Annotated in this window: 40 protein-coding genes (2 of these 40 cut by a window edge); 13 read left to right on the top strand and 27 right to left on the bottom strand. The window is 70.2% G+C overall.

Going from position 1 to position 57671, the window contains the following annotated elements:
- A protein-coding gene (locus ACZ4V1_RS26890) for a DNA gyrase/topoisomerase IV subunit B (RefSeq protein ID WP_468340602.1) crosses the window boundary here: on the bottom strand, positions 1-383 show its beginning. 1741 nt of this gene lie to the left of the window's left edge; the window shows 383 of its 2124 coding nt (coding positions 1-383); the start codon lies at positions 381-383; its stop codon lies off the left edge, out of view.
- Between the two features lie 440 nt (positions 384-823).
- On the opposite strand from ACZ4V1_RS26890, the gene ACZ4V1_RS26885 reads away from it, so the two are divergent.
- On the top strand, positions 824-1054 hold the full coding sequence (locus ACZ4V1_RS26885; RefSeq protein WP_189231826.1) for a DUF7455 domain-containing protein: 231 nt from the start codon (positions 824-826) through the stop codon (positions 1052-1054).
- A 108-nt stretch (positions 1055-1162) separates the two neighbouring features.
- On the opposite strand, the gene ACZ4V1_RS26880 is transcribed toward ACZ4V1_RS26885, so the two are convergent.
- Entirely contained in the window at positions 1163-2020 is an 858-nt protein-coding gene (locus ACZ4V1_RS26880; protein WP_468340599.1) for a S1 family peptidase, read from the bottom strand.
- A gap of 600 nt (positions 2021-2620) precedes the next feature.
- Between ACZ4V1_RS26880 and ACZ4V1_RS26875 the strand changes: the two genes are divergently transcribed.
- The 5 genes from ACZ4V1_RS26875 (at position 2621) to ACZ4V1_RS26855 (ending at position 14005) form a co-directional block, all read left to right on the top strand.
- Entirely contained in the window at positions 2621-6067 is a 3447-nt protein-coding gene (locus ACZ4V1_RS26875; RefSeq protein ID WP_468340596.1) for a helicase-related protein, read from the top strand.
- Positions 6064-8871, top strand: coding sequence for a DUF1156 domain-containing protein (locus ACZ4V1_RS26870; RefSeq protein WP_468340593.1), 2808 nt, complete (start codon positions 6064-6066; stop codon positions 8869-8871). The genes ACZ4V1_RS26875 and ACZ4V1_RS26870 overlap by 4 nt, the downstream gene beginning before the upstream one ends.
- A gap of 79 nt (positions 8872-8950) precedes the next feature.
- A complete protein-coding gene (locus ACZ4V1_RS26865; protein WP_468340591.1) occupies positions 8951-12316 on the top strand; it encodes a DUF499 domain-containing protein in 3366 nt (1121 codons plus the stop codon).
- A 121-nt stretch (positions 12317-12437) separates the two neighbouring features.
- Complete coding sequence (locus ACZ4V1_RS26860) at positions 12438-13412, top strand: hypothetical protein (protein WP_468340588.1); 975 nt, start codon at positions 12438-12440, stop codon at positions 13410-13412.
- Between the two features lie 56 nt (positions 13413-13468).
- A complete protein-coding gene (locus tag ACZ4V1_RS26855) occupies positions 13469-14005 on the top strand; it encodes a hypothetical protein (protein WP_468340584.1) in 537 nt (178 codons plus the stop codon).
- Positions 14006-15036: 1031 nt separating this feature from the next.
- On the opposite strand, the gene ACZ4V1_RS26850 is transcribed toward ACZ4V1_RS26855, so the two are convergent.
- The 11 genes from ACZ4V1_RS26850 to ACZ4V1_RS26800 all read right to left on the bottom strand — a co-directional run bounded on the left by ACZ4V1_RS26850 (position 15037) and on the right by ACZ4V1_RS26800 (position 29856).
- Positions 15037-15198, bottom strand: a complete 162-nt coding sequence (locus ACZ4V1_RS26850; RefSeq protein ID WP_468340581.1) for a hypothetical protein — start codon at positions 15196-15198, stop codon at positions 15037-15039.
- Between the two features lie 248 nt (positions 15199-15446).
- Positions 15447-16931 (bottom strand): AAA family ATPase, encoded by a 1485-nt coding sequence (locus ACZ4V1_RS26845; RefSeq protein ID WP_468340578.1) that lies wholly within the window; start codon positions 16929-16931, stop codon positions 15447-15449.
- Positions 16928-17182: a hypothetical protein gene (locus ACZ4V1_RS26840; RefSeq protein ID WP_468340575.1), complete on the bottom strand. Its 255-nt coding sequence runs from the start codon at positions 17180-17182 to the stop codon at positions 16928-16930. The genes ACZ4V1_RS26845 and ACZ4V1_RS26840 overlap by 4 nt, the downstream gene beginning before the upstream one ends.
- Positions 17183-17660: 478 nt before the next feature.
- Positions 17661-17954 carry a hypothetical protein gene (locus tag ACZ4V1_RS26835; RefSeq protein ID WP_468340572.1) on the bottom strand — a complete coding sequence of 98 codons (294 nt, stop codon included), beginning with the start codon at positions 17952-17954 and terminating at the stop codon, positions 17661-17663.
- Entirely contained in the window at positions 17917-18846 is a 930-nt protein-coding gene (locus ACZ4V1_RS26830; RefSeq protein WP_468340569.1) for a tyrosine-type recombinase/integrase, read from the bottom strand. Before ACZ4V1_RS26830 ends, ACZ4V1_RS26835 begins: the two co-directional genes overlap by 38 nt.
- Positions 18847-18965: 119 nt before the next feature.
- Positions 18966-20498 carry an RNA polymerase sigma factor gene (locus ACZ4V1_RS26825; RefSeq protein WP_468340567.1) on the bottom strand — a complete coding sequence of 511 codons (1533 nt, stop codon included), beginning with the start codon at positions 20496-20498 and terminating at the stop codon, positions 18966-18968.
- Positions 20499-20926: 428 nt separating this feature from the next.
- Complete coding sequence (gene whiH, locus ACZ4V1_RS26820) at positions 20927-21814, bottom strand: sporulation transcriptional regulator WhiH (protein ID WP_468340564.1); 888 nt, start codon at positions 21812-21814, stop codon at positions 20927-20929.
- A 161-nt stretch (positions 21815-21975) separates the two neighbouring features.
- Positions 21976-24753, bottom strand: a complete 2778-nt coding sequence (locus ACZ4V1_RS26815) for an ABC transporter ATP-binding protein (protein WP_468340561.1) — start codon at positions 24751-24753, stop codon at positions 21976-21978.
- A gap of 127 nt (positions 24754-24880) precedes the next feature.
- Positions 24881-25639 carry an NUDIX hydrolase gene (locus ACZ4V1_RS26810; protein WP_375919975.1) on the bottom strand — a complete coding sequence of 253 codons (759 nt, stop codon included), beginning with the start codon at positions 25637-25639 and terminating at the stop codon, positions 24881-24883.
- A gap of 131 nt (positions 25640-25770) precedes the next feature.
- Positions 25771-27690, bottom strand: coding sequence for a glycogen debranching N-terminal domain-containing protein (locus ACZ4V1_RS26805; RefSeq protein ID WP_468340708.1), 1920 nt, complete (start codon positions 27688-27690; stop codon positions 25771-25773).
- Between the two features lie 609 nt (positions 27691-28299).
- Complete coding sequence (locus ACZ4V1_RS26800; protein WP_468340558.1) at positions 28300-29856, bottom strand: DUF4192 domain-containing protein; 1557 nt, start codon at positions 29854-29856, stop codon at positions 28300-28302.
- A 157-nt stretch (positions 29857-30013) separates the two neighbouring features.
- Here ACZ4V1_RS26800 and ACZ4V1_RS26795 point away from each other — a divergent pair, with 157 nt between their 5' ends.
- On the top strand, positions 30014-32179 hold the full coding sequence (locus ACZ4V1_RS26795; protein WP_468340555.1) for a RecQ family ATP-dependent DNA helicase: 2166 nt from the start codon (positions 30014-30016) through the stop codon (positions 32177-32179).
- Between the two features lie 296 nt (positions 32180-32475).
- A complete protein-coding gene (locus ACZ4V1_RS26790) occupies positions 32476-33090 on the top strand; it encodes a hypothetical protein (protein WP_468340552.1) in 615 nt (204 codons plus the stop codon).
- Positions 33091-33349: 259 nt separating this feature from the next.
- Here ACZ4V1_RS26790 and ACZ4V1_RS26785 read toward each other — a convergent pair whose 3' ends face one another.
- The 3 genes from ACZ4V1_RS26785 to ACZ4V1_RS26775 form a co-directional block, all read right to left on the bottom strand.
- The gene (locus ACZ4V1_RS26785) at positions 33350-33982 is read right to left on the bottom strand and encodes a hypothetical protein (protein ID WP_468340549.1); all 633 of its coding nucleotides are present in this window, start codon (positions 33980-33982) and stop codon (positions 33350-33352) included.
- A gap of 68 nt (positions 33983-34050) precedes the next feature.
- Positions 34051-34752: a ribonuclease HII gene (locus tag ACZ4V1_RS26780; RefSeq protein ID WP_468340546.1), complete on the bottom strand. Its 702-nt coding sequence runs from the start codon at positions 34750-34752 to the stop codon at positions 34051-34053.
- Between the two features lie 81 nt (positions 34753-34833).
- Entirely contained in the window at positions 34834-35454 is a 621-nt protein-coding gene (locus ACZ4V1_RS26775; protein ID WP_468340543.1) for a TetR/AcrR family transcriptional regulator, read from the bottom strand.
- Positions 35455-35641: 187 nt separating this feature from the next.
- Between ACZ4V1_RS26775 and ACZ4V1_RS26770 the strand changes: the two genes are divergently transcribed.
- Positions 35642-37189 (top strand): MFS transporter, encoded by a 1548-nt coding sequence (locus tag ACZ4V1_RS26770; protein WP_468340541.1) that lies wholly within the window; start codon positions 35642-35644, stop codon positions 37187-37189.
- A 315-nt stretch (positions 37190-37504) separates the two neighbouring features.
- Here the strand turns inward: ACZ4V1_RS26770 and ACZ4V1_RS26765 are convergent, their stop codons facing one another.
- The 3 genes from ACZ4V1_RS26765 to ACZ4V1_RS26755 form a co-directional block, all read right to left on the bottom strand.
- On the bottom strand, positions 37505-38410 hold the full coding sequence (locus ACZ4V1_RS26765; RefSeq protein WP_468340538.1) for an ADP-ribosylglycohydrolase family protein: 906 nt from the start codon (positions 38408-38410) through the stop codon (positions 37505-37507).
- Positions 38411-38422: 12 nt separating this feature from the next.
- Positions 38423-39082 (bottom strand): histidine phosphatase family protein, encoded by a 660-nt coding sequence (locus ACZ4V1_RS26760; RefSeq protein ID WP_468340535.1) that lies wholly within the window; start codon positions 39080-39082, stop codon positions 38423-38425.
- Between the two features lie 124 nt (positions 39083-39206).
- Positions 39207-39812, bottom strand: coding sequence for a YdbC family protein (locus tag ACZ4V1_RS26755; protein WP_468340532.1), 606 nt, complete (start codon positions 39810-39812; stop codon positions 39207-39209).
- Between the two features lie 157 nt (positions 39813-39969).
- On the opposite strand from ACZ4V1_RS26755, the gene ACZ4V1_RS26750 reads away from it, so the two are divergent.
- Positions 39970-40503: a TerD family protein gene (locus ACZ4V1_RS26750; protein ID WP_468340529.1), complete on the top strand. Its 534-nt coding sequence runs from the start codon at positions 39970-39972 to the stop codon at positions 40501-40503.
- A 129-nt stretch (positions 40504-40632) separates the two neighbouring features.
- On the opposite strand, the gene ACZ4V1_RS26745 is transcribed toward ACZ4V1_RS26750, so the two are convergent.
- Both ACZ4V1_RS26745 and nrdR read right to left on the bottom strand, forming a co-directional pair.
- Positions 40633-43527 (bottom strand): vitamin B12-dependent ribonucleotide reductase, encoded by a 2895-nt coding sequence (locus ACZ4V1_RS26745; protein ID WP_468340526.1) that lies wholly within the window; start codon positions 43525-43527, stop codon positions 40633-40635.
- A 167-nt stretch (positions 43528-43694) separates the two neighbouring features.
- Positions 43695-44246, bottom strand: coding sequence for a transcriptional regulator NrdR (nrdR, locus tag ACZ4V1_RS26740; protein ID WP_468340523.1), 552 nt, complete (start codon positions 44244-44246; stop codon positions 43695-43697).
- Positions 44247-44810: 564 nt separating this feature from the next.
- On the opposite strand from nrdR, the gene lexA reads away from it, so the two are divergent.
- Positions 44811-45590 carry a transcriptional repressor LexA gene (lexA, locus tag ACZ4V1_RS26735; protein ID WP_468340521.1) on the top strand — a complete coding sequence of 260 codons (780 nt, stop codon included), beginning with the start codon at positions 44811-44813 and terminating at the stop codon, positions 45588-45590.
- A 138-nt stretch (positions 45591-45728) separates the two neighbouring features.
- On the opposite strand, the gene ACZ4V1_RS26730 is transcribed toward lexA, so the two are convergent.
- From ACZ4V1_RS26730 to ACZ4V1_RS26715, 4 genes are all read right to left on the bottom strand, one after another.
- Complete coding sequence (locus tag ACZ4V1_RS26730) at positions 45729-47735, bottom strand: ATP-dependent DNA helicase (RefSeq protein WP_468340518.1); 2007 nt, start codon at positions 47733-47735, stop codon at positions 45729-45731.
- Between the two features lie 262 nt (positions 47736-47997).
- A complete protein-coding gene (locus tag ACZ4V1_RS26725) occupies positions 47998-48696 on the bottom strand; it encodes a GNAT family N-acetyltransferase (protein ID WP_468340515.1) in 699 nt (232 codons plus the stop codon).
- Positions 48697-48851: 155 nt separating this feature from the next.
- Positions 48852-50726, bottom strand: a complete 1875-nt coding sequence (locus ACZ4V1_RS26720) for an IucA/IucC family protein (RefSeq protein WP_468340512.1) — start codon at positions 50724-50726, stop codon at positions 48852-48854.
- Positions 50727-50979: 253 nt separating this feature from the next.
- Positions 50980-52437 (bottom strand): aminotransferase class III-fold pyridoxal phosphate-dependent enzyme, encoded by a 1458-nt coding sequence (locus tag ACZ4V1_RS26715; RefSeq protein WP_468340509.1) that lies wholly within the window; start codon positions 52435-52437, stop codon positions 50980-50982.
- A 698-nt stretch (positions 52438-53135) separates the two neighbouring features.
- On the opposite strand from ACZ4V1_RS26715, the gene ACZ4V1_RS26710 reads away from it, so the two are divergent.
- Positions 53136-54365: a trypsin-like serine peptidase gene (locus ACZ4V1_RS26710; RefSeq protein ID WP_468340506.1), complete on the top strand. Its 1230-nt coding sequence runs from the start codon at positions 53136-53138 to the stop codon at positions 54363-54365.
- 233 nt (positions 54366-54598) lie between these two features.
- A complete protein-coding gene (locus ACZ4V1_RS26705; protein WP_468340503.1) occupies positions 54599-55810 on the top strand; it encodes a trypsin-like serine peptidase in 1212 nt (403 codons plus the stop codon).
- A gap of 78 nt (positions 55811-55888) precedes the next feature.
- On the opposite strand, the gene hflX is transcribed toward ACZ4V1_RS26705, so the two are convergent.
- Positions 55889-57382, bottom strand: coding sequence for a GTPase HflX (gene hflX / locus ACZ4V1_RS26700; protein WP_468340500.1), 1494 nt, complete (start codon positions 57380-57382; stop codon positions 55889-55891).
- Between the two features lie 146 nt (positions 57383-57528).
- Positions 57529-57671, bottom strand: partial view of a M1 family metallopeptidase gene (locus ACZ4V1_RS26695; RefSeq protein WP_468340497.1) — the 3' end only. The gene runs 1384 nt beyond the window's last position; only the last 143 of its 1527 coding nucleotides appear in the window; its start codon lies off the right edge, out of view — the gene reads right to left on this strand; it ends in the stop codon at positions 57529-57531.

Raw genomic sequence — 57671 nt, 5'->3', positions numbered from 1 at the left:
GCGGCGTACGAGCCGCCGCCGAACTTTCCGCCGGCGTGCAGCTTGGTCATGACGACCTCGACACCGGACAGGCCGGTCTTGGGCTCCACGTCGACCGGGATGCCCCGGCCGTTGTCCCGGACCTCCACGGACGCGTCGTCGTGGAGGATCACCTCGATGTGGTCGCAGTGACCACCGAGGGCCTCGTCGACGGAGTTGTCGATGATCTCCCACAGGCAGTGCATCAGCCCACGGCTGTCGGTCGATCCGATGTACATGCCCGGACGCTTGCGTACGGCCTCGAGCCCCTCGAGGACGAGCAGGTGCCGCGCGGTGTAATTGGATCCGTCCCGGTCTGCTCCTGCCAGCAGCGCAGTGGACGGCACGGATGTCTCGGCGGTCACGCGGTTCGCTCCTCGCTGAATTTCAGATGGGGCCCCGCTGGGTAAGGGCGCGGCTCGGTTCACCGGTCTGAGGGTACCGAGGCCTGGTAGAGCCGTTGTAACGCCACCCTCGTCGCGGACACACCCTAGTCCAGCCTCGCATACCTGTTCGATCCCTCGATGGGGTGAAGTACACATCACGTTCCCTTCGAGGCATGAACCATTTAGGCTCCGGGCACGTCCTCATGAACAAACCGGCAACCCAGCCGGCGGGACCGACACTGACCGACTGCGCGAACCCGTACGACACACAGACACGCAATACGGCACATTCGCCGCCAACCGGCAACAGCCTGCCCCTCGAAAAGTTTTTTCGAGGAAAAGCCACGAGCGGGAACGTTTTGGGGCTGGTTGGATGTTGACCCTGGTACGACAGCTCGTCGAGCTAGAGAAGAGGCGACGTGACTACTGTTCTGACTTCCGCAAGCCCGCTGACGGCCGCCGATCGCTGCGACCGCTGCGGCGCCCAGGCCTACCTGCGCGTCGTCCTGCTGAGCGGCGGAGAACTGCTCTTCTGCGCCCACCATGGGCGCAAGTTCGAGCCGGAACTCAAGAAGATCGCCGCTGAGATACAGGACGAGACGGAGCGACTGACGGCCGTTCCGGAATCTTCCCCCGAGGAAGACCGCTGACCCTACGCGCCCGACGACGAGCCAGCCGGCACAAGCCGGTGCACGGGCGGCCGCCTCCCATCCGGAGGCGGCCGCCCGTGCGCTTGCCTGGCAAGCTCTCAGAGGCCGTCAGGCGCCCCCGCGCTGCCGCGCGGCGGCGTCGTCCCATCCCAGCGTCCGCAGAACGGCGGAGACGCGCGTGTACACCCCGGGACTACCCGGGCGCCCACAGCCGCTCCCCCACGACACGAGCCCGATGAGCCTCCCCTGGGCGACCAGCGGCCCCCCGCTGTCCCCCTGGCAGGCGTCGCGGCCACCTACGTCCTCACCGGCACAGAGCATGCTGTCGGAGAGATACCGCCCGTCATCGCTTCCGGGATACGCACGCTCACAGAGCGTGTCGGGGAGCACACGCACGCGTGCCGCCCGCAGGCCGTTCGCGTAGTCCCCGGCGCCCGAGGTGTCACCCCAGCCGTAGACGAGCGCCCCTGTCTCGGGCCCGTACGCGGGGTCGCCCTCTCCCGCCATCCCTATGACCGAGCCGGCGGGCAGGGCTCCGGAAAGGGTGAGCACCGCGAAGTCACCGGCGTTGCTGACGTCGTCGTGCGCCGGGTTCACCCAGACGTCGCGGACGGAGATCTCCTGACCCTGGTCCGAAAGCAGGTCGGTGCGGCCGGCGATGACCCTCAGGTCACGCACCTGCTCGGGCGGCGATCCGAGAACCTGCTCATCCAGGCAGTGTGCCGCCGTGAGCACGGTGGTGCGGCCGACGGCCACTCCCCCGCAGAACTGTCCCGCCCGCGTACCTCCGAACCGGTCACGACTGGACAGGGCGACGGTCCACGGACTGTCGGACACTTCGACCGGAAAGCCCCCGACGACGATGCTGTCGGCTGACGCGGGTGCGGCGGACACCAGCGGTATCGCGGTCGCCGCGGCCGCCAGGACCAGCGGCCGGGCCAGTGCCCGGGCAAAGAGGCGACGCATGCAGGCTCCTCACTCCGAGGTGGTGATGGAACACCCAGGGTGATCCAGCCCGCCGTGCCGCGCACCCGCTGATCAACGCGAAGGCCCGGTTCCCCACCTGGTGGAACCGGGCCTTGTCACTCGTACGACCGCGACCTAGTCGAGGTAGTCGCGCAGTATGGATGGGTGAGCGCTGTGCTTGGTGGGCATACACGCAGGTCGTTTGGAAGCGTGAGCCTGGAAATATCCTGGGTTGGGCCTTGACCGAGTTCAAGGCGGACACGTTGGCGCTAGCAGTCGCGACCCGGAGCGACCGGATCACGCACCATCACGGACGCCACGGACACCACGGACGCCTCCACCTACTCGTCCGAGAAGCCGGGGAAGTAAACGCTCTCTCAGCGCTCCCGCTTGGTCGCCTCGGCCACAGGGAGAAGGCGAGTCATAGACGAGACATCTGAATCTCGGGACTCAGGAGCTTCCAGCTGGGGCATCATTGGACTTCGCTATACGCGTGACCACGAGGTTTCAGTCAGCAGGAGGCTACGGATGTCTGGGCGAAGCCCCCTCCGGCTTGAAGACCTCACCCCTGGCCGCATGGTGGCAGGCATCGCCCCCGGCGTGGACGTCGCAATCGTCGCGTTGCAGATGTTCGGAATAGCCGCTGCCCAGGTGACGTACCGCCGTCCCGACGGCACCGTGGAGGAGCGGATCCTCTACGAGGAGGACGCTGAGCGGCTGGCCGAGGTGACCCCCAGCACAGCGGGCGGCGGCTTCGACGCGGACCCCGGGTTGTTCCGCCTGGCGGCCGAGGCGCTGCGGATCAGGATGGCGGCGCGCGGTGACGCGATGCTTGCCGTGTCCACGAGCCTCCTCGACCCACTGCCCCACCAGATCCAGGCCGTCTACAACGAGCTGCTGCCGCGCACCCCGCTGCGCTTCCTCCTCGCCGACGACCCCGGCGCCGGCAAGACCATCATGGCCGGGCTCTACATCAAGGAGCTGGCGCTCCGCGGCGACCTGGAGCGCTGCCTGATCGTCGTGCCGGGCGGGCTGGTTGATCAGTGGCAGGACGAGCTGCTGGAGAAGTTCGGCCTCGACTTCACCCTTCTCACCCGGCAGCTGACCGACGCGACGATCGACGGCAACGTCTTCGATCGGCATCCCCGGCTCATCGCGCGTATGGACGCCCTGGCCCGTTCCGAGGACCTGCAGCGACTGCTCGGGGAGAGCGGCTGGGACCTGGTCGTCGTGGACGAGGCACACCGGATGAGCGCCAGCTACTTCGGTACGGAGCTCAAGACCACCAAGCGTTACGAACTCGGCCGTCTCCTCGGCCGCCTCACCCGTCACCTGCTCCTGATGACCGCCACCCCACACGCGGGCAAGGAGGAAGACTTCCAGCTGTTCATGACACTGCTGGACAGCGACCGGTTCAGCGGCCGCTACCGGGCGGGCATCCACAGGCACGACGTCTCCGGCCTGATGCGCCGCATGATCAAGGAGGACCTGCTCACCTTCGATGGCAAGCGGCTCTTCCCTGAGCGCCGCGCCTACACCGTGCCGTATGAACTGTCGCCCGCCGAGCAGGAGTTGTACGAGCAGGTCACGGAGTACGTCCGCCAGGAAATGAACCGGGCAGAGCGACTGGACGGCCGACGCGGCAACCAGGTCGGTTTCGCGCTCGCTGTCCTCCAGCGCCGTCTTGCCTCCAGCCCGGCGGCGATCCACCGTTCCCTGGAACGCAGGCGGCTGCGGTTGGAGGCCCGGCGTCAGGAGATGCTGTCGGGGCAGTCTGTGGCGAACGCGGCCCCCGCCTCGGTGCCGTCCATCCCCGTCGAGGACGAGCTGGACGATCTGACCGGCGGCGAGCTGGAGGAGCTGGAGGAACAGGTCGTCGACGCTGCGACCGCCGCCCGCACCCTCCAGGAGCTGGAGCTGGAGATCGCCGCGCTGAGCGAGTTGGAGCGGCTCGCCGCACGGGTCCTTGCCTCCGGTGACGACCGCAAGTGGCGGGAACTGTCCGGGCTGCTCCAGGATGACCCGCTGCTGCGGGACGAGAAAGGGCTGCCGCGCAAGCTGATCGTCTTCACCGAGCACCGCGACACTCTCGACTACCTTTCCCGCCGGATCAGGAACCTGATCGGCCGCCCCGAGGCGGTCGTCGCCATCCACGGCGGCACCCCGCGCCCGCACCGCCGCGACATCCGTGACGCGTTCAACCAGGATCCCGAGGTCCGCGTCCTCGTTGCCACCGACGCCGCCGGCGAGGGCCTGAACCTCCAGCGCGCTCACCTCATGGTCAACTACGACCTGCCGTGGAACCCCAACCGCATCGAGCAACGCTTCGGTCGCATCCACCGCATCGGCCAGACCGAGGTCTGCCACCTGTGGAACCTTGTCGCAGCCGACACCCGCGAGGGCCAGGTCTTCCAACGGCTCCTCGACAAGATCGAACAGCAGTCGAAGGCGTACGACGGCAAGGTCTACAACGTCCTCGGCGAACTCTTCGAGGGCGAGCCGTTGCGCGGCCTGCTCATGGAGGCGATCCGCTACGGCGACCGTCCCGAGGTCAAGAGCCGCCTGGACCAGGTCATTGACGCCCGGGTAGGGGAGCGGGCGATGGAGCTGATCAAGGGGCTGGCACTCGACGCCCATGTCATGGGCCTGGAGGATGTCGAGGCGGTGCGGCTGCGTATGGAGGAGGCCCAGGCCAAGCGGCTGCATCCGCACTACGTACGGGCGTTCTTCCGTGACGCCTTCGACCGGCTCGGTGGCCACCTCAGGGCGCGGGAGAGTGGCCGGTACGAGATCACCCACATCCCGGCCGTCCTGCGCGACACAGGTCGCTTCGGGCTCGGGCTGGGCGGAGTCGTGCAGCGTCGCTACGAGCGGGTCAGCTTCGATCGCGAGCGCGTCAACGTCCCTGGCGCCGCCCGCGCAGACCTGATCGCCCCCGGGCACCCGCTCTTCGACGCCGTACTCGAGGAAACGGTCCACCGGCACGGTGACCTGCTCACCCGGGGCACGGTGCTTGTAGACGCCTCGGACGCGGGCGCGCGCCCCCGGCTGCTGACCGCGCTGGTCCAGGAGGTCGTCGACGGACACGGGCGGTCGGTCGACCGTTCCTTCGCCTTCGTGGAACTGCACCCCAATGGCACGGCTCATGACGCGGGCCCCGCTCCGTACCTTGACTACCGCCCGCCCACGCCCCGGGAGGCCGAAGCGGCAGGGGTGGTGCTCCTCAAGGAGGAGTGGCTACGGGACGGTGGTCCCGTCCGCGCCATGGAGTGGGCGGTGGGAGAGGCGGTCCCCCAGCACCTGAACCGGACCCGTGAGCGCCTCCTGCCCGTCATCGAGCGCACCCGCGCCCAGGTCGAGCAGCGCCTGCGCCAGGAGATCGGCTTCTGGTACGCGCAAGCGGGGAAACTCGAGCTGGACGTCGCCGAGGGCAAGAAGGTCCGCCACCGTCCGGAGACCGCCCGCGCCTGGGCCGAGGACCTTGAGCGCCGCCGCGAGCAGCGTCTGGCCGCGCTGGACAAGGACCAGGCACTCCAGGCCCTCCCGCCTGTGGTGGCGGGGTGCGCGCTCGTCGTGCCGGTCGGCTGGCTGGTCGGGCACGTCGGCCCTGCCGAGACTCTGGCGGAGAGGGCCACGCTGGACGCCCTCCACGCGGTGGACGGCTACGAGACCGATCGACGTGCTGTCGCTGCGGTGCTCGGCGCCGAGCGTGACCTGGGCCGTGTTCCGGAGGAGATGGCCCACAACAATCCCGGCTACGACATCCGATCGCTTAGTCTTGACGGTCACCTCGTGCACATCGAGGTGAAGGGCCGTCGGGAGGGCGCGGAGCACTTCTACGTCAGCCGCAACGAGGTCCTCGTCGCCAAGAACCGGGGCGAGCAGCACCGTCTCGCCCTGGTCTCCGTGAGCCCGCACGGTCCGGACCACGACGAGATCCGGTACCTGACCGACGCCTTCGCCGACACCGACTTCGGCGACCTGAAGACCGAGGGGCTCCTGCTGTCCTGGCAGGACGCCTGGAACAAGGGAGGAACCCCGCAGTGAGCGGCGCAACCGAAGACACGGCCCCGGCTCCAGAACCGGAGCGCCGCACCAAGCTCATCGAGGTGTCCCTCCCGCTGGAGGCGATCAACCGGGAGTCCGCCCGGGAGAAGTCCATCCGGCACGGGCATCCGTCGACCCTGCACCTGTGGTGGGCCCGCCGGCCGTTGGCGGCTGCGCGCGCGATGCTCTTCGCCCAGCTCGTGGACGACCCGGCCTCGCGGCCCGATCTCTATCCGGGGGACGGGGAGCAGAAGGCCGCGCGGCAGGAGCTGTTCGACCTCATCGAGGAGATGGTGCCGTGGGAGGCCACGCGCGATGAGCGGATCATGCGCAAGGTTCGGGAGAAGATCGCCGAGTCGCATGGGGAGGGCCCGCTTCCGGCTGTCCTCGATCCCTTCGCGGGCGGCGGGGCGATTCCGTTGGAGGCGCATCGGCTTGGGCTTGAGGCTCACGCCAGTGACCTGAACCCGGTTCCCGTCGTCATCAACAAAGCGCTGATCGAGATCCCGCCGAAGTGGGCGGGGCGCAAGCCGGTGTCTCCGACGGCGGAACTGCGGCACGAGGGGAGCTGGCGGGGGGCGAGTGGGCTCGCGGAGGATGTCCGGCAGTACGGGCAGTGGATGCGGGAGCGGGCGTTCGCGAAGATCGGCTCCCATTACCCGAAGGCCAAGCTGGAGGACGGGAGCGAGGCGCCGGTCATTGCTTGGCTTTGGGCGCGGACGGTGGCTTGTCCTGACCCTGCTTGCGGGGCGGAGATGCCGTTGGTGCGGTCGTTCTGGCTGAGTAAGAAGAAGGATCGGCCCCGTTACGTCGTCCCCGAGCCGGTGGATGGCCGGGCGACGTTCACGATCGGAGGTCCCGAGGGCGAGCCCCGTGAGGGGACTGTGGACGGCAAGGGCGCCGAGTGCCTGGTGTGCGGCAACCGGGCCACGCTGAAGTACGTCCGGGCCGAGGGAGTGGCCGGACGCATGGGCGCGATGATGATGGCCATGGTCGCGGAGGGGAAGCGGCAGCGGATCTACTTGGCGCCGACGGCAGAGCATGTTGGGGCGGCGGAGGTGGGGCGGCCTGCCAAGGTTCCGGAATCAGAACTGCCGGAAAAGGCGCTCAGCTTCCGGGTGCAGGCGTATGGGATGCGAAAGCACGCCGACCTGTTCACGAACCGGCAGTTGCTTGCGCTGACCACGTTCAGCGAACTGGTTGGCGAGGCCCGTGAGAGGGTTGAACAGGATGCACGAGACGCGGGCATAGCGGAAGCTGAGGCGGCCGAATACGGGAAGGCTGTGGCCACGTACCTGGGTTTTGCCGTAAGCCGGATGGCGGACTACGCATCCACGATCACCACGTGGGCCAGCAATCCGCAGATGGAGATTCTCCGTAGCACGTTTGCTCGGCAGGCGTTGCCTATGACGTGGGATTTCGCTGAAGGCGACCCGTTCGGTCCGTCGTCTGGAACCCTGGAGATCATGCTGAAGGCGATCGGGAAAAGCCTTGACGCCCTGCCTGCTCAGCCCGTCGAGGGCCACGTGGATCAGGCGGATGCCACCACCCGCCTCTACGACAACTACGTCATCAATACTGACCCTCCCTACTACGACAACATCGGCTACGCAGACCTTTCGGACTTCTTTTATGTCTGGCTCCGCCGTTCTCTCGGCAGTATCTACCCCGAGGTCATGACCACGATCCTCACCCCAAAGGAGCCCGAGCTTATTGCCTCCCCCTACCGGCACGGCGGGAGTCGGGAGAAGGCGGAGGCGCACTTCGAGAGCGGGTTCGTCGAGACCTTCACGCAAATGCGCGCGGGCCATCACCCCGACTTCCCCCTCGTCGTCTACTACGCCTTCAAGCAGGCGGAGACCGACAACGAGAACGGCATCGCGTCCACCGGCTGGGAGACCATGCTGAACGGCCTCATCCAGGCTGGCTGGTCCGTCACCGGCACCTGGCCCGTCCGTACCGAGCGCTCCGGCCGCTCCATCGGCATCGGCACCAACGCCCTCGCCTCCTCCGTAGTCCTAGCCTGCCGCCCCCGCCACGTCACCGCCGGCTCCACCGACCGCCGTGGCTTCCTCCGCGCCCTCCGCAGTGAACTCCCCGATAAGCTGCGCAAGTTGCAGGAGGGCAACCTCGCCCCTGTCGACCTCCCCCAGTCCGCGATCGGCCCCGGCATCGCTGTGTTCTCGCGGTACGCGAAGGTCACCGAGCCCGACGGCACTCCCATGCGCGTCCGCACCGCACTCGGACTCATCAACGACGTCTTGGCCGACGTGCTCAACGAACAAGAGGGCGAGTTCGACCAGGACACGCGTTGGGCGATCCGCTGGTTCGAGCAGTTCCAGTGGAACAAGGGCGCCTTCGGAGACGCCGAGACGCTCGCGAAGGCGTACAACGTGTCCGTGAGGGGGCTCCAGGACGCCCACATCACCGCGTCCGGTGACAGCAAGGTGTGGCTCGTCGCCCCGGCCGACCTGCCGGAGTCGTACGACCCGGAGACGGACAGCCGTATCTCCGTGTGGGAGGCGGCCATGCACCTGTCCCGCGTGCTGGACGGCAAGGGCGCCCAGTCTGGCGTGGGACCGGCCGGTGAGCTGCTCGCCGGGATCCGGGCGCGCAGGGAGTTCGACGAGGACACCATCCGCGACCTCGCCCACCTGCTCTACAGCATCTGTGACCGACGCCGCTGGTCGGAGAGCGGGCAGCGGTTTAACAACCTCGCCAGTGCCTGGTCCGACCTCCAGACCGAGGCTCGCAACGCCGAGAAGCGCGGCCCGCGTAAGCCACAACACCAGCCCCTCTTCTGAACGCCCGGCCACCCACAGGCACCCGGAAAGGCAGGACACCCGCACCATGGCGGTGAACAACCGAGACCGTGTCTACCGCATGATCGACATCCTTGGGGAGGGGCTGCTGCCCTTCCTGGAACGGGAGATGATTAAGCGGCAGGGCGACAGCTGGTTCGAGGACGCGGAGAGCGAGGCCCGGGGACAAGGAAAGCAGATCGGCAGGAACGATCCGCAGTTCCTGCTGAACCTCCTCCAGCGGTACTGGAGCACCTACTTCCGGCATCTGCTCCCGGCGAGCGCCCGTGGATTCGCCAGCGAGATGAACGCTGTACGCAACCAGTGGGCGCACAACGAGAAGTTCACCGCGGACGACACCCTGCGCGCGCTGGACACGGCGGAGCGGCTGCTACGGGCTGTGCACGCGGACCCCGCCCTGGTCGAGGAGGTCCGCGAGTCCCGGCAGACGCTGCACCGGCAGGTGACGGAGGAGGAGACGAAGAAGGCGGCCCGTCGGGCGCGTGCCGTGCCGAGCGTGGCCGCCGAGGGGCTGAGGCCCTGGCGTGACGTGCTCACCCCGCACGAGGACGTGGCGCGCGGCGACTTCAACGCCTCCGAGTTCGCCGCCGACCTGTGGCGGGTGGCGCGCGGGGAGGGCGCCGCCGAGTACACCGAACCGGAGGAGTTCTTCCAGCGGACGTACCTCACCGAGGGCCTGGAAGAGCTGCTTGCCAAGTCGTTGCGCCGGATCAGCGGTGACCCGAACGCGGCGCCCGTCATTAACCTCCAGACCAACTTCGGCGGCGGCAAGACCCACTCGATGATGGCGCTGTACCACCTGTACGCGCCGAGTCTGAAGGTGAACCGGCTGCCGCAGGACCTTCAGGAGCTGATCGCCGCGGCGCCGGGTGGCGGGCTGCCCGGCGGAACGGTGCACCGGGCCGTGCTGGTCGGTAACGAACTGGGCATCGGGCAGGCCGACGTCAAGCCCGACGGTACCGTCGTCAACACCATGTGGGGCCAGCTCGCCTGGGGGCTCGGCAAGAGGCAGGCGTACGACATCATCGCCGAAGCCGACCGCACCAGTACCAGCCCCGGCACCGCCCTGCTCCAGGACCTGATCGCGGCGTACGCACCCTGCGTCATCCTCATCGACGAGTGGGTGCAGTACGCGGGCCCGCTGTTCGGCAACGACAGCCTGACCGCCGGCTCCTTCGAGACGCATTTCTCCTTCGCGCAGTCCCTCACCGAGGCCGTCGCCTCGGTCGACGGGGCCCAGCTGCTGGTGTCCATTCCGGCCTCCGCGACCGGTGAGATCAGCGCCGCCGACCAGTACGACATCGGCGGGGAGAACAACCGCACCGCGCTGGAGCGGCTGCAGAACGTCGTCCACCGCAAGGCCGACGCCTGGCGGCCCGCCAGCCCCGACGAGTCCTTCGAGATCGTGCGCCGCCGTCTCTTCCAGACCCCCACCAGCGAGGTCCAGGCCGAGATCAACAAGGTGGCGCGGCTCTACACGCAGTTCTACGGCACCGAGAAGCGCGAGTTCCCGGCCGGTTGCGACACCATGGACTACGAGCGGCGGATCAAGTCGACGTATCCGATCCACCCGGAACTGTTCGCGCGGCTCTACGAGGACTGGTCCACACTGCCCAGGTTCCAGCGCACCCGGGGTGTGCTGCGGCTGATGAGCACCGTCATCCACGCGCTGTGGCGGGACCAGAACCAGAGCCCCATGATCATGCCCGGTGACGTGCCCATACACGACACCCGCGTCAACCAAGAGCTGACGTACTACCTGGAGGACCGCTGGAAGCCGATCATCGACGCCGACGTCGACGGGCCCGACTCCACGCCGGCCTCCGTCGACGCCGAGAAGCCCGTGCTCGGGCAGCGCGGCATGAGCCGGCGCGTGGCCCGGACCGTCTTCATGGGCTCCGCGCCCCGCGTGCACGCCGCCCGCAAGGGCCTGTCCGAGCCGCACATCCGGCTCGGCATGGCCATCCCCGGCGAACCGCTGGGCAACTTCCGCACCGCGCTCAACGCCCTCGCCGACCGTTCCACCTACCTCTACGGCGACGGCGAACGCCACTGGTACGACACCCACGCCAACATCACCCGCACCGCCAAGGACGAGGCGAACAAGCTTCTCGACGACGTCGACAAGGTGTGGGCGGACGTGGTGCGCCGGCTCAGCGTGGTCCAGGGCGTGCGCGGGCAGTTCCACGCCGTCCACGCGGCGCCGCTGCCCGCGAGCGACATCCCGGACAACGACAACGCCCGCCTGGTGCTGCTGCATCCTCGCTTCACCCACCGCAGCGCCAGAGACGTGCCCGACTCCGAGGCCCTGCGCTTCGCCCAGGAGGCACTCGACCAGTACCGCTCCGGAACCCGGCAGCACCGCAACGCCCTTGTCTTCCTCGCCCCCGATCGCAAGGAGATCGAGGAGGTCGCCGAGGCCGTCCGCGAGTACCTGGGCTGGAAGCAGGTCCTCACCCAGCACGTCCAGCTCGACCTGACGGAGAACCAGAGGACGCAGGCCAGGACCCGGATGGAGAAGGCGGACGAGACGGTCAGCCTTCGCCTCGGCAAGGCCTACCGCTGGGTCCTCGTCCCCGAGCAGGTCCCCGGTGCCAAGATCGAGTGGGTCAACTTCAAGGTCGATCTGCCCGCCATCGACGACGCCGCCATCCAGGTCGGCGACCGTCTCAAGCGCCAGGGCATGCTCTACGTCCTGCAGGCCCCTGCAGTCCTGCACCAGCGGATCAACGACGCCCTAGGCCAGGAGTGGAACCGGGACGGCCACATCTCCGTCGGCCGCCTGTGGGAACTGCACACCAAATACCCGTACATGAACCGGCTGCGCGACCGCACCGTCCTCGACCAGGGTATCGAGGACGTCCTCTCCCACGTCACCTGGGAAACCGACGGCTTCGCCCTCGCCACCGGCCACGACTCCGACACCGGCCGCTACCTGGGCCTCGTGCTGCCCTGCCGTAGCGCGTCCTTCGGCCAGATCACCGACAGCACGCTGTTGGTGCGCGCAGACGTCGCCGTCGCCCAGGAGACCGCCGACCTGGCGGCAGCCGCCGCGCGGCACCAGAAGCCGACCGATCAGGACGATGATGCCGACGACGGCACGGGTATCGGGACCGGGCAGGGCTCTGGCGGTCCGTCGGTATCCCCCCGCCCTGCGCCCGGCGCCCCGGTCCCGGCGCCTACTCCGCTACCGCGCACCCCGACCCGGTTCTATGCCCATGCCCGGCTAGACACCGAGCAGTACAGCAAGCACGCCACGAAGTACGCCTTCGAGATCCTCCAGCACCTCGAAGCCATCGGGGCGGACGTCGAGATCACGGTCGAGATCCAGGCGACCGCGCCCGGCGGCTTCCCCGCGGACAAGGTGCGCACTCTCACTGAAAACGCCAACACCCTCAAACTGCAAGCCCAGTTCGAGGAGGAGTAGGACATGCGGGCCGGGCCGGGCGATGCGTGCCCCGGCCCGGCCTGATCGTTTCGGCATCCGCCTGCCGTCTGGATACGCTGGTGAATCCAGTCGTCACCGAACGCCACGGGGGAGCACGGGCATGGCCGCACGCAACCGGGACAGAGTCATCCACTTCTACGAGATCGCCGACGGCGACGCCCCCACAAGTTCCCGCCTCCCGCACAGGGACTGGGGGGCACACATCCGCCGCCTGTGCGCCCAGCCGCCCGCGCAGCGCATCTCGCGCACCGGCGAAGAAGTCTTGATCGGCGCCGTCGACCCCCTCCAGACAGCCTCGCATCTGCTGCTCGCCAAGGTCCGCCAGGACGTGCCGCAGCTCTTCGACCAGGCCGACGGCACCCTCAGCCGCCTCCAACTCGCCGCAGACAAGGAGCTGGTGGACGTCACCACGGTGTACTTCCTGCCTTTCGGCAACGTCCTCGCCACCATGGCCGGCGGTATCTCCGCCCCTCGCGCCCAAGCCCTGAAGCGCTGGCTTGACGACATGCATGCTGCCGGCCCCGAGGTCCGCAACATCGAGCTGCGGCCGGTGGTCAACGCCCGCTCCCGGGAGAAGCTCGCGCACGCGGCGGCCATCGAGCAGCTGACTGTGCGGATCGCCCCCGAGCCGCCGGACAGCCCCACGGCCCTGCGTGCCAGCTCCAACCTTGGCACCGCACTTAGCCAACTGCACGAGGACAACCCGGACATGATCATCACGCTGAAGCTGGAGGTGCCGAAGAAGTCCCGCGTCCTCTCGCCCCGCCGCCGCGCCCGCGGGCACAACCAACTCCTCGACTCCACGCGGGTGTTCGCCAACGACATCGCGGACTGGCTGGACAACTCCGACGCTGTCGACACCGCCGCCGCGCAGGCCCGTATGGAGGCGTGGCATAGCGACGCCGACGACGAGAAGATCGACTTCGTCAGCGAGCGCATCACCGCGAAGTGTGTCGTGCCGTTCTCCTCCAGCGACGGTCACGCCATCGACCTCCAGGTAGCCCTGAACCAGTTGGAGCGGGTCTCCCTGCAGAACGAAAGGGTGCTGCGGGCCGCTGTCAGTGCCGACCTCTAGCCTGGAGGGCAGCTAGGGCGAAAGCCCTGGTCGGGGCGCGCGGGGGAGGGGCGGGTATGGCGAGTGTGGTGGAGGCGGTACGCGGGCTGCTGAACGCGTGGCGGTCACGGCCGGCGGCGGACTGGCTGGTGACCGCGGTCATCCTCGGCGGGCATGGTCTGCTGGTCGCACTGACCGGACGCGGCGACATCTTCGGCGCGCCCAACCGTGAACAGCGCTTGGATATCTACACGACGGGCGCCACCGTCGTAGCCTTGGTCGGCAGCTTCGTCACAGCGGCAATCTCGCAGTACGCAGCTGCTACGGGAAGGCGCATGCGGACGCTGCGCACAGCCGGGCATTTGGCATCCCAATTCCGGCGGAACTGGGTAAGTATTCTCTCGGCGACCCTCTTGATCTCGGGTACCTGCCTATTGGCCACAGTGCTGGACACCACGGAGGCCGATCCCGGCGGCGTCCACTGGATGGTGGAAGCAGCGCTTCTGCTTGGGGTAGCCCGGTCCTATCGGCTGCTCTGGCTGTTCGACTCGGTGATCAAGGCCACGGATCGAGACCTGGCAGATAGTCCGGAACCTCAGCGGCTACGGACGTGATGTGCAGCGAGCAGCCGCACATCACGGAGGCGTTCCGCCGCCGCAGGATCGACCGCATGTGGCGAATGACATTTCAGCGCTCGGGGGGGCCGGAACTTCGCGCGGGCTGCGGCTGCAGCTTGATCAACACGCAAAATTTTCACTGCGGGGAGAAAAGCGGTCGAGGGGGCGAGGTCGACCGCTGACCTGCGATTACGTCGAGACCCCTCCCCCTCCCTTCATCGACACCGACAGCGATGGGGGTGCCGACAGCGACAGCGATGGGGGGCCGACGGCGACACCCGGACAACCCCACCGACAACCCGCGCCGGACTCCCACACCGGCCGTCACCGACACAGCAGGCGCGACCCTAACGAGGGCGGACACGACAGGGGCACCAGCGGCGTCGCCGACGGTGTAACCCACGCGCCGCCGACACCGACGGCGACGGCGACGGCGACCGGATCAACACCATGCAGCTGGCACACTGCTGTGCCATGGACGGGGAGGGGTGGGTAGCGGTCATTAGCGCAGCGCTGCGGCTGGACTGGCAGGAGCGGCGCTGGGTGCGATCGGCGGGCACGTCAGGGTCGGGCTCAGGCACACGGCACCATGGAGGGCGTACGGCTGCAGCTTTTCTGAGCAGCGGGGCAGATGCTCTCTGGCAGGCCGAAACCGATGCGTGCGCCTTGTTCGTCGATGCTGGCCGCGTGCGCTGTTCAAGCAGGGACAGCTGCTGGCCATTGCAGAACTGCATCTTGAGCAGAAGCAACAAATGCACGCATATGGCATCGGATCGTGAGACCAGCTTGTTAGGGAAGCTAAGAGATATTCAGGTTGAGTGCCAACTTCGAGAGACTTACGCTACGTCTTCGCATGTCATCGACGTCGGCGGAGGGCGCCAGCCGTGGGCCATGCGCTGACCATCGCTACCGATGCCATGCTCCATCGGTAGTGTGCTGCTGAGGACGAACCAGAACGGCACCAAAGACGCTCCGGCGAAGCTGGTCGCACGTCGCCGCGAGTGACTGTCCGGTACCTGCGTGACGAATCAGGCGGACACTCGCAGGACGTACTCGCGCAGATAGGTGAGTACCGCGGACGAACCGACTCGGCCGTCGGGCCTGTTGTTGACCGTGTTCCACAGGCGCGCCGCTTCCTTCGCGGCTGCTTCGGAGTCCAGCTGCTCAGCCAGCTGGCGAATGACGCCCAAGTGGCGGCAGAAAACGTCACCATCGTGACGGTGATGAAGGGGGTCCCGTCACCATCGACATCACCAGGCATCGCCAAGGCCGTCACCATTCGATCAAAGCTCTGACCAGGTACTTCATCATTCGTCACTATCGAGTCACCGTCGCCGTCGCCACTTCACCATCGATCCTCCCCCCTATGTAAATAGGGGGACGGTGATGACCGAAGAAGGTGATGGACGGTGTCAGTAGGTGAGGGTCTGGTCGAGCCTCAGCCCGTGGCTGCGATCTCACGGAGCGCAGAAGCTTGGTCAGGCGTCAGCGTCCCCTCGCGCCACTTCTGGAGCACCTGATGGCCCAGGAGGGTGAGACGATAGCGGCTGCCCGTCTTCTCGACACAACCATTGCGAATTAGGGTGCCGACGTGGGACTCGGCGTTCTTCGACTCCCAGGGCTTGCCGCCCTCACGTGGGTTCAGCTCGTTCATCACGTCGCGGAGATTGCCGACGAGGGCACCGCCGACGGGGTCGTACTCGTCCATAGACCGCAGCATCCCCATCCGCTCCTCATCGAAGCCAGGCAGCACCGGGCGCTCCTGCCGGGTCCAGTCGTCGGTGATCTCCCTGTTCGGGCACAGCGACCCACGGCCGCCGTCCTCGGGCTCCCACTTGTCCAGGCGGAGAGTGAGGTCGTCGCGGCCCTCGTCGTCCTTCGACTTGCCGCCGTCGCCTTGCTTCGTGGACAGCATGACGGTCATCTTGTCGTCGGTCCGCTTCGTGACTATGACGGTGTTGGCGGCGGCGTACTGGGCACCAGAACCGCGCATGCCATTGCCCTTCTTGTCGAAGTGGTGGACGAGGATGACACACCCGCCGGTGGCCTCGCGAAGACTATGGCCGGCGTTGATGATGACGCCCATGCCTTCGGCGGTGTTTTCGTCCTGACCGACGGAGCACATGGCCTGCGTATCGAAGATGACCATGCCGAAGCGCTCCGCCTTGGCGTACGCGATCAGCGCGGGCATCTGTTCCTCGAAGTCGGCAAGCTGGATCGCGGCCGGGTAGTAGAAGACGTTCTCGACCTGGCCGTTGAACTTCTGCCAGGCGTTCTTCCGGTGCTTAAACATGGACGCGCCCTCGGCGACGATGTACAGCGCCCTGCCGTGGGCCATCGGGATGCCGTGGTAGCTCCCCCCGGGCTTCCCGTACCGCGCGGCTAGGTCGTGGGCGATGAACGACTTGAAGGTGCCCGAGGCGCCCGCGATCCAGTTCAGGGAGTCGCCGTAGAGCCATCCCGGCACGATCGGGTCAGGGTCCTCCATGGCATCCAGGTCGTTGGCGCTCATCACGCTCGTCCGCAGCGTCTCCAGGAACACGGCGGCGGCCGGGGACAGTTCCCCGCTGATCCGACTCTCAGCCTTCTCCCGCTTGATCCTTTCGCGGGCGGTGGCCTTCATCCGCTCCTGGTCGTCGAACTGCTTCTGCAACTCGTCCTGGTCGCCCTTGATGCGGGTCATCTCGGCGATGACGGCCTTGGTGAACGCCTGACGGACCCAGTTGTCCTCGGCCGCCTCACCGAACCAGAAAGTGTACTTCGAGGCCCGCTCCTCGTTGGAGGCGTAGGCGAGGCCGGTGGCGGCTGCGTACCATGCACCGGCATTCCAGCCAGCGGCGTCCCACGGGTACCGAGTGGGATCCTGCGGATCCCCCGCCTGAAACGTGTCGGTGTCGTTGACGGGCCGGCTGAAGGAGCTCATGCGGCACCGCCCTCGTCGTCGGTGAGGCATGCGCACCCGTCCTCGTGGAGGAACAGCGCCGGGATCACCTTTCCTGCCCGGGTCAGGGCTCGCCGCTGCTGGCGGTTGGGCATCTGGGGGCGGGCCCAGCAGTCAGGGCACTTCCCGTGCAGGTTGGCAGCGCGGCGGACAGCGAGCCCGTTCTTGAGCGTGTCGGGGGCGGAGTCGGGAATGGCCGGCTGGATGACCAGGGCCCGGTCTCCGTCGAACATGGTCAAACTGACGTCGTAGCTCTTGTGGCCCTCGGTATTCGCGTCCCGGAGGTCGCGGCTGTTATGCGACACCGTGGCCACCCCCGTTGCGGCTGGCGCGGGCCTTCGCGGCGCGAGCCTGAGAGGACTTGAGGGCGAGCCGGCGGAAGTGGCCCTTACGGGCGTGCTCGGCGCGACGTGCGCGCTCCTCGGGGGACAGGGTGCCCTCCGGGTCCACATCGCGCTCAAACCTGGCGAGGGAAGCCATGCGGGCGGGCAAGGTGTGCGCGATGGGATCTTCGCAGCTGGCCCACATCTCGTGGGCTGCGATCTGGGCGCGAAGACGGCGCTGTTCCGGCGTAAGGGGCATAGCTAGGGAAGCCCTTCTAAGGGTTCTTCCCGGCCCGTCGACCGGCCCGCTTAGGCCGCCGGTTCAAGTCACTGCCGCGTGCAGCTCGATCGACAGACGGTTACTCGGTGCCCCTTACAGGCGCCGGACTCACGAGTTTACGTCATGCGCTGCGCTAGGTGTGATCAGGACTGCGGTCTGCTTCACACGCGTTCTCCTGTACGCGCGATACTTCGGCGCCACCCGCCCCTTGGCGGCCTCGAAGACCCTGGTGTCGAATACGCCGCAGTTGTCATGGCCACCGCTCAGCTGAAGAGCGCCGTTCGACAGCACGTAGGCCACGATGCGGTGGCACACCGTGCAGCGAAGTGGCACGGCGACCGCAAGTGGCGGCGAAAACGGGCTGTCAGGCGGCGCGCCGCCGACGGGGTCGAAGTACTGCATTACAGATCCCCCAACCCGAGCCTGCGGGCTTCGTCCGCAGCCCGTCGCTCCGAGACGCCCGCGTGTAGCGGTCTAGCATGTCCCTGCGCGTCCACCCCGCGACGGCCATCAGCCCGCCCTCGCTGCCACCGGCCGCCAGCCACCTGCATGCAGCCGTGTGCCGCATCAGGTGGGGGTGGAAGCCATCGATTCCGGCCACCTCGGCACGGCCCTTCAGGGCGACGTAGAGGCCGTCGTAGCTGAAGCCTTTGCCGCGGTCGCCGAGCCAGAGGTCCGGCATGGATGCCAACCGGTGCGTCTTGCGTATGCGCAGATACCGGTCGATGGCCCGTCCGGTCTGGGCGCCGAACGGCACGGTACGGCCTTTTCCGCCCTTGCCCTTTCGGATTACCGCGCCGCCCTCTCTGAGGTTGACGTCGTCCAGCGCCATTGACACGACCTCTCCGGCGCGGGCTCCGGTCTCGATCATGAGCCTGATAATCGCCTCGTCGCGGCGGTCGCGCAGATCGTTCCCCTTGCACGCCTTTATCAGCGTCTTCAGCTGGTCATCATCCAGGGACTCGACGACCTTCACGTCCAGCTTCGGCGGGCGCAGGTTGACGAGCTGGTCGTCGCTGATCTCGCCCTCGTCGGCCAGCCAGGCCGAGAACCGGCGGACCGCGAACTGCCGCGAGCGGGCGGTGGACGCCTGCGCTCCGCCGTCGATCAGGTGCGCCGTGAAGGCGTTCACCGTGGGCCGGTCCAGGGCCGGAGGAATGCCGGTCGACGCCGTCCAACGCAGGAAGGCGCGGACGCCGTCGCCGTATGTCTTCAGGGTCTGGGCGGACTTCCGTTCGGCGGCGAGATGAAGCACCCAGGAGTCCAGAAGGGCACGCATGTCTGATTGATCCATGCCTGAAGCATATGCCAGACAGCGGCGTGTGATATCTGGGCTAGGAGCGCTGCGCTTGCCATGAAAAACGCCCCTGGCCCGCGAATCCGCAGGTCAGGGGCGTTCTGTAGGGGCTGGGCTCAGTCCAGGTAGTCGCGCAGCACCTGGGAGCGCGACGGGTGACGCAGCTTCGACATGGTCTTCGACTCGATCTGGCGAATGCGCTCACGCGTGACGCCGTACACCTTCCCGATCTCGTCGAGGGTCTTCGGCTGACCGTCGGTGAGACCGAAACGCATGGAGACGACGCCCGCCTCGCGCTCGGACAGGGTGTCGAGGACGGAGTGCAGCTGCTCCTGCAGGAGCGTGAAGCTGACCGCGTCGGCCGGGACGACCGCTTCGGAGTCCTCGATGAGGTCACCGAACTCGCTGTCGCCGTCCTCGCCCAGCGGGGTGTGCAGGGAGATGGGCTCGCGGCCGTACTTCTGGACCTCGATGACCTTCTCCGGGGTCATGTCGAGTTCCTTGGCCAGCTCCTCCGGGGTGGGCTCACGGCCCAGGTCCTGGAGCATCTGGCGCTGCACGCGCGCGAGCTTGTTGATGACCTCGACCATGTGCACCGGGATACGGATGGTGCGGGCCTGGTCGGCCATCGCGCGGGTGATCGCCTGACGGATCCACCAGGTGGCGTACGTGGAGAACTTGTAGCCCTTGGTGTAGTCGAACTTCTCCACCGCACGGATCAGACCGAGGTTGCCCTCCTGGATGAGGTCCAGGAAGAGCATGCCGCGGCCGGTGTAGCGCTTGGCCAGGGAGACCACCAGGCGGAGGTTGGCCTCCAGGAGGTGATTCTTGGCGCGGCGGCCGTCCTCGGCGATGATCTCCAGCTCACGCTTGAGCTTGGGCGCGAGCTTGTCGGAGTTCGCCAGCTTGTCCTCGGCGAACAGACCCGCCTCGATGCGCTTGGCGAGCTCGACCTCCTGCTCGGCGTTGAGCAGGGGGACCTTGCCGATCTGCTTGAGGTAGTCCTTGACCGGGTCCGCCGTGGCACCGGCCGCGGCGACCTGCTGGGCCGGAGCGTCGTCCTCGTCGTCGTCGGACAGTACGAAACCCGCGTTCTCGGTGCCCTCGGGCTCCTCGGTCGCGGCCTTCGGCTCCTCGATCGCCTCGTCCTCGAGAAGCTCACCGTCTTCCTTCTTGGCGGTGGTCTTCTTTGCCGCCGTCTTCTTGGCGGTCGTCTTCTTCGCTGCCGCCTTCTTGGCGGTCGTCTTCTTGGCCACCGCCTTCTTGGCGGTCGCCTCTTCCTCGACGGCGGGGTCGGGGGCAGGCGCCGCCGGGGCGGCGGGGGCGGTGGCCTTCCTGCTGGTCACCGGCTTGGCCGCGACCGCCTTGGTGGCGGTGCGCTTGGCCGGACTCTTCGCTGCGACGCTCTTACGGGTGCGCTTTGGCTCCGCGGCACTGACCATCAGCGTCACACCCTCTTCCTCGAGGATCTGGTTGAGGCTGCGCAGTACGTTCTTCCACTGAGTGGCCGGAATCTGGTCAGCTTCGAAGGCCCGACGCACGTCGTCGCCGGCGATCTGCCCCTCAGCCTTTCCCCGCTCAATGAGCGCCATGACAGAGACGGACTCGGCGATCTCCGGCGGGAGCGTACGGGATGTGCTGGCCGACACGAACAACCTCTCGGAACGTTGGAAAACGGCTTCCGGCCCCGTCCACGACGGACAGGAGCCGACCGCCGGCTTGGGAGTGGGCCGACGGCGCGGGCGCGCCGGGGAGATGCACAGCGCCATGAACGGCGTCCGTATTCCCTCCGCGGCTGTCACCTCTTAGGTCATCGCGTTGTTCCCACGAGCGTTACGCCCAATCCGCGTGGCCCGAGTCACACCCCATAAGCATTCAAAACCGGTCATACACGAATAAGTACGGTCACGAGCGAGTCTCAACCTGGCCATGCCAGGAGGCTCAGCCTCTCATCACACCGTCGGACCCCGTGGAATCACCAGGGATTCCACGGGGTCCGCGGTGGCGGCGTACCGGCCGGCCACTGCCATAGGAGGGGTCTGGAGTGTCCGGCCCGCGCCGTTGCGGCGGAACGCGGTCAGTGCTCGCGCGGGGCGGGCACCACGCGCTCCACCTCGGGGTGGACGGTCAGAAGTTGGCGCATGGCCGTCTCGGCCGCCGCGCCGTCCCCCGCGGCGAGAGCGTCGACGATCCTGCCGTGCTGCGCCAGCGAGACGTCGTTCGGCCGGTCACAGCCCGTGACCGGGCCGCCGGAGACGTGAAGCGCGGCGGAGACGATCCCGGAGAGGTGGTCCAGCATGCGGTTGCCGCCGATCTGGATGAGCAGCGAGTGGAACTCGGCGTCGGCACGCGAGAAGGTGAGCGCGTCGCCCTGCCCCATGGCGTGCCCCATGATCCCGACCATGTCGGACAGTCGCTGCTGGATGTCCTCGCGCCCGTGCCCGGCAGCCAGGCGCGCGGCGAGGGGCTCGATCGTCCAGCGCAGCTCGCTGAGCTCGCGGCGCTGGTCGTCGCGCTGCGGCCCGAAGGCACGCCACTCGATGATGTCCGGGTCCAGCAGGTTCCAGTCACTGACGGGACGCACGCGCGTGCCAACGTTCGGACGGGCACTGACCAGCCCTTTGGCCTCCAGGACGCGGAGGGACTCACGGACGACGGTGCGGGACACCTCGAAACGCTGGCCGATCTCCTCGGGCACCAGCGGGCGGTCTGCGCCCAGGTCGCCCGAAACGATCATCTGGCCGAGCTGCTGGACCAGTTGCCCGTGCAGCCCGCGGCCACGGCTGCCTGCGGTGCGCCGGCCCACGCGGCCCAGCTCGGGCTCCACCCCTTCCCAGGCGGGCACCCCGACGCGGTCGACGGCGGGCGCCTCGGCGTAGGGGTAGCGGTCGAGTTCGCCCGGGTTCGCGAGGCCGGAGTCGGCGGAGCGGGCGGCGGTCATCATGGTGTGCGCAAGGGTAGTCACGCATCCTTTGTCGGCGCCGTCCTCAACTCCCTTGAGGTCTTTGGTGAAAAGCACACGAAAGGGTGATCGCTCACCCCGTCGCAATTGACGCCTTATCGGAAAGAAATGGGCTTTCCCCGGGGAGTTGCGCACACGGTCGGACCGGAAGGGCGGGACCGACGTCATCGGACCCTGCTGCGCAGCGTCAGGAGCAGGTAGGCGCAGAGCAGCGTGGTCAGCGACAACGTCATTGCGCCGCCGACGGGTTGGGCGATCATGCGGAGCACCTCGGTCAGATACCGTTCGCCACCGAACGGCCACTGCGTCAGGAGGACCTCGCGCACCCGCATCGGGAGACCGGCGGCGGTCCGCACGGAGGGGCCCTCCCAGACTCTTTGTACGAGCGGTACGACGAGGACGGGAACCGCGACCACCGCGGCGAGCCCGGCGGTGGCGGACCGGAAGACGCCCGCGGCGAGCACGCCGGCCCAGGCGCATCCGACGACGAGCCCGAGCCAACCGGCGGTCAGCGCGGGCCAGTCGGCGGGAACCCTCACGAGCTCCCGTCCGTAGAACAGGTGGAGCATCTCGGCGTCGCAGCCCACCGTCAGAGCGGCCAGCACCAGCGCGGTGGCCGCGGAGACGACGAGCTTGGCGGTCAGCAGCCCCATCCGGCGGGGCACGGTGCCGCGGTCCGCCGCCAGGGCGGGGTGGCGGAACTCGTCGCCGAAGGCGAGCGCACCGAGCAGCCCCGCGCCGAGCGCCGCGGGCGGCAGCGGCAGCTCTCGCGGCCACGCGGCCAGGAGACGGGGCTGCGGGGTGTGTCCGACGCGCGCCAGGACCACAGCGGTGACAGCGGACACGACGATTGCGGCGGCCCCGGTGACGAACCCGGTACTGATACCGAGCGCCCGGCGGAATTCGTAGCGGAGGGGACGAAGGGGACTGGGGGCGGAGCGCACGGAGATGGGAGGCGGAAGCGAGGACGCCGCCTTCCGGGCGTCGGCTGCGGCGGGGACGAGGGAGACGTACGGGCGCGGACTCGGGCGCGTTGTGCGTGTGCGTGTGAGGGTGGCGATGGCGGATGGGGTGTGCGGGGGCCGGGGCGCAGAAGGGTTGGCGGGTGTGCGGGCGACGCGGAGCGTGGGGGCGTCGCCGCTGACTTCAAGGGTCTCACCGGGGGCAGGTGCGCCGTCGGGTGGTGTGGGAGCGTCGCGGAGCGTGGGGGCATCGCCGCTGACTTCAAGGGTCTCGCCGGGGGCAGGTGCGCCGTCGGGTGGTGTGGGAGCGTCGCTTGGTGCCAGAGCTTCCCCTGAGGCCTGAGTTTCTCCTGAGGCCAGAGCTGTCCCTGGTGCTAGGGCTTCCCCGGGTGCTTGGGCTTCCCCGGGTGCTTGGGCTACCCCTGGTGCTTGGGCTTCGCCCAGTGCAGGTGCGCCGACGGGTGTGGCGTGGGCGCCGGTTTGCGTGGCGGCAGGCGTCTGCTCGGCGCCGCCCGGGGGCGGTAGGTCGCTGGCAGGTGTCCGGAAGGCGCCGCCCCCGGGCCGAGGACCGTCGAGGGGGGCCTGGGAGGCGCCTGGGAGAGGCTCGGGTGCGGCGGGGGACCGCTCGGGAGCGGCGACCGCCGGCAGCGTCCCGGCAGCCGACTGCCGCGCTTCGACTGCGGCCTCCGACGACGTCGCCTCCGGCAACGGCCGTGGCGCTCCGACGGTGCGCGGCGGCTCCTCGACGGCGGGACCGGCCCCGTTGGCCGGTGGCCGAGGATCGCCGGCGAGGGGTGTTCCGGCTCGGGGCGGCTCGGTGGCGGGCGGTTGTGCTCCACTCGGCTGCGGGTTGTCGTCACCTCCGAAGGGCCGGTGCGGGCCGGTCCCGCCGGAGCCGGGCGCGCCCGATAGCGGTCGTAGGCCACCGAGCCGCGGCCCGTCCTCGCTCCCGAGGGGCCCGTGCGGTTCGGTCCCGCCCGAGCCGTTCCCGCCCGGGTGGGGTGGGTCGGCGGGTGACGGGCGAAGGGCGGCCGGGGCCCCCGCGTCCGGTGCCCGGCGGTCTTCGGCACCCCGTTGCCGGGCTGCGGGCACCGCCCCCGCTCCAGGGCCCATGTCGCCGATCTCGTCGGCCAGTTGGTGGACGAGGATCCCGTGTCGGAACGCGGCTTCACCGATGTCGGCACACGTACTGCCGTACACGGCGATGCGGTTGCCGCCTTCGCGCACGACCTCGACGGAACGGCGGGCCGCGCGTGCCTCTTTGGCCAGGAGGGCGGCGAGGCGGGCGGCATGAGGGCTGCGGACGGCGACGCGGGGGCGCAGACGGGTCCGGGAGAAGTCCGCCACCCCCTGATCGGCGACGACTCTGCCCCGTTCGAGCGTGACGACGTGGTCGGCGGTACGCGCGGCCTCCTTGGGATCCGCCGTACTGAACAGGACGGTGCCGCCCTGGGCGGCATGGGCGCGCAGCGTGCCGTGGAGGCGGCGGGCCTCGCCGGCGGCCAGCGCACCCGCGGGGTCGTCGAGCACCAGGGTGTGCGGGTCGGGAAGCAGGGCGCAGGCCAGTCCGAGGCGTCGGTCCATACCGCGGGAGAGTGTGCCGAGGCGTTCGTCGCGCAGGCTCACGAGTTCGGCCGATTCCAGGACTTCGTCAGCCCGCCGGACGGGAAGCCCGGCCGCGGCGCACAGCATGCGCAGATGGCCGCGCACCGTGCGGGCCGGGTGCCCCGGCACATCCCCCAGCAGGACGCCGACCTCTCGTGAGGGGTGGGCGATGCGGTGCAGGGGGCGGCCTCTGAAGTAGGTGAGACCACGGCCGCGCTGGAGTTCGAGCATGAGTCTGAGCGCCGTCGTCTTACCGGCGCCCGCCGCTCCTAGCAGTGCGGTGACTTGACCCGCGCGCGCCTCGAAGGAGACGTCGTCGACGGCGGGCGGAAGCTCCTTGCGGGGGTTGCTGGTCAGTCCGAAGGCCTGGATCACCCGTAGCAAGATAGCGTGCCATGTCCGTTTTTTCGGGCATGGCAAGGCTTGGCGGGCATGAAGGGACGGGTCCCGTCGCTCCCTTGTTCGGCGTTCGCCCCGGGCTCGCTCCCGCCCGCGCTCGCCGTCACACCTCGGGGCGCAGCATCGGAGGGTTGAGGAGGGTCGCGCCACCGGCCCGGAAGAGCTGAGCGGGACGGCCGCCCTGGCGGGTGGTCGTGCCCCCGGTGGGGACGAGGAAGCCGGGCGTGCCCGTCACCTTGCGATGGAAGTTACGCGGGTCGAGCGCCACGCTCCACACCGCCTCGTAGACGCGCCGCAGCTCGCCGACGGTGAACTCGGGCGGGCAGAACGCGGTGGCCAGCGACGAGTACTCGATCTTGGAGCGGGCTCGCTCCACCCCGTCCGCGAGGATCTGGGCGTGGTCGAAGGCCAGCGGCGCCACCGGCTCGCCGTCATGCCCGTAACCAGCCTGCTCCAGCAGCTCTTCGACCGGCGCCCAGCGCGCGTTGCTGGCATCGCCGCCCGCCCGTGGCGCGGGCAGGTCGGGAGCGAGTGCGAGGTGGGCGACGCTGACCACGCGCATCCGCGGATCCCGCTCGGGGTCGCCGTACGTCGCGAGCTGCTCGAGGTGGGCACCGTTGTCCTGAGTGGGCGCGACGGGGTCGTGGACGCACAGTCCCGTCTCCTCGGCCAGCTCCCGCGCCGCTGCCTGAGCCAGGTCCTCGTCGGCCCGTACGAAACCACCGGGCAGGGCCCAGCGGCCCTGGAACGGCGGCTCGCCCCGGCGCACCGCCAGCGCGCACAGGGAATGGCGGCGTACGGTCAGCACGACCAGGTCCACAGTGACGGCGAAGGGTGGAAAGGCTGACGGGTCGTAGGGCATGCGGCGATCATAGTCGTCTCCCTGACGATAAACACTCCCTTCGCCGACCGCTTCGGCGGTTGATCCACTCCGGTGGGGCGCGCGTCTCCCCGCCTGTTTCCCGGACGGTGTGCGACGCCGTTCATGCCAGGTCAGGCTCCCAGTTGCAGTCCGTCGGCGGCCTCTTCGACCATGGCCAGGCCGAGTCGGCTGACCCGCACCGAGAACGGCGCTCCGGCGACCCGCAGCCCTGTCAGTCCGAGCTCCCCCAGAGGCGCGTCGCGTACGGGACGCAGGGTGACGGTCTTGGCCGGGACGTCGGGGCGGATGCCCGCGAGCGTGGTCAGCAGCAGCACCCCCGCGGCCGCCGCGGTGGCCGCTGGGCGGCAGGCCGCCGGGTGCGGGAGGGGAGCGCTCGCGTCGGCGCGCTGCCCACCCGCGTACATCTCCGGCAGGCGGTGGCCGAAGGTGCCTGCCGCGGCCACCACGCCACGCAGCAGCGAACCCGCCTCCTTCTCATGACCCGCAGCGGCCAGACCCGCCACCGCGATCGCCGTCTCGTGGACGCGTACCGCCCCGGCGCGATGCCCGAAGGGGTTGTATCCCGCTTCCTTCTCGGCCAGTCCGCGCAGACCCCAGCCCGAGTCCATCGCCGGATTGCCCAGCAGCCGGGCGAGTCGACCGGTCCGCACCGAGTCGAGCAGGCCCGGGGCCGGGGTCCCCCCACCGAGCAGCCCGGTGTCGAGGAGGTGAGCCGCGGCCGCGCCCAGGTGTGGCACGACGCGTCCGTCGGAGGCCCGGGCCGCCGCGGGCCGCCCGCCTGCCGGGTCGTCGATCCAGAAGTCCCGCTGGAACGCCGTCCGCAACCGCCGGGCCCACTGACGCAGACCGTCACCGCCCGGCCTGCCGAAGGCGTCGAGCAACTCGGCGCCCAGCAGGGCGGCACGGTGGGCGTGGGCCTGGGTCTCGCAGCGGACGGTGCCGGCGGGGTGCGGATCGCGTACGTATGTGCCGTCCCCGGCAGTGGTGCGCAGCCAGGTCAGACACCGTTCGGCCGTCGGCATCAGTTCCTTGGCCTCGCTTTCGTCGAGGCCCCAGCGGCGGGCCTCCGCGAGGAGGACGGGGAAAAGCAGGGTCGCCTCGGTGCCGGTGCAGCCCGGCGGCAGGTGCGGGCCGGTGTCACGTCTGGGCCCGGGGATCATGCCGAACCGGGGGCCCGGCCCGCGGTGCTGGGTGCGGGCCAGGGAGCGCAGTGTGCCCGCGGCGAGCCGGGTGCCGAGGGGAAGTGTCATCCGGGCGGCGGCGAGAGCGTCGGCGGGTGCCGGACCGCAGCGCCAGGGGACGCCGGCCGCGAGATGGATGTCGGCTGGATGTGCGGGGTCGCGCAGCAGCAGGGCTCTGAGGTCCTCGATGCTGGTCCGCAAAAGGGCGTGGACCGCCGGGTCGTCACCGGTGGCGTGCGCGGAGGCCAGCGGGTCTGCCGCCGTGCGGGCCACCGCCCGGAGCGGCACCGCGCCGTCCGGTCGTACGCGCAGCTCGAGGCTCGTGCTACCGCCCGGAGGCAGCAGGAACTCCCAGCGCAGCAGTCCCGCGGACGCCAGTGCGTCGGCGGGCGGTGGGGCGGCCGTGACCGACGCGCCGCCCGCGGCGCCGGACCATCGCAGGCCTGAGTCGTGGACGCTGGCCGACAGGTCGGGGCCCGCGTTCCCGGCGGCGATCGATCCCAGGTCGGCCAGGTCCGTACCGAGGGAGACCTCGACGGGCAGCCGCAGTGGGTGGGGTGCCCAACTACGCAGCGTGATCCGCTCCGTACCGTCGGCGTCCCGGGTCCGCTCGACCATGACGTCCGGGTCCGGCCCCGGCGCGGTCGACGTGCGAAGTGTGCCGACGAAGTGGGCACGGTGGGCACCTGTCATCCGGGCATGCGTCGGGAGCGGTTCACGCCCGGCCACGCGAAGGCGACACCGGGAGAGCAGGCGTCGGCCCGCGCGGTAGAACCCCTCCAGTCCCAGGCCGGTCAGCTGCCCCTCCTCCGTGGAGATCACGAGACCGGGGAGCGCCACGCCGATCATGGTCCTGTGAGCGGGCGGCAGGTCTCCGGACCCGTGGGGCATCGCGGGCGGCGTGCTCCGGGGAGCCACCTGCTTCGCATCCGGCCACGACGAGGAGAGTGACGACACCGGCCGGGGGCGGACCGTCGGCGGGCCGAGGTTGTGATCCTGCCCCGAGCCGCGCCTTCCGGCACGCGCCACGGACGCGGCGAGGGGTGGCGCCGCGGACCTCCGTCCGACGGCAGTGGTGTCCGCGGGGGCGGCGGACGGGGTCGGCTGGTGCATGGGAGGGCTCCCTCGTGGTTCGGTGCGCCTCGGGTGGAACGGCGCCGTGTGGGTCCGGCCGGACGGCTGCGGTGCGGCGTCCCGGCCGGTCCGGGCGTTCCGCCACTCAGGTGAACGGAGTGGGTGTCCTCCGGGTCACGCTTGCGGCGGCTTCGTCCGGCAGACGAGGGCGCGGGCCGCGTGTCGCCTCCGCCGGCCTTGTCCGCGGGCACCCGCCGACCGGGCCGATGGACGAGGCGCGGAGGTCTCACGCCGCACGGCACCCGCCTCACCGGCCGACGTCGCCTGCCCGCCTCCCCTCTCCCGACGATCACCGGTGCCCCGAGGGGCCCGGCCGCCGCCTCCTCACACTCGCTCTCCGCCCCCTTCTGTCCCCTGCTCTCCCGCGCCTGCCCGTTCCGCGGCGGCCTCCTTCCGGACCGTGGCCTTCGCGCCCGAGTCGCGCGACCGCGTTCGGTCCGTCCGTGCGACGCCCGGGCGTTCGGTGCCCGAGGGGGTGCGGGGACGCACGATCCTCCCGCCCGGTTCACGGCCCTCGGCCCTCGCACGGCGACGGACTGCGTCGGCCGGGGCGACGGAGCGCGTGCGGCGTCGGCGACCGGACGACACCTGCGGGGCGGACGAGGGCTCGGCCGGCTCGCGTTCCAAGCGTTCGTCGACCCGCTCTTCACCGTCCGCGGCACGGGCTCCCCCGCCCCCGCGGCTCCCGCGCTCCGCTCGCAGGCAGCGGCGGACCGACTCGGGATCGAGGCCCTCGTTGCAGGCCTGGTGCAGGAGCCTGGCGAAGAGGTAGTCGGGGTCGGCGCCAAGTGCCATGGCCAGGGCCTCCCGGGCCTCCAGTTCGTCGCCGGTGGACCAGGCGACCCATCCCGCGAGGGTGAGGGGCGCGGCCGCGTGTTCGCCGTAGGAGCGGACGCAGCGGCGGGCCAGGGCTCGCCAGAGACGCAGCGCCGGTCGCGCCGCGTCGCCCTCCATCCACTCCGCCGCGCGGTCACGGGTCGTACGGTCCTGGAGGCCGAGGATCAGTGCGGCCGCCTCGTCGTGCCCGAGCAATTGGTCGTCACGCAGGTCCTCGGCGGGCACGCCGGACACGGGCGGGGCGTCATCGAGGCGGCGCATGACACGCCGCGCCAGATCCAGCGTCTCCTCGGCCACCTCCGAGCGGCCGGTGTCATCGAGGATCCGGGAGACCACCGTCACGGCGGCCGTGTCCAGGGCCGCCTCCTGTTCGAGTGCCTCGCCGTTCTCCCGGGGCAGCAGCCTGGCCCTCAGTTCACCCAGCGAGCCACGCACCTGGATACCGGCGTAGGTGGCCGCCGCGGCCAGCACGGACGTGCCCGGCAGTCCCATGGGGACGCCCTCGGCCGGGCAGCAGGCTTCTTCGTCGCAGCAGTACGACCAGAAGCGACCCGCCGAGACGCACAGGGCCTCGACGACCGGAACGTCGAGGGCGCCGCACTCGATGCGCAGCTTCTGGGCCAGCGGCCGCAGGCGCTCCATCACGTCCCGGCCGGTCTCGCCCCGCGCCGGTTCCTGGCAGAGGTAGACGACCATCTGCTCGGGCCTCACGCCGCGGCGCTCGCTACCGGTCACGAGGCCGCGTACCAGTTGTCCGGCGGCGGCCGCCCAGTCGTCCGCGTTGGCCGGAATGCCGAGCCTGGCCCGGCCGCCGAAGCGGCCCCGCCCGTCCCTGTCTCGGAGGGCGACCAGGACGATGCTGTCCTCGGGGCGGTACCCGAGCAGGTACGGGAGGGCGTCGGCCAACTCGGCGGGAGTACGCAGGGTGACCTGGTGCTCGTCACCGGGCCCCTCGTACGGCGTGGCGGCGGTCCGGCCGGGCTTCACGGGGCCCGGGATGTCGCCGTTCTCGGAGGATCCAGTCGTTTCGCTGTGGTTCGTCATGGCCCGACGATCTCGCGGATCGTGAAGTTCCGCTTTCCCCTGTGGATAACTCCCATCAGGGACACGTCACCGGCTGCGCTCGGCGACCGTGCCGTCCCGCCCCGCCCCGCCCCGCCCCGCCGCCCGGCTGTCAGTCCCGTCCTGTTGTATGGAACGCATGGAGCACACGAGCAACGCGGATCTCCGGACAGCGGCCGACGCCGTCCTCGCCCGCCTCGTCGGGGACGCCTCCGGCACCGCCCGGCTACGGGAGGACCAGTGGCGTGCGATCGAGGCGCTGGTAGCCGACCGGCGCCGGGCCCTGGTCGTCCAGCGCACGGGATGGGGCAAGTCCGCGGTCTATTTCGTGGCGACGGCGCTGCTGCGGGACCGAGGGGCAGGACCCACGGTGATCGTCTCCCCGCTGCTCGCGCTGATGCGCAACCAGGTCGGGGCCGCGGCACGGGCCGGCATCCGCGCCCGGACCATCAACTCCTCCAACACCGAGGAGTGGGAGACGGTCCAGGCCGAGATCGCCGCGGGCGAGGTCGACGTCCTGCTGGTCAGTCCCGAGCGGCTCAACAACCCGGACTTCCGCGATCAGGTGCTGCCGAAGCTCTCCGCCGCGACCGGGCTGCTGGTGGTGGACGAGGCCCACTGCATCTCCGACTGGGGCCATGACTTCCGCCCGGACTACCGGCGGCTGCGCACGATGCTCGCGGATCTCCCGCCCGGTGTGCCCGTCCTGGCGACCACGGCCACCGCCAACGCGCGCGTGACCGCCGACGTGGCGGAGCAGCTCGGCACCGGCGGCACGTCGGACGCCCTCGTGCTGCGCGGCCCGCTGGACCGGGAGAGCCTGAGCCTGGGGGTGCTGCGGCTGTCCGACGCCGCGCACCGGATGGCCTGGCTCGCCGACCACCTCCACCAGCTCCCGGGCTCGGGGATCATCTACACCCTCACCGTGGCCGCCGCCGAGGAGGTCACCGCCTTCCTGCGGCAGCGCGGCCACACCGTCGCTTCCTACACCGGCAAGACCGAGAACGCGGACCGTCAGCAGGCGGAGGACGACCTCCTCGCCAACCGGGTCAAGGCGCTGGTCGCCACGTCGGCGCTGGGCATGGGATTCGACAAACCCGACCTGGGTTTCGTGGTGCACCTGGGCTCGCCCTCCTCTCCCATCGCGTACTACCAGCAGGTGGGCCGTGCCGGTCGCGGTGTCGAGCATGCCGAGGTGCTCCTGCTGCCGGGGAGGGAGGACGAGGCGATCTGGGAGTACTTCGCCTCACTGGCCTTCCCCTCGGAGGACCTGGTTCGCCGCACTCTGGACATCCTCGCGAGCGCGGAGCGCCCCCTGTCGCTGCCCGCTCTGGAACCCTTGGTGGAGCTGCGCCGCTCCCGCCTGGAGACCATGCTCAAAGTCCTCGACGTGGACGGCGCGGTCAAGCGGGTCAAGGGCGGCTGGATCGCGACCGGACAGCCGTGGACGTACGACGCGGAGCGGTACGACTGGGTCGCGCGGCAACGGAAGGCCGAGCAGCAGGCGATGCGCGACTACGCCTCGACCACGGACTGCCGGATGGAGTTCCTGCAACGCCAGCTGGACGACGAGGGAGCCAAACCCTGCGGCCACTGCGACAACTGCGCGGGCCCGCGCCTCACCGCCGACACCTCCACCGCCGCCCTCGACGCGGCGCGGGTCGACCTGGGCCGGGCCGGCGTCGAGGTGGAGCCGCGCCGTATGTGGCCGACCGGACTGCCTACCGTCGGCGTCGAACTGAAGGGGCGCATTCCGGCCGGGGAACAGGCCGAGCCGGGCCGGGCGCTGGGCCGTCTGTCCGACATCGGCTGGGGCAACCGGCTGCGACCGATGCTCTCGCCCCAGGCTCCGGACGGCCCGGTGCCCGAGGATGTCGCGAAGGCCGTCGTGACAGTGCTGGCAGACTGGGCGAAGGGTCCCGGCGGCTGGGCCTCGGGCACGGCCGACGGCCGGCCACGTCCCGTCGGGGTGGTGACCGTCGCCTCGCGCACCCGGCCACAGCTCATCCACTCTCTCGGAGCACACATCGCCGAGGTCGGCCGGCTGCCGCTGCTCGGCTCGGTCGAGTACACGGGCGAGGCCCCCAGGGCGTCCCGCAGCAACAGCGCGCAGCGACTCAAGGCTCTCGACGGTGCGCTGACGGTGCCGCCCGCTCTCACCGCCGCGCTCACCGGCCTCGAGGGCCCGGTCCTGCTCGTGGACGACTGCACCGAGACCGGCTGGACCCTCGCGGTGGCGGCCCGGCTGCTCCGCCGCGCGGGTGCCCGGGGAGTGTTGCCGCTGGTCCTGGCCGTGCAGGGCTGATCGTCCGCCGCGGCGCCACAGCACCGGTCCCGAGTTCCGCGCTGTCGCGGGTGGCGCGTCCCGTGCGTCACCCGGCTGCGCTCTGGGTAGGGGATATGGGCAGGGGATATAGGACGCGCATCATCCGATAATGGCCGTCGGCCTCAATTGCTCGTTGCCGCAACCAAGTTCGACAGGAAGAATCGAAGTCCGCTCCCCGCACGGCTCGTCCGTGATCCGGCAGGGCTTCACTGCGGTGCGCGCTCCCCCGAATCCGACCCCGCCCGCAGTGTGGGCGCGTAGCCGAAGGGAGGAACGTGACCTTCGGATTCGCTCCGTCCTCGGCGGCCTCGTTGTCGTCGTCCGCCGCTTCCGCCACTCGCATGCTCGAACCGGCGGAGTGGGCCGCCGCCGGAATCCCGCTGCTGCGCAATCCGCGGGAGGTCGTCGGCGGACTGCACTCGCGGCACCACCCCAAGCCGGCGACCGCGATCGTGGCCGTACTCGATCCGGACGAACGACTGCGTGCGAGCGCCTCGTTCACCAGCCGACGGGCCCCGGCCGACGGTTGGATGTTCCGTAACACGCTGCTCGACCAGCTCCGCCGCGTCATCCCGCACGATCTGCGGCGCCGCACTCCGGTGCGCACCGCCGTGCTCCTCTACTGCCGTGAGGGCGACGCGCGCTGGACGGAGGAGGACGGCGCGTGGATGTGGGGGCTGCGGGACGCTTGCACGCTGCACGGGCTCCGCTGCGGCGCGTACATCACGCTGACCCGTGACGGCTGGCAGGTCCTCGGCGAGGGCCGCGGCGGGCGCCGGCCCAACGCGGCGTCCGCGCCGGAGCCGTTCGCCACGTCGGAGACGCCGCCACCGCCACCGCGCACCGGCGGCGTCGCGTCGGACGTGCTGCGCCGGGCGGCGGCTCGCTGAGCACCACGGGCGCGGCGCGTCCGGGGCGGCGCCGCTGCACCACACCGGCCGGATCAGCGGCCGGGACTGCCAGGTCGCGACGTCCCGGTCGACGTCGAAGTCCGCGAGAGTGTATGGCGACGCCGTACGCCGCCCGGCGGATGTCGCTCGGCCGCCCGGGCACACCCAGGCCCGACACCGCCGGGCCCGCGACCACGTGGGGGCCGGTTCGACGGCCCCCGGTGTCACGTCGGCGTCCGCCGCGCGCGGCGGAACGGGCTCAGACGCCCGCGCCCAGCACCGAGTTGATCCGCTGCGGGTCACCGCAGACGATCAGCAGGGCGCCGGCCCGGGAGTGGGCCACGGACAGTGCGGTGACAGCGGCGGCTTCGGGGCCGCCGTTGAGCGCGACCACGACCACGGCCCGCGACGCGGCACGGTCCGCGACCGCGGCGTCCGCGTAGAAGACGTCGTCACCCGCCTCGTGCTGCGCCCAGTAGGCCGCGTCGCCGAAGGACAGTTCGTGGGCGGCCCACGGGTGCGGTTCGCCGGTGGTGATCACCAGCACGTCACCGGGGGTGCGACCCGAGTCCAGCAGCAGGTCCACGGCCTCCTCCGCGGCGTCGAGCGCGCCTTCGGGGGTGGCCGGGATCAGCTGGATCTGCGGGGCGGCCGGGGCGGCTGCCGGAGCGGCCGGGCCCGACGGGCCGGGTTTGGCCGCGGCCGTGTCGCGCGACGCGCGTTGCGTCGGCGGGGCCGACCGCGCGGGGCCGGGACGGCCGGGGCGCGGCGGAGCCGCGGGACGGGGGCCGGGTACGGGGCGGGGGGTCGGCGCGGTGCGGCCGCTGGCCGGTGTGGCGCGGGGACCCTGGGCCTTCTCGTGAATCTGAGGCTCCTCGGGAATGAGAGGCATGAGCTGATATTTATCAAACGTTGGTGCGGCTCGCGTCGGCGGGTGGCACATGCCTGCGAGCGGAACCGTCAGAAATCGAATCCGAGCTGACCCTCGATTTCCGGAACGCTTCCGTCCACCCAACTGCGGACCTTCTTGAGGTGCCGCCACTGGGGCAGCGCATCAAGATACGCCCACGACAACCTGTGGTGCGGGGTGGGTCCCCGCTCCGCCAGTGCGGCCTTGTGCACGGGCGACGGATACCCGGCGTTGTCCGCAAAACCGAAGTCTGCATGGTCGACACCCAGTTCGGCCATCATTTTGTCGCGCTGGACCTTGGCGAGCACCGAAGCGGCCGCGACGGCCACGCAGGACTGGTCACCCTTGATCACCGTACGGACCTTCCAAGGCACCCCGAGATAGTCGTGCTTGCCGTCGAGAATGACGGCGTCGGGACGGACCGGCAGGGCCTCCAGGGCACGCACCGCCGCGAGTCGCAGCGCCGCCGTCATCCCCAGTGCGTCGATCTCCTCCGGAGAGGCGTGCCCCAGGGTGTAGGACGTCACCCACGTCCGCAACTCCGCGGCGAGTTCGGTGCGTCGCTTGATGGTGAGCAGCTTGGAGTCGGTGAGGCCGGCCGGGGGCCGACGCAGTCCGGTGATCGCGGCGCAGACGGTGACCGGACCGGCCCACGCGCCGCGCCCCACCTCGTCGACACCGGCAATGATCTTCGCTCCGGTCGTGGCGCGGAGAGAGCGCTCGACGGTGTGAGTAGGTGGTTCGTACGGCATGGCGTACTTAGCGTACGCCGCCCCGAACCTCCGGCGACACCCCGGTTCCCCAATTGGGACCGGAGCCCGCGCAGCCGGGGATCAGACGCTGTCGGGACGCAGCAACGGGACCATCAGCTGGTCGATCATCTCCTCGATCTCCCGGTCCGTCCATTCACTTCCACAAATCTTCGAGCGGTACATCATCATGGCCGGAATGGCGTCGAAGACGTATCCGTTCGCCGCGTCACGCCGGACCTCTCCTCGCTCTATTCCGCGGTTGACGACCTCGCGGAGCATCGTGAGGGTCGGCTCGACCACCCCCTTGACGATGACCGCGTGGAAGCGCTCCGCCTGCGTGGTGTCGCATTCGTGAATCACTGAACGCAAGGCCAGCCCGGGACGGGAGAACATCGCGTCGCGCGCCCTGAGGCACAGCGCCAGCAGGTCTTCGCGCACGCCGCCCAGGTCGGGCACCGTGTCGAAGTGCGGGAGCCCGGACCGCAGCGCGTCCGCGACGAGGTCCTCCTTGGAGGGCCAGCGGCGGTAGACCGCCGCCTTGCCGGTCTGGGCTCCGGCGGCCACACCCTCCATCGTCAGGCCGTTCCAGCCGACGGTGCCGAGTTGGTCCAGCGCGGCGTCGAGGATCGCGCGTTCGAGGACCGCGCCGCGCCGGCGGGAGGGCGTCTGGGCGGAGGCGGCCGCCCAGTGCGAAGCAACCATGTCGAGGGTCTCCAGGAAGCGGGGAAAGCGGGTTCTCGGGGACAGGAGGCGCGCCGCGCGGCCGCAGCGGGGGACGGGTCACGCGACAACGCGGTAAGTGAACGCTTGCGTTCACTGTCGGGGAGTCACTAACGTTGAGGCAACAGTGAACGCGAGCGTTCACTAAGCCTGCCGTGGGGGACACATAGTGACAACCTCTTCTCTGCTCAAAGACCACAAGCCGGGAGCGGCCCGCCGGGAGGGGCGTCCCGGCATCGCGCTCACGGTCATCGCGGCCTGCCAACTCATGGTGGTGCTCGACGCGACGATTGTGAACATCGCGCTCCCGCACATTCAAGAAGCGCTCAGCTTCAGCACCACCGACCTCACCTGGGTCGTCAGCGCCTACACGCTCACCTTCGGCGGTCTGCTCCTGCTCGGCGGCCGGGCCGGTGACATCCTCGGCCGTCGCCGGGTCTTCATGGCGGGCATCCTGCTGTTCACGTTCGCCTCGCTGCTCGGCGGCTTCGCCCAGGAACCCTGGCAGCTGCTGGCGGCGCGTGTCCTGCAAGGTGTGGGAGGCGCGATCGCGTCGCCCACCTCGCTCGCCCTCATCACCACCACCTTCCCCGAAGGACCGGAACGCAACCGGGCCTTCGGCGTCTTCGCGGCCGTGTCCGCGGGCGGCGGTGCCATAGGCCTGCTGGCGGGCGGCATGCTCACCGAGTGGCTCGACTGGCGCTGGGTGCTCTTCGTCAACGTGCCGATCGGTGTACTGATCGCCGTACTCACCCCGATGTACATCAGCGAGTCCGAACGGCACTCCGGGCGCTTCGACATCGCCGGGGCGGTGACCTCGACGGCGGGTATGGCATCTCTCGTCTACGGCTTCATCCGCGCCGCGGACGAGGGCTGGCGGGACAACCTGACCATCGGCTCCTTCGCGGCCGCGGTGGTCCTGCTGGTGTCCTTCGTGTTCATCGAGTCGCGGGCCAAGGAGCCGATCACCCCCCTGAGGATGTTCGCCGACCGCAACCGCGCCGGCACGTACGTGATCATGCTGAGCCTGGCCGCGGCGATGTTCGGCATGTTCTTCTACATCGTGCTGTTCGTTCAGAACGTACTGGGCTACACCCCCATCCAGGCCGGTCTGGCCTTTCTCCCGGTCACGGTGGTGATCGCGCTCGGCGCGGGGCTGTCGCAGCGGTTCCTGCCCGTGTTCGGCCCGAAGCCGTTCATGGTGGGGGGATCGGCACTCGCAGCGGTCGGGCTCGGCTGGCAGGCACTCATCAGTTCCGAGAGCTCCTATGTCGGCGGGGTCCTCGGTCCGATGCTGATCTTCGGGTTCGGCATGGGGCTGAACTTCGTGACGCTGACGCTGACGGCGGTCTCCGGGGTCGCCCAGCACGAGGCGGGCGCGGCGTCCGGCCTGCTCAACGCGATGCAGCAGGTGGGCGGATCGATCGGCCTCGCCATCCTGACCACGGTCTTCGGCACGGCCAGCAAGAACGAGGCCGAGAAGCGGGTGCCGGACTTCCTCACCAACGGCTCGGCGGAGCAGAAGGCGGAGTTCACCCAGACGCACCAGCTGCCGGCGCCATGGGGACACGACGTGCTGGCGCAGGGCATCTCGGCGGCCTTCATTCCGGCTGCCGCCATGGCCGTGCTCGCCCTGGCCACGGCGTGGCTGGTGATCCGGGTACGCAAGAGCGACCTGGAGGCCCTGTCCGGCTCGGCCGGACCGGGGATCGGCTGACCGTGCGGTACCGCGCGCCGGGCGGTGTCCACCGGCGGGCGTCGGTCGCGCCCGCCGGTGCCCGTCCCGGCGGGCCGCGGCCGACGGCGTGCGGGACCGGGCGAGCAGCACGAGGAAAAACAGCGCGAAGACCGGCACCGACAGCGTCCCCGTCCCCATGACCACCCCCTCGTGACACTCCGGGCCGCGCGGGGCTCACGCCTCGCACAACGGATGTCACGACAACGGGCGGCGGTCACGGAGAGTTCCCGTCACACACGGAGAGTTGACTTGCGGGTTGGACGCTCGTCTACCGCTGTCACCGGGGCGGCCCCGCTAGGCCGACGTCACCATCCACCCGGGCAGGTCCTCGACCCGCGCCGACCAGTCGGCCGGCGGCGCTCCCGCCTTTCCGGCGGCGACCACCCCGCCCACGATGGCGCAGGTCGTGTCCACATCCCCACCGACCTGTGCGGTCGTCCAGAAAGCGCGCTCGTAGTCTCCGAGAGCGCGCGCCGCGGACCAGAGGGCGAAGGGGACCGTGTCGTGGGCGGTGGTACGCCTGCCACAGCCCAGTACCGCCGCGACCGTGGCCGCGTCGTCGTAGTCGAGCATGTCCCTGGCACGTCTCAGCCCGGCGCCGACCGCGCTCTTCGGTACCAGCGCGATCACCTCGTCCAGGAGCGCGTGCGCGGTGGGCGGCCCGCCGGGGTCGGCGGCCAGAGCGGCGGCCGCGGCGACCGCCATGGCGCCGACCACCGCCTCGCGGTGCTGATGCGTCGGGTAGGCCGAGATCTCGGCCTGGTGGGTCGCCTGCTCGGGGTCGTCCGCGTACCAGGCCCCCAGGGGCGCGATGCGCATCGCGGCGCCGTTGCCCCAGGATCCCCGGCCGTTGAAGAGCGCCGCGGCGAGCTCGCGCCAGTCCCCGCCTTCCCGGACCAGCCTCAGCAGCCGGTTGACCGCGGGACCGTATCCGCGGTCGAAGTCGTGATGCCGGGCGAAGGAGAGCGCCAGCGCGTCCTGGTCGATGCGGTGGTGGGTGGCCAGGACGGAAACCACGGAACAGGCCATCTCCGTGTCGTCCGTCCACTGCCAGGTACCGGGGGGCAGCTCGCGGAGCTTCAGCAGCGGGTAGTTCGCGGGCACGAAGAACTGTGAGCCCAGCGCGTCCCCCACGGACAGTCCGCGCAGGCTGGACAGGGCCCGGTCCAGGCGCCCGTCAGGAGATGAATGAGGGGTCATCGCCCTGCCACTCTATCCGGTGATCCCGTACGGTTCCGGCTCTCGCCAGCGCTCGAACGGGCGGTCAAGGGTGTACTTGCCGTCCTCACCCAGAACGAGCATCCGCATCTCGCCGTTCCCGGGGTTCGACAGCGACTCGAACTCCGCGACCGTCCAGTGGAACCACCGCATGCAGAACAGCCGCATGGCCAGACCGTGGGTCACCAAGAGCACGTTCGGCGGATGATCGGGGGCCTCGAAGCTGCGGAACAGGCTCTCCAGGAAGCCGCCGACCCGGTCGTACACGTCGGCACCGGACTCGCCCTGGGCGAAGCGGTAGAAGAAGTGGCCGTAGGCGTCCCGGTAGGCCTTCTGCAGGCGCACGTCGTCCCGGTCCTGCCAGTTGCCCCAGTCCTGCTCACGCAGTCGGGGCTCCTCCCGTATCCGTATGAGTCCGGGATCGAGGCGAAAGGCGCGCAGCGTCTCGTGGGTCCGCCGGTACGGGGAGACGTACACGCTGATCCGCTCGCGGCCGAACACCTCGCGCAGCCCCTTACCCGTCTCCTCGGCCTGCGCCCGGCCCTGCTCGGTGAGGGCCAGCGCGTGGTCGGGTTCGCGCTCGTACACGGAGTCATCGACGTTGCCCGTCGACTCGCCGTGCCGGACAAGAACGATGCGCCGTGGTCGTGCCATGCCAGAACCCTAGATCGAGAACGGCGGAACCAAGGACTCGAAAGAGCCCCGTTCGGCGTACGTCACACAGTTTCCACATCCTGGGGCCGGCACGCGTCGGCCCCAGGGAGAGTCGGTCCGGTTCTCAAACCGTCCACGAGGGTTCCAGTTGCACGATGTCCCCCGTCAGGGCCGCGATGTCCGCCTCCGTCTGGGCGCGCAGGGCGAGCCGTTCCACCCGCTCGGTGCGGTACTTGCCGTGCTCGGCGGCCGACCGCCACATGGACAGCACCAGGTACTCGTTCCCCGGCGCCTCTCCGAACAGCCCGCGGACCATGCCGGGAGAGCCTGCCATCGCGGGGTTCCAGACCTTCTCCTGCATGAGGACGTAGTGCTCGGCCCGCTCCTCGTGGACTCGGCAGAGCGCCACCCGCAGCAGGTCGGCGTCCGTGAAGCGCGGTTCGAATCCGGTCTTCACGTCGAACCGGTGGTCGAAGAGCCTGACCTGGGCGTCCTTGAAGGTGCCCGCCTGCGTGGCGGCGAGCCGGTCGTGGGAGCGGGCCATGAAGGAGTCGTAGAAGGCGCGGCTCTCCCAGAAGGCGAAGACGTGCGCCACGTCCGGCCGTCCCCGGCTCCAGCCACCCCCCTGCCCCCGAAAACCCGGCTCCCCCGGAAGCCCCGCCCACTTTCGCTGCCCCCGCTCGAAACCGCGGCGGTCCACCACGGTGCAGCGAATCCACTTGACCAGCACCGCGCCATGGTAAGGCCAGGGAACGTGGCACCGGTCACTCCCCGGAGGACGACTTGTCCTCACCTGCCTCGCTCTGCGTGGCAGGATGGACAACCGGCCGTCACTGCTCGGCAGTTGAGTGGCCAGGCAGGGCGGGGGACCTGGGAAGGGGAAGTTCGTGAACGGCCTCAGCAAGGGAATCGGCAAGGTGGAGGTCGCGCTGCGGTGGGACCCGAGTCCGGCGGGGCAGCCACCCGCCGACCTGGACGTCGTCGCGGGGACGTACACGGCGGCGGATCCGTACGGCGCCCCCTCCTATGTGGTGCACTTCGACAGCCGTTCCCCCGACGGCACCATCTATCTCAACCGGGACAGCCAGGACGGCAAGGGTTTCGGTTTCGACGAGGTCATGACGCTGGAACTGGAGCGGCTCGACCCCCGGTACGCGCGCGTGGTGGTGGGCGTCGCGATCCAGCAACGCACCGAGGACCGGACCTTCGCCGACGTGGACAGTCCGGGCCTGCGCATCAGGGAGGGCTACACCGACCTGGCCACGGACGACTTCAGCGGCGTCCTGGGCGCGACGGCGGCCACGGTCGCGGAGTTCGTCCGGGACGAGACGGGTGCCTGGGAGTTCCGGGCCGGCGTGCACGGCTTCGAGGGCGATCCCGCGACGTTCGCCGCCACCATGGGCACGGCACGCCGACCCTGACGCCGGCAGACGCGTGTACAAGAACGTGCACAAGAGGTGGCTCGAGTAGGAACCGGCGTGGGTAGGAGCCGGCGTAGGTAAGGGGCGTCCGCCATTGGCGGACGCCCCTTACTCATGTGGACCTACGCGTCAGCTGCACCCGCTGGTCGAGCCGCAGCCCTCGCAGATGTAGCAGGAACCCGCGCGCTGCATCTTCGTGCCGCAGGAGAAGCACAGCGGGGCGTCGGCCTGGATACCCAGCTGCATCTCCACCAGCTCGGCGCTGGTGTGCGCCTGCTGCGGTGCGGGCTTGGCCGCCTCGACCTCGGCCTTCGGCGTGACGACAGCCTTCAGTTCCTGGGCACGCGGCGCCGACTGGGCCAGGCCCTCGACGTCGAGCTCGTCGTCGGACGGCTCGTACGAACCCGTCTCCAGGTGACGCTGGCGCTCCTCGGCGGAGTGGATGCCGAGGGCGGAGCGCGTCTCGAAGGGCAGGAAGTCCAGCGCCAGGCGGCGGAAGATGTAGTCGACGATCGACTGTGCCATCCGCACGTCCGGGTCGTCCGTCATGCCGGCCGGCTCGAAGCGCATGTTGGTGAACTTCGAGACGTACGTCTCCAGCGGCACCCCGTACTGGAGGCCGACGGAGACCGCGATGGAGAAGGCGTCCATCATGCCCGCGAGGGTCGAACCCTGCTTGGACATCTTCAGGAAGACCTCACCGAGACCGTCGTCCGGGTAGGAGTTCGCGGTCATGTAGCCCTCGGCGCCGCCGACCGTGAAGGAGGTGGTGATGCCGGGACGACCCTTCGGGAGGCGCTTGCGGACCGGGCGGTACTCGACGACCTTCTCGACCGTCTCGCGGATGGTCGCCTCGGCCTTCTCGGTGACCTCCGCCTTCTCCTTCTCCTTGGTCTTGGCGGAGAGGGGCTGGCCGACCTTGCAGTTGTCGCGGTAGATGGCGAGCGCCTTGACACCCATCTTCCACGCCTCGAAGTAGACCTCCTCGACGTCCTCGACGGTCGCCGACTCCGGCAGGTTGACCGTCTTGGACAGAGCGCCGGAGATCCACGGCTGGATCGCGGCCATCATGCGGACGTGGCCCATCGCGGAGATGGAACGCTCGCCCATGGCGCAGTCGAAGACCTCGTAGTGCTCGTGCTTGAGACCGGGGGCGTCGATCACGTTGCCGTGCTCGGCGATGTGGGCGACGATCGCCTCGATCTGCTCCTCCTGGTAGCCCAGGCGGCGCAGGGCCTGCGGGACGGTGCCGTTGACGATCTGCATCGAGCCGCCGCCGACCAGCTTCTTGAACTTGACCAGGGCGAGGTCGGGCTCGAGACCGGTGGTGTCGCAGGACATCGCCAGACCGATGGTGCCGGTCGGGGCGATGACGGACGCCTGGGAGTTGCGGAAGCCGTTCTTCTCGCCGAGGCGCAGCACGTCCTGCCAGGCCTCGGTGGCGGCGGCCCAGACCGGCGTGTCCAGGTCGTCCATGCGGACGGCCTTGGCGTTCTCGTCGGAGTGCTGCTTCATGACCCGCAGGTGCGGCTGCGCGTTGCGGGCGTAACCGTCGTACGGGCCGACGATCGCGGCGAGCTCGGCGGAGCGCCGGTACGACGTGCCGGTCATCAGCGAGGTGATGGCGCCGGCCAACGCGCGGCCGCCGTCGGAGTCGTAAGCGTGGCCGGTCGCCATCAGCAGGGCGCCGAGGTTGGCGTAGCCGATGCCGAGCTGGCGGAAGGCGCGGGTGTTCTCGCCGATCTTCTGCGTCGGGAAGTCCGCGAAGCAGATGGAGATGTCCATCGCCGTGATGACGAGCTCGACGACCTTGGCGAAGCGCTCGGCGTCGAAGGACTGGTTGCCCTTGCCGTCGTCCTTCAGGAACTTCATCAGGTTCAGCGAGGCGAGGTTGCAGGACGTGTTGTCCAGGTGCATGTACTCGCTGCAGGGGTTCGAGCCGTTGATGCGGCCGGACTCCGGGCAGGTGTGCCAGTGGTTGATCGTGTCGTCGTACTGGATGCCCGGGTCGGCGCAGGCCCACGCGGCCTCGGCCATCTTGCGGAAGAGCGACTTGGCGTCGACCTCCTCGATGACCTCGCCGGTCATACGGGACGTCAGGCCGAACTTGCCGCCGTCCTGGACGGCCTTCATGAACGTGTCGTTCACGCGGACCGAGTTGTTGGCGTTCTGGTACTGGACGGACGTGATGTCGTCGCCGCCCAGGTCCATGTCGAAGCCCGCGTCGCGCAGGGCGCGGATCTTCTCCTCCTCCTTGACCTTGGTCTGGATGAAGTCCTCGATGTCGGGGTGGTCGACGTCGAGGATGACCATCTTCGCGGCACGGCGGGTGGCGCCGCCGGACTTGATCGTGCCGGCGGAGGCGTCGGCGCCGCGCATGAAGGAGACCGGGCCGGAGGCGTTGCCGCCGGAGGAGAGGAGCTCCTTGGAGGAGCGGATCCGGGAGAGGTTCAGGCCGGCGCCCGAGCCGCCCTTGAAGATCATGCCCTCTTCCTTGTACCAGTCGAGGATCGACTCCATGGAGTCGTCGACGGACAGGATGAAGCAGGCGGAGACCTGCTGCGGCTGGGGCGTGCCCACGTTGAACCACACGGGGCTGTTGAAGCTGAAGATCTGGTGCAGGAGGGCGTAGGCCAGCTCGTGCTCGAAGATCTCGGCGTCGGCGGGCGAGGCGAAGTACTTGTGGTCCTCACCGGCCTTCCGGTACGTCTTCACGATGCGGTCGATGAGCTGCTTCAGGCTCACCTCGCGCTGCGGGGTGCCGACGGCACCGCGGAAGTACTTGCTGGTGACGATGTTGACCGCGTTCACCGACCAGAACTCGGGGAACTCGACGCCACGCTGCTCGAAGTTGACCGAGCCGTCGCGCCAGTTGGTCATGACGACGTCACGACGCTCCCAGGCCACCTCGTCGTAGGGGTGGACGCCGGGAGTGGTGTGGACGCGCTCAACGCGGAGTCCCTTGCCCGCCTTGGTGCCCTTGGCGCGGGAACTCCGTGCCGGACCGCTCGCCGTCTCTGTCATGCCGCCTCCCATGTACGGGCGTAAACGCCCTGAAGTGCCCCGATTGTTCCCGTGGCACGGTGTTCTGTCTGGTGTTGCGGGCATCTCTCGCGTCGCCCGCAACAGGTCTTCTCACTCGCCGCCGCCCGGCCGGAGCCCGGTGCCGAAGTCCGGGTCCGGCCCACCGGTCAGTCGGCGGCGCCTGCGGGCTCGGGGACCTGTGCCGCCCCCGTGGACCCGCGGTCGTTCTCCTGGCTCCCCGCGTCGGCGTCGTCGCCGTCTCCGCCGGGCCGCCCCGTCGCCTCCCTGAGCTCCGCGATCGCGGCCTCGAAGTCCTCGAGCGAGTCGAACGCCCGGTAGACGGAGGCGAATCGCAGATAAGCGACGAGGTCGAGTTCCTGCAGCGGGCCGAGTATGGCCAGCCCCACGTCGTGGGTGGTCAGCTCGGCACTTCCGGTGGCCCGCACCGCCTCCTCGACCCGCTGGCCGAGCTGGGCGAGCGCGTCCTCGGTGACGGGCCGGCCCTGGCAGGCCTTGCGCACACCATTGATGACCTTGGTGCGGCTGAACGGTTCGGTGACCCCGGACCGCTTCACCACCATGAGCGAGCACGTCTCCACGGTCGTGAAACGACGGGAGCAGTCAGGGCACTGGCGGCGCCGGCGGATCGACGTGCCGTCGTCAGTCGTACGACTGTCGACGACGCGGCTGTCGGGGTGCCTGCAGAAGGGGCAGTGCATGAACTCCGAACCCTCCTCACAGCAGACTCAATGACCTCGGAAGGCCCTTCAGGCCCCTCGAAGCAGCCCCCAGCATAGGCGATCGCGGCGGGCTCGAAGACCCGGGGGACCACAACTTGTGGGCCGCTGATGCAATCCAACCACTAGATGTGGGGATTGGCTCATACATACACGCCCTGCACGCGTGTCGCTCCGGTACGTGCAGGCACAGCTCGCCCGCGGCCGCGCGACGGGCACGCACACGCACGGCCGTATCGCCCGGGCGCATGCGGAGATACCGTGGGCACCGCGAGGAGGGGGCGTGGGGCTACCGCACAGATGAGGGACCCACGCCGTCGAACGGGATGCCGGGTGGCAGACTGGAGCGACCTCGCCGAGGCTGTCACCACGGCGGTGAAGAGTACAGCAATGGGCCCTTTTGTCCGCCAAGCACCGCGAGAGCCATACACCCGGACACACGATCTGGGCGGGCGATTCGCGATTTTTCACTCGAACGTGTGTTTGGCGCAACCTTTCGAAAGCTACTACCGTTGTGCAGCAGGGAGACCATCGAGAGGGGCCGACGTGACCACCACCGCCGACAGTGCCACCATCACTGCCCAGGACCGCCCCCAGGGCCGACCTGAGCCGGTGCACGCCATGAGCAACGCCACGAATCCCGAGGGGCCCAAGCGCTCCCTGCCAGGCCGACCTCCTGGCATCCGGGCCGACAGCTCGGGACTCACCGACCGCCAGCGCCGGGTGATCGAGGTCATCCGCGACTCCGTGCAGCGGCGCGGATACCCGCCGTCGATGCGGGAGATCGGCCAGGCCGTCGGCCTCTCCAGCACCTCCTCCGTCGCACACCAGCTGATGGCGCTGGAGCGCAAGGGCTTCCTGCGCCGCGACCCGCACCGTCCGCGCGCCTACGAGGTGCGCGGCTCCGACCAGGCCGCCGCCGTGCAGCCCACGGACACCGCCGGCAAGCCGGCCGCGTCGTACGTGCCACTCGTCGGGCGCATCGCCGCCGGTGGCCCGATCCTTGCCGAGGAGTCGGTCGAGGACGTCTTCCCCCTGCCCAGGCAGCTGGTCGGTGACGGCGAACTCTTCGTGCTGAAGGTCGTCGGCGACTCGATGATCGAGGCCGCCATCTGCGACGGCGACTGGGTCACGGTCCGCCGTCAGCCGGTCGCCGAGAACGGCGACATCGTGGCCGCGATGCTCGACGGCGAGGCCACCGTCAAGCGCTTCAAGCGCGAGGACGGCCACGTCTGGCTCCTCCCGCACAACTCGGCGTACGAGCCGATCCCCGGTGACGACGCGACCATCCTCGGCAAGGTGGTGGCCGTACTGCGCCGCGTCTGAGCGCCACGGCGGGCGGGCACGCCACGACGGCGACCCGCCGATTCGACCGGGCCCCGGAACCTCTGCGCCGGTTCCGGGGCCCCGCGCTGTCCGAGGACCAGGCCCCCTGACCGGCGCAAAAGCTCCGGGGCCCCGCGCTCAGTCGCCGTCCGCCGCCGTCTCCGTCTCCAACTCCGTCTCCGTCTGACGCGCCTTCGCATCGATGGCGGCCAGCGACTTGCGGACCTGGTTTCGGTCAGTGGTGAACCAGAAGTCGGGCAGTGACGCCTTCAGATAGCTTCCGTACCGGGCCGTCGCCAGTCGCTGGTCCAGCACGGCGACCACGCCGCGATCGCCCGACGCCCGTACGAGGCGGCCGGCGCCCTGGGCCATCAGCAGCGCGGCGTGCGTGGCGGCGACCGCCATGAAGCCGTTGCCGCCGGCCTCCTCCACCGCCTTCTGGCGAGCACTCATCAAGGGGTCGTCCGGGCGCGGGAACGGGATCTTGTCCATGACGACCAGCTGACAGCTCGGCCCCGGTACGTCGACGCCCTGCCAGAGCGACAGGGTGCCGAAGAGGCAGGTCCTCGGGTCGGCGGCGAAGTTCTTGATCAGCTCCCCGAGCGTCTCCTCGCCCTGGAGCAGGATCGGGTACTCCGGGATGCGGGAGCGCAGCTCCTCGGCGGCCAGCTGCGCCGCCCGCATCGAGGAGAACAGGCCCAGCGTGCGGCCGCCCGCCGCCTGGATCAGCTCCGTGAGCTCGTCGAGCATGTCGCCCCGGTCGCCGTCCCGAGCCGGACGCGCCAGGTGCTTGGCGACGTACAGGATGCCCTGCTTGCGATAGTCGAAGGGCGAGCCGACGTCGACGCCCTTCCACTGGGGCACGTCCTCGCCCTCGGTGCCCTCGGGCGCGAGGCCCAGGGAAGCCCCCACGCCGTTGAAGTCACCGCCAAGCTTCAGGGTCGCGGAGGTCAGGACGACCGAGCGGTCGGTGAACAGCTTCTCGCGCATCAGGCCCGCGACGGACATGGGGGCGACACGCAGCGAGGCACCGAACCGGTCGTGTCGCTCGTACCAGACGACGTCCCACTCGGAGCCGTTCGTGATCCGCTCCGCCACGTCGTGCACCGACTCGACGGAGGCCAGTGCCTGCTTGCGCACGGCGTCCTCGTCCTGCACGGACTTGTCGCGGGTCGCGCCGATCGCGGAGATGACCGTGCGGCAGGCGTCGCGCAACGCCATCAGCGCATAGCCGAGGTCCTCCGGAATCTCCTCGAGGCGGCCAGGCAGCGCCAGCTCCATGATCCGCTCGAAGCCCTCGGAAGCCGTCTGGAGCTGGTCGGCGGCCTTCTCGTTGACGAGCTTCGCGGCCCGCCGCACCGCTCGGTTGACCTGGCCCGGGGTGAGCTCGCCGGTGGCGACCCCGGTGACCCGGGAGACCAGCTCGTGCGCCTCGTCGACGATCAGCACCTCGTGCTGCGGCAGGACGGGAGCGCCCTCGATGGCGTCGATGGCGAGCAGCGCGTGGTTGGTGACGACCACCTCGGAGAGCTTGGCGCGCTCACGGGCCATCTCGGCGAAGCACTCGGCACCATAGGCGCACTTCGAGGCGCCGAGGCACTCCCGGGAGGACACCGACACCTGAGACCAGGCCCGGTCGGAGACACCGGGCGTGAGGTCGTCGCGGTCGCCCGTCTCCGTCTCGTCCGCCCAGTCGCGCATCCGCAGCAGGTCCTGGCCCAGCTTGCTGGTGGGTGCGGCGGCCTCGAACTGGTCGAAGAGGCCTTCCTCCTCGTCCTGCGGGACGCCCTCGTGGAGTCGGTGCAGGCACAGGTAGTTCGACCTGCCCTTGAGCATCGCGAACTCCGGGCGGCGGCGCAGCTGGGGGTGGAGGGCGTCGACCGTGCGGGGCAGGTCCCGCTCGACCAGCTGGCGCTGGAGGGCCAGGGTCGCGGTGGCCACCACTACCCGCTCTCCGTGTGCCAGGGCAGGCACCAGATAGCCCAGGGACTTGCCGGTGCCGGTGCCGGCCTGGACCAGCAGGTGGGAGCCGCCGTCGATGGCTTCCTCGACGGCTTCGGCCATGGCCACCTGGCCGGGACGCTCCGTGCCGCCGACGGCGGTGACGGCGGCGTGCAGGAGTTCGGGGAGTGAGGGCTTCGTCATAGCGCGACCACCCTACGGCCCGGCACTGACAACCGGGCGGGCAAGGCGGGCGCGCGGTGCCAGAGGTACTGGAGTTCCAGGTGCGGAAGGTGCGGAAGGTGCGGAAGGTGCAGGACGTGAAGGAGACGAAGACGGTGACTGAGGCGAAGGAGGTGCGACCGGAGCTGTGGGGAGGGGGGTGGCAAGGCTTGGCTCCTGGGCGGGCGGGGGCCGGTCGGTGAGGCGGGGCAGCACGGATCAGCCTGCGGACTGGGTCACGACGCTACGGCAGCTCGCGCGGCGTCCGGTCGCGGACCATGAGGGCGGCCCGCTTGCCGGGCAGGTCGACCTCGGCGACGGACCGGAAACCGGCGCCGAGGAACGCGGCCACGGAGGCCGTGTTGCGGACGTCGGGTTCGGCCAGCACGCGCGTGCAGGCGGGCCTCCTCTCGAGGACGAGGTCGGTGACGCTCCTGATCAGCGCGGTCCCGATGCCCTGCCCACGGTCGGCGGCATCGCCGATCAGGAGGTGGAGGCCGGTGTCGTGCGGCCGGACGAGGCAGTACCGGGCCAGCGGGTCGAGGTCGGCCCGGTAGATCTCCCAGTAGCTCATCGGCACTCCCTCCAGCACGCCGACGCACGGGACGCTGCGTCCGTCGCCGGCGAGCTGCGCCCGTACGTGCCCCTCGGTCACGCTCTGCGGTCCGGTCAGCTCCCAGAACGCGGCGACGGCGGGGTCGTTCATCCAGCGGGTGATGATCGGAACGTCCCGTTCGAAACGGACGGGCACCAGGTGGAACGCGCCCGCGGGGGTGACGGTCGGGCCCCAGTCGGCGACACGGTCGAGCAGGTCGTCGCCCGGCCGCGTCGTCGCCGTCGCGGCGGGGAGGTTCGCCTCGTCCCTCTTTCCGAAGAGGGCGACGAACTCCTCGGGGAGATGCAAATCCAGGGTGTCGTCGGCGCTCGCATCGGTGGAAGCCACGGTGTCGCTCTTTCGGAGAGGGGGACGGGAACGGAGTCGGGACAGGAACGGGGTCGAGACGGGTACGGGGTCGAGACGGATACGAGGTCGGGGTCGAGGCGGGTACGAGGTGGGGTCGGGAACGGGTTCGGGCCGGGGTTGTGTCGACGGTCTACTCAGACGTGCAGCGGGTTGGTGATGGTGACGTAGACGGACTGGGTGTCCACCGGGCCGACGAGTTCGTCCAGGCCGCGCAGCCGGGTCAGCAGGTTGGCCTTGCAGCGCAGCGCCGGCGAGTCGAGGAGGCGCGCGGGCAGTGGACTGCGCAGCGGGGCGGGGCCCGAGGCGAGATCGCTCAGGAAACGGCGGAAGGCCGCGAGCAGCAGCCGTTCGTCGGCGAGATGCTGGGAACCGAAAGCGCCGATGAGGCCGAACACGTTGTTGACGGCGAGGTAGTAGGCGAAGCGCTCGTCGGTGACCTCGTCGGAGACGAACGTGTCGCTGTGCTCGCCGATGCCGGGCAGCCGGGCTTCGAGTTCCGCGCGCCGGGACTCGCGGAAGTAGTAGCCCTGGTTGTCGCGGTAGCGACCGCCGACGGGCCAGCCGTCGGTGTCCAGCAGGACGAGCGTGTTCTGCTGGTGCGCCTCCAGGGCGATCCCGGCGTGTGCGTCCAGCCACAGGACGGGGCGTACGACGTGGTGGAGGTAGCGCAGGAACCACTCGGCGGCGACGGCCTGGCGGAGGCGGCCGGTCCGCCCGGCGAGTCGGGTGACGACCTCGGCCAGCCGGGAGGGCGGGACGTGGGCGGTGGGCCGGCCGGAACCGTCCGCCGGCCCACGGGGCCGGGGCGCGACGAGTCCCGCGACGCAGGAGACGTCGTCCGTGGGCCGGAAGGGGTTGTGCCGGATGACGACGTCGAGCCCTCGTACGGGCCTGCCGTCCGGTCCGTCGACGGCGAGCCAGGCCGGATCGCGGACGATGTCGAAGTCCGGGTGGGCGGCCTGCCACTGGCGGGCCACGCCGGTGCGCAGCAGACGGTGGACCTCGACGCCCCGGTGGAGTTCCTTGCGGAGGTTCTCCCGCCGGGAGTTGGTGATGTGCAGGGCCAGCGAGAGCTTGAGCATCGCGGGGGCGCCGGTCCGGTAGACGGTGCGCAGGGAGGAGGTGGCGTGCCAGGAGGCACCCTGGGGGCCGAGGTCCCTGAGCAGTCCGGCGTCCAGCAGGGCCGCCGTGTCCGGTCGGTGCCGTACCACGCGGAACTGCCATGGATGCAGGGGAAGGACCGCGTAGCCGTCCGGTGGGGCCGGCCCGTCTCCGGCGAGGCGCGCGGTGAGCCGGGGTGCGGTGACAGCGCGTCCGCGCTCGGTCCAAGCCGAGTCGCCGGCGAGAGCGGAGGGGGCGACGGCCACCCAGTGCAGTGGGAAGGAGCCCCGGACTTCGGGTGAGTACCGCTGTGCCTCCGTCTCCGTGAGCCCTTCGCGGCTCTTCGGTGCGGGGTGCAGTGGATGCCCGAGGAGCAGTGCCTGCTCGGCGGCGAGGAAGAGGTCGGGGCCGTCGGGTCCGCCGCGGGGGTGGTCCTCCGGATCCTCCCGGCGGTCGCGGAGGAAGACGGCGGTACGGCGGACGGAGTCGGCGACGCGCGCCACGAGGTCGGTCCCCTCTGGCCCCGCCCCCGCGTCGTCGGCCGTTTCCCGTACCAGCAGTGCGGCGACGGTGACGGCGTCGGCCGGTGGTGCCGAGTCAGGGGCGCCGGCCAGGCGCGGGGGCCCGAAGCGGTGCCGCCCCGTCGGTGACCAGTACTGGACGGGAACGGCCAGGGCAGTGCCGCTGGCCGGGAGCGGCACACGGAGCACACCGCTGCCGGGGGCGGTGGTGTCGGTCTCGCGCACCCAGCAGCGCAGCAGGTTCTCCACGGCTTCCGCCCCGGCTCCGCGGTACGGGTCCGGGTGGTCCAAGGAGTCGGCGGGACGTGGGGGCGCGGGCGCCTGAAGGCAAGCGCGGGCTGGTACGGAAGCTGACGCCGGGTCAGCGGTGGCGACTGATGCCGCCACCGGACTGTCGGCGGCGCCGGTCCCCGACGCAGGATGCGCGGAGGCGGCCGATGGCGCGGGAGCGGCGGCGGCAGGGGCAGCGGCAGCGGCAGCGGACGGCGGTACCGGAACGACAGCGGCAGCCGAGGGCGACGCCGGAACGACAGCGGCCGTGGCCGACGGCGGCCCGGAGACCGCGGTGGGGGCCGGTCGGGGTGCGGGGGTGGTGTGCAAGACGGTTCCTCGTGACGTGCTGTGGCCTGGTCGACGGATCTCAGCGCGCGACGCGCGCCCCGTGCGGTGGGGCGTGGTCGCCATGGCTTCGGTCCACCGCCTCCACCGCGTCGGCGAGGCGGTCCAGAACCGCCGACATCTGCTCCTCGGTGACGATCAGCGGCGGCAGCAGTCGTACGACGTTCGCGGACGGGCCCGCGAGGTCCACGATCAGTCCCCGGCGCAGGCACTCCCGCCGGACGGCGGCGGCGGCCTCGGTGGCGGTGCCCGGCACAGGGCCCGTGCCGTGGGCGGGGATGTCGTGCGCACCGTCGGGTGCTGCCAGTTCGACGCCGATCATCAGGCCCCGCCCCCGAACGTCACGGACGCACCGGAACTGCTCGGCAAGGCCGCGCAGCCGGCCCAGCATCCGCGCCCCCAGTACGGCGGCGTGCTCGGCGAGGCGGTGCTCGCGTACGTGGGCGAGGGTCGCGGCGCCCGCGGCCAGGGCGAGTTGGTTGCCGCGGAAGGCGCCGGCACCGGGCTCCCCCGTGTGCAGGTCGTCGCGGTGCACCACCGCCGCCAGCGGCAGGCTGCCGCCGATCGCCTTGGACAGGACGAGCGCGTCGGGGACGACACCGCTGTGTTCGATCGCCCAGAAGGCCCCGGTCCGTCCGACGCCCGTCTCGGTCTCGTCGACGATCAACGAGACGGAGCGTTCGGCCGTGATGCGGCGCATGCGTCGCATCCAGCCGTCCGGCACGGGAAGTACCCCGCCCTCGCTCTGGACCGGTTCCAGGATCATCCCGGCGGGCAGCGGCTCCCCCGACCGGCGGTCGTCGAGAACGGACTCGGCCCAGCGGGTGGCGAGTTCGGTCCCGCGCTCGCCCTCGATGCCCAACGGGCAGTGCCGGTCCTGCGGGTAGGGCAGGCGCGCGCGTCGGATGTCGCAGGGGTCGCCGGGCCCCGCACACGCCTCGGCGTTCGCTGCCTGGTGGCTACCGGTGAAGGCGATCACCTGGTTCCGCCCGGTGGCGGCTCGGACCAGTGCGACGGCGGAGGCGACCGGGTCCGTGCCGGACGGTCCGCAGAAGCGCACGCGCGCGCGGGCGGCGAGTTCGGGCGGCAAGGTGCGCAGCAGCTCGGTGACGAAGGCGTCCTCGACGGGGGTGGTGAGGTCCATGACCTGCAAGGGAGCGCCGGAGTCGAGGACCTTGCGGATCGCCTCGAGCACTATCGGGTGGTTGTGTCCCAGGGCGAGTGTCCCCGCGCCCGAGACGCAGTCCAGGTAGCGGCGGCCGTCGGCACCCTCGATGGTGAAACCCCGGGCCCGGACCGGTACGACGGGAAGGGCGCGTGCGTAAGTGCGCGCCGCGGATTCACGCGCCGGCTGACGCTTCGGGGCGCTCTCCTGCGCGGTACGCGCCCGTGCGGACGCCAGGTCCGGAGCTCCCGTCCTCGCGGTCGGCCCGGCTTTCCGGCCCTCGGACCCGATCCCCCTGCACGCGGATTCCGCCACGGCTCCCTGACCTCCCGCTGTCCAGCCGCGACCCGACGTGTCGGGGCGCCCTCGGCACGGGGGACCGCACTCGGACAGCGGGCCCCCCACCGCTACCAACAGCCGGCCGTTCGCCGGGTTACGGGTTGCCCGAAAATCCTCGCCGGGGCGGACGGCCGTCGTCCTCACGCGAGGCCCTCGCGGTGGCCGGCCGGATCACCAGGCGTTGGTGATCAGCCAACTCCCGCGAACGCGCCCGAAACAAGAGAGCGAGGCGCCGGGCCGGGGCCGGATTCCGCCGGGCCGGTCGTGACCGGCCCGAGGCGGTGTGGCGGGCCTCGAAGTGGCCTCGCCACACCGGCCGCCAAACCTGAGCGGTCGTCAGCAGCGGTAGCGGCCGGCCTTGTACGGGCCCTGCCTCGACGCCGGTGTACTCGGCCTGCTCCGGGCGGAGCCCGGTCAGCACCGGTGGTCGTGATCGGCCACATCGGCATCGACGAGTAGGCGGACGCGCCGGCCCGGGTGGACGGCCTGGGCACCCGGGCCCAGCCGGCCCGTCGCCCCGACGCTCTGACGGAACCCGGCCCTCACTTGACGGACGCGTGCCAGGTCAGACGGCTTGTATCCGAACCGTTGCCGTTCCGTCGGAACTCCCCCACAGCGAACGAATAGTGTGTGGTGCCGTTCCAGGGCAGTTCACCATAGGGGGAATCACCAGCATGCGATCCATACGGCCGTCGTTCAGCACGCGCGGGCACAGGCGCGGGCGGCGCAGAACCTCCCCCGTCCCGGTCACCGTGGCGCTCGTCTCGGCACTCGCGCTCACCGCCACCGCCTGCGAGTCGGGCGACCCCGAGGCAGGCGGCGACGCCTCGGCCTCCGCGTCCGCCGCTGACGCCGGCAACGGCGAGATCCGGATCCCGGACCACATCAAGGACAAGCTCAAGGAACACGGGATCGACGTCGACGAATGGAAGAACGGCGCCTGGAAGGACTGGAACAAGGACGACTGGCTGCGTGAGGCGCAGGACTTCGTCAATCCGATCATCGAGGACCTGTGGGACCCGGACCGCATGCGGGACGCCGAGGAGCCCGACCAGGAGGTCGACGACAGCGACCTCTCCGGTGACCAGGGCGTGACCGACCCGGAGCCGCAGCCGGTGCAGGCGCGGACGGTGCCGCCCAAGTACCACGACAGCGCCGCCACCGCGGGCAAGCTGCTCTTCGACTCCCCCCAGGGCTCGATGGTCTGCTCGGCAACGGTCGTGGAGGACCCGGCCAACCCGGGCAAGTCCAACCTGGTCTGGACGGCCGGCCACTGCGTGCACGCGGGCAAGAAGGGCGGCTGGTACCGCAACATCGCGTTCGTGCCCTCGTACAACGACGCCGGCAAGTCGACCGAGGAACTGCAGAACGCCACGAAGGAGGAGGTCGCTCCCTACGGCGTCTGGTGGGGCGACTGGGCGCAGACCTCGGACCAGTGGATCGAGCAGGGCGGCGCGACGGGCGGTGACGGCGCCTCGTACGACTACGCCGTCATCCATGTGACGCCGGAGAAGGGCAGCGACGGCAAGTCCCTGGAGGAGACGGTCGGCGACGCGCTTCCGGTGGACTTCGACGCGCCCGCGGTGCCGGAGGTGAAGAGCCTCAAGGCGATCGGCTACCCGGCCGCGGTGCCGTACGACGGCCAGAAGCTGTACCAGTGCGAGGACAAGCCCGGTCGACTGTCGATCGCCGCCTCCGACCCGACGATGTACCGCATCGGCTGCACCATGACCGGCGGTTCGTCCGGCGGCGGCTGGGTCTCGGCCGGTTCCGACGGCAAGCCGGCGCTGGTGTCCAACACCTCGATCGGCCCGGTGACGGCGGGCTGGCTGGCCGGTCCGCGGCTGGGCGAGGAGGCCAAGGGTGTGTTCGACGAGGTGAGCGGAAAGTTCGCCGGCCAGTGACCGCGCGCTGAGGCACAGCGCATCGACTCGGAAGACGGTGGGGTGCGTCGGGCGCACCCGGCACCCCACCGCGCCTTCGGTGACATTCGTACGTTCGGCATCCGCACGTTCCACATTTCGTACGTTCCGCCTTCGTACGTTCCGCCTTCGTACGCTCTGCCTTCGTACGCTCTGCATTTGTACGTTTCACATCCATACATTCCGCATTCATACGTTTCAACGGGGGTCCCACCATGCGTTCCGCACCAACGCCCGCCGCTCCACGGCATCGGCGGCGCACCGCGCTCGCCGCCACCGGTCTCGTCGCCGCCCTGGCGCTCACCGCGACCGCCTGTGGCGGTTCGGAGAAGGACGAGGCCGACGCCAAGCCCAGCGGCGGCACCTCGCAGGCCGCCGACGCCGGCGGCGACGGCAAGGTAGAGGTCCCGGCCGGCCTCGCGGACCGGCTCAAGAAGCACGGCATCGACGTCGACCAGTGGAAGGACGGCGGCTGGAAGAACTGGGACAAGGACAAGTGGCTCACTGAGGCCAAGGACTTCGTCAACCCGGTGATCGAGGGCCTGTGGAAGCCGGACCGGATGCGGTCCGCGACGGAGGCCGACAAGACCGTCACGACCAAGGACACCGCCGCCGACCAGGGCGCCACCGACCCGGAGCCGGCGCCCGTCGAGGCCGTGGCCGAGAAGACGCCGTACCACGACAACGCGGCCCCGGTCGGCAAGGTCTTCTTCGACTCCCCCGAGGGTTCGATGGTCTGCTCCGGCACCGTCATCAAGGACGCGAACAACCCGGGCAAGTCCAACCTGGTGTGGACGGCGGGCCACTGCGTGCACGCCGGCGGCAGCGGCGGCTGGTACCGCAACATCGCCTTCGTGCCCTCGTACAACGACCTCGGCAAGTCCGAGACGGAGCTGGCGGGCGCGACGACCACCGAGATGGCCCCGTACGGCACCTGGTGGGCCGACTGGGCCTCGACCTCCAACCAGTGGATCCAGGGCGGTGCGGCGGACGGCGGCGACGGCGCCGCGTACGACTACTCCGTGCTGCACGTGAAGCCGGAGCAGGGCAGCAAGTCCCTGGAGGAGACGGTCGGCGCCGCCTTGGAGGTGGATTTCTCCGCCCCCTCCGCGACTGAGGTCGCCAGCATGGGCGCCTGGGGCTACCCGGCCGCTCCGCCGTACAACGGCCTGGACATGTTCAAGTGCGTCGACCGGCCCGGCCGGCTGTCGCTGAGCCCGTCGCTGCCGACGATGTACCGCATCGGCTGCACCATGACCGGCGGCTCGTCCGGCGGTGGCTGGTTCCGGGTGGTGGACGGCGAGACCAAGCTGGTCTCGAACACCTCGATCGGCCCGCTGGAGAACACCTGGCTGGCGGGTCCGCAGCTGGGCCCGGAGGCTGAGGCGATGTACCAGAACATGAGCAAGACGTACGGCGGTCGGTGACCCGCACGCGCACGTGCTGAGGGCCCGCCCCCTGCCGGCAGCAGGGGGCGGGCCCTCGTCGTCGCTGTGCGACCGAGCCTAGGCAAGCGGCGCCGGAACGTACGGCATGAGCTCCGCCGCCAGCTCCTCGTGCACCCGCACCTTGAGCAGGGTGCCCTCCGGGGTGTGCTCCTCGGAGATCACCTCGCCCTCGTCATGGGCGCGGGCGACCAGCTTGCCGCGGGTGTACGGCACGAGCGCCTCGATCTCGACCGACGGGCGCGGCAGATCGTTGTCCAGCAGAGCGAGCAGCTCGTCGATGCCCTGGCCAGTGCGTGCCGAGACCGCGATGGACCGCTTCTCGACCCGCAGCAGCCGCTGGAGCACCAGCGGGTCGGCCATGTCCGCCTTGTTGATCACGACGATCTCGGGTACGTCGGTGGCGCCGACGTCCCTGATCACCTCGCGCACGGCGGCCAGCTGCTCCTCCGGGGCCGGGTGCGAACCGTCCACCACGTGCAGGATCAGGTCGGAGTCACCGACCTCCTCCATCGTGGAGCGGAACGCCTCGACCAGGTGGTGCGGCAGGTGCCGGACGAAGCCGACGGTGTCCGCCAGGGTGTACAGCCGTCCGCTCGGCGTCTCCGCGCGGCGCACGGTCGGGTCCAGGGTGGCGAACAGCGCGTTCTCCACCAGCACGCCCGCGCCCGTGAGGCGGTTGAGCAGCGAGGACTTGCCGGCGTTGGTGTAGCCCGCGATGGCGACGGACGGCACCTTGTGGCGCTTGCGCTCCTGGCGCTTGATCTCGCGGCCGGTCTTCATCTCCGCGATCTCCCGGCGCATCTTCGCCATCTTCTCGCGGATCCGGCGCCGGTCCGTCTCGATCTTGGTCTCACCGGGGCCGCGGGTGGCGAGGCCGCCGCCCTTGCCACCGCCCATCTGCCGGGACAGCGACTGACCCCAGCCGCGCAGCCGCGGCAGCATGTACTGCATCTGTGCGAGCGCGACCTGCGCCTTGCCCTCTCGGGACTTGGCGTGCTGGGCGAAGATGTCCAGGATCAGGGCCGTACGGTCGATGACCTTGACCTTGACGACGTCCTCGAGGTGGATCAGCTGTCCCGGGCTGAGCTCACCGTCGCAGATGACGGTGTCCGCGCCCGTGTCGTGGACGACGTCCCGCAGTTCCTCGGCCTTGCCGGAGCCGATGTAGGTGGCTGCGTCGGGCTTGTCGCGGCGCTGGACGACACCGTCGAGCACGAGCGCGCCGGCGGTCTCCGCGAGGGCGGCCAGCTCGGCCAGGGAGTTCTCCGCGTCCTGCACGGTGCCCGAGGTCCACACGCCGACGAGGACGACCCGCTCCAGACGGAGCTGGCGGTACTCGACCTCGGTGACGTCCTCGAGCTCGGTGGAGAGGCCCCCCACCCGGCGCAGCGCGGCGCGGTCGGAGCGGTCGAGCTGCTCGCCGTCCCACTTCGGGTCGATGTCGTGGTTCCAGGCGACGTCCTCTTCCATCAGGGCATCGGCCCGGAGGCCCTCGGGATAGGTCTGCTCGAGACGCTTGGTGTCCTGGGAGGGGGAAGAAGAGGAGGTCATTGGATCCTTACGTAGCTGGGATTCGAATCGCGCGGCACTGGTACCGCCACACTCGGCATAACGCGCGAGGCACCGGGGAGATTCCCGCGGCCCCTGCCGTGCCGTCCCGAAGATGGTCGCACGGCACGGGCCGTCTCGTCACCGGCTTATTCCCCGTGCGCCTTCCCGGTACCGGCCGCCGGTGCCTGTTCGGGCGCGGTCGGCTTCCAGTCCGGGTGGCCGGGCATGGGCGGGGTCTTCTCGCCGTACAGCCAGGCCTGGAAGAACTCGCCCAGGTCGCGGCCGGATA

This window comes from Streptomyces sp. NPDC028991, assembly GCF_055564775.1.
This window is presented reverse-complemented; position numbering and strand designations above follow the sequence as displayed.

Bases quoted from the DNA above. Each gene is read 5' to 3' on its own strand.
- ACZ4V1_RS26880 (WP_468340599.1), bottom strand. From the start codon at position 2,020: ATGCGTCGCCTCTTTGCCCGGGCACTGGCCCGGCCGCTGGTCCTGGCG.
- ACZ4V1_RS26865 (WP_468340591.1), top strand. From the start codon at position 8,951: ATGATCGACATCCTTGGGGAGGGGCTGCTGCCCTTCCTGGAACGGGAG.
- ACZ4V1_RS26860 (WP_468340588.1), top strand. From the start codon at position 12,438: ATGGCCGCACGCAACCGGGACAGAGTCATCCACTTCTACGAGATCGCC.
- ACZ4V1_RS26855 (WP_468340584.1), top strand. From the start codon at position 13,469: ATGGCGAGTGTGGTGGAGGCGGTACGCGGGCTGCTGAACGCGTGGCGG.
- ACZ4V1_RS26845 (WP_468340578.1), bottom strand. From the start codon at position 16,931: ATGAGCTCCTTCAGCCGGCCCGTCAACGACACCGACACGTTTCAGGCG.
- ACZ4V1_RS26840 (WP_468340575.1), bottom strand. From the start codon at position 17,182: ATGTTCGACGGAGACCGGGCCCTGGTCATCCAGCCGGCCATTCCCGAC.
- ACZ4V1_RS26835 (WP_468340572.1), bottom strand. From the start codon at position 17,954: ATGCAGTACTTCGACCCCGTCGGCGGCGCGCCGCCTGACAGCCCGTTT.
- ACZ4V1_RS26830 (WP_468340569.1), bottom strand. From the start codon at position 18,846: ATGGATCAATCAGACATGCGTGCCCTTCTGGACTCCTGGGTGCTTCAT.
- ACZ4V1_RS26810 (WP_375919975.1), bottom strand. From the start codon at position 25,639: ATGCCCTACGACCCGTCAGCCTTTCCACCCTTCGCCGTCACTGTGGAC.
- ACZ4V1_RS26805 (WP_468340708.1), bottom strand. From the start codon at position 27,690: ATGATCGGCGTGGCGCTCCCCGGTCTCGTGATCTCCACGGAGGAGGGG.
- ACZ4V1_RS26800 (WP_468340558.1), bottom strand. From the start codon at position 29,856: ATGACGAACCACAGCGAAACGACTGGATCCTCCGAGAACGGCGACATC.
- ACZ4V1_RS26795 (WP_468340555.1), top strand. From the start codon at position 30,014: ATGGAGCACACGAGCAACGCGGATCTCCGGACAGCGGCCGACGCCGTC.
- ACZ4V1_RS26785 (WP_468340549.1), bottom strand. From the start codon at position 33,982: ATGCCTCTCATTCCCGAGGAGCCTCAGATTCACGAGAAGGCCCAGGGT.
- ACZ4V1_RS26780 (WP_468340546.1), bottom strand. From the start codon at position 34,752: ATGCCGTACGAACCACCTACTCACACCGTCGAGCGCTCTCTCCGCGCC.
- ACZ4V1_RS26775 (WP_468340543.1), bottom strand. From the start codon at position 35,454: ATGGTTGCTTCGCACTGGGCGGCCGCCTCCGCCCAGACGCCCTCCCGC.
- ACZ4V1_RS26765 (WP_468340538.1), bottom strand. From the start codon at position 38,410: ATGACCCCTCATTCATCTCCTGACGGGCGCCTGGACCGGGCCCTGTCC.
- ACZ4V1_RS26760 (WP_468340535.1), bottom strand. From the start codon at position 39,082: ATGGCACGACCACGGCGCATCGTTCTTGTCCGGCACGGCGAGTCGACG.
- ACZ4V1_RS26745 (WP_468340526.1), bottom strand. From the start codon at position 43,527: ATGACAGAGACGGCGAGCGGTCCGGCACGGAGTTCCCGCGCCAAGGGC.
- nrdR (WP_468340523.1), bottom strand. From the start codon at position 44,246: ATGCACTGCCCCTTCTGCAGGCACCCCGACAGCCGCGTCGTCGACAGT.
- ACZ4V1_RS26730 (WP_468340518.1), bottom strand. From the start codon at position 47,735: ATGACGAAGCCCTCACTCCCCGAACTCCTGCACGCCGCCGTCACCGCC.
- ACZ4V1_RS26710 (WP_468340506.1), top strand. From the start codon at position 53,136: ATGCGATCCATACGGCCGTCGTTCAGCACGCGCGGGCACAGGCGCGGG.
- ACZ4V1_RS26705 (WP_468340503.1), top strand. From the start codon at position 54,599: ATGCGTTCCGCACCAACGCCCGCCGCTCCACGGCATCGGCGGCGCACC.
- hflX (WP_468340500.1), bottom strand. From the start codon at position 57,382: ATGACCTCCTCTTCTTCCCCCTCCCAGGACACCAAGCGTCTCGAGCAG.